Here is a 56337-nt window from a genome sequence, read left to right as displayed (position 1 = left end):
GGGCGGTCTGATTCTTCTGAGACGCGGAGGATCGGGGGAGCACGACCTCGGCACCGACCAAATCGGCTTCATGGAAACCATCGTGGCCGCTGCCGCCGTGGTACTGGAGACCCAGGCCCTGATCAAAAGCCAATACGATTTGCGGGATGCGCTCATCCGCATTCTGGCCGGGGCCATCGATACCAAGTCGCCCTACACCGGCGGCCACTGCGCTCGGGTGCCGGTTATTTTCCAGATGCTTCTGGAGGCGGCCCATGAAACCGACGCCGGCCCGCTCAAGGATTTCCGCCTGGACGACGCCGGCCTGGAAGAGGCCCGGCTGGCTGCCTGGCTCCACGACTGCGGCAAGGTTACCACGCCCGAATACGTCATGGACAAGGCCACCAAATTGGAGACTTTCTACGACCGTATCCACGAAATCCGCACCCGATTCGAAGTGCTCAAACGCGACGCTGAAATCGCCAGTCTCAAGGCCCGGCTGGAAGGTGCCGATTCCGGAGAGGAGCAGCGAAAACTGACCAAAACTCTGGCGGAATTGAACGATGAGTTCGCTTTTGTGGCTGCCTGTAACCTTGGCGGCGAATATATGGACGATACGGCCTTGGAACGTCTTGTGATCATCGGCCAACGCACTTGGTGGCGGACCCTGGACAAACGGCTGGGAGTCTCCCGCGACGAACTGGCGCGTATGGACCGTGCGGACGCGCCTGCTCCGCCGGTCTTGGAGGCGCTGCTCGCGGATCAACCCGAACATATCATTCCCCGGGGCGAGAAGGACCGGCTACCCGACGACAATCCCTGGGGTTTCCGGTTGGATGTCCCCGAGGCGCTCTACAATCGGGGGGAACTGTATAATCTCAGCATACGCCGGGGGACTCTGACCCCCGAGGAACGCTACAAAATAAACGACCACATCACCCGCACCATCATGATGCTGGAGGATCTGCCCCTGCCGAAGCATCTGCGCAAGGTCCCGGAGATCGCCGGCGCGCACCACGAAACCATGGACGGCCAAGGCTACCCCCGACGGCTGAAACGCGAGGAAATGAGTTGGGAGGCACGCATGATGGCCATCGCCGACATCTTCGAGGCCCTCACCGCCTGGGACCGGCCGTACAAGACCTCCAAGACGCTCCGCGAATCCCTGGAGATCATGGAGACGTTCAAGCGGAATAATCACATCGACCCGCACCTGTTCGAACTGTTCCTCGCCGCCGACATTCCCCGGCGCTACGCGGCGGAGTATTTGAAGGCGGAGCAAAACGATTTGGCGTGAAGGGTCTGCGGGGTGCCGGAAGCGGCAAACGGGGGCAAGCGGTGGAGGTGGTTTGGTTGTGACGATATGGCCGGCCGTGGTTTTGCGGGCGGAAGAGTTGGTGCCGGGTAGGTTTCAGCCGTTCGTCCCTCACAGGGCGACCGCCATTGCCAACAAGAATCCGTAGACTGCTACAATAGTCGTGGAGACATAATAGGTTGTGACGCCATAATCGAGATAGTGCCCCATGGTGCCGCGCCTCAGCCGGAACAGGAGGCGCAGGCCGCAATGGATGATCGCGCCGATGGTGAAAGGCAGGAGGGCCAGTTCCACGGTCGCCACCGGCACGGACAGGGACGGCATGCAGGTGAAACTGAGCAGGGTCAGTGGCGGGGCACTGCCCCCGACGAGAAAAAGCGGCAAGCCGAGCACGACGACCGCCAGACGCAGAAAGACATATGCGGCGCTGCCTTTTTTCGCGAACGGCGCTCTTTTCCGGCGAGCTATCGGGTGGCTCACCGCGTATACGAGGCTGACCGCCAATGGAAGCGGCATGATCGCCGCGATGGGAATTGCAATGAAAGCGCACCTCCGGTTGGGCCGTTCATTCGTGTTCCGGTCTTGAATCCTGCCGTCGTCGATCCTACCACCTGGGGCATGTGTAATCAAATAACAACGATACGATTGCACGGGCCGCCCCATGCCGCCATCGCTTGGGACGCACCGCATCCGTAATCGCGGCCTTGCGGGCAAGGCGGGCGATTGTCGCTTGCCTCCTTCGCCATTATGGATCAAGCTGCGGCACGTTGGAACGCGCCGTGGCTTTCTCGTACCGCGGCGTCCGGGGCAATGCCGGGCCAAGCCATCCCCGGCCCATGTCAGTCATCTTCGGAGAACCCCATGTCGACCATTGTCCGCTCCGCCTGTCCCTACGATTGTCCCGATACCTGCGGCCTGTTGATCGAACGGGAACATGGCCGCGCCATCCGCGTCAGCGGCGACCCGGAGCATCCCTATTCCGGCGCCAGGCTCTGCCCGAAAATGTTCCATTACGAAAAAACCGTCCATTCGTCCCGACGGCTGCTCAAACCGCTGTTGCGCAACGGCGCCAAGGGCACGGGCGCCTTCCGGGAAATAAGCTGGCAGGAGGCGCTTTGCATCGTTGCGGGCCGATGGCGGGCCATCGAATCCACGCACGGGGCCGAGGCGATTTTGCCGTACTCCTATGCCGGAACCATGGGACTGGTCCAGCGCAATGCCGGCCATCCCCTGTTCCATGCCCTGGGGGCCTCCCGGCTTGAACGCACCATTTGCTCGTCGGCAAAAACCGCCGGGCTGCAGTCCGTTCTGGGCAACACGCCCGCGCCGCATCCCGACGAGGTGTGCAAGAGCGATCTGGTCGTCCTGTGGGGCATCAACGCCGCCGCGACCAGCATCCACTTCCTCGAACGGGTCAAGAAGGCGCGCCGGGCGGGCGCCCGCGTCTGGCTGATCGACACCTACCGCCACCACACCGCACCGAGCGCCGACGAGGTCTTTCTGGTCAAGTCCGGCACCGACGGCGCCTTGGCGCTCGGCCTGATGCATGTGCTTGCGCGCGAAGGGTTGGTCGATCTCGAGTTCCTGCTGCGCAAGGCCACCGGCTATCCGGAATTGGCCCGGACCGTCCTCCCGGAGCATACCCCGGAGCGCACCGCCGAATTGACGGGCATACCGGCGCCAACCGTCGAGCGGATGGCGCGGGAATACGCCCGGGCGCGGGCCCCTTTCATTCGGCTGGGCAGCGGACTCTCCCGTTACGGCAACGGTGCCATGACGGTGCGGACCATCGCCACCCTGCCGGCGCTCGTCGGTGCCTACGGCAAACGGCACGCCGGCCTGTTGGGCGGTATTTCCACCGGCAGCGCCTTTGCCCTGGGCACGATTCTCAGAGAGGATTTCATGGCCGCCCCGACCCGGATCGTCAACATGAACCGGTTGGGGCAGGCCCTGAACGAGCTCGACCGGCCGCGAATCATGGCGCTGTATGTCTATCACTCCAATCCCGCCGCGGTGGCTCCGGACCAGAATGCCGTGTTGCGGGGGTTGGCGCGGGACGATCTGTTCACCGTGGTCCACGAACGCTTCCTGACCGACACCGCCCGCTACGCCGACCTCGTCCTGCCCGCGACCTCGTCTCTGGAGCATGCCGATATCTACCTGTCCTACGGAAGCTATTGCCTGCAGCGGGCTTGGCCGGCCATTCCCGCGGTGGGCGAAAGCCGCTCGAACTGGGACGTCTTTACCGCCCTGGCGCAAGAGTTGGGCCTGCACGACCCCTTTTTCCGCCAGAGCGCGGATGAGCTGATCGACCGGCTCCTGGCCGCCCCGGCCCCTCTGCGGGAGGGCATCGACATCGGCCGTCTTGCGGCCGGCATCGGGGTGGAACTGCAACGGCCTCCCTGGCCGCCCGAGCGTTTCGGCACCCCTTCCGGGACGATTGAAATTCTCAACCCGCGGGAGGCGGAACCGCTTCCCCGCTATCTGCCGCCCCACAGCGCCGGCGACCGGCTGCCGCTGCAGCTTGTAAGCGCGCCTTCCCCCTTTGCCCTGAACGCCTCTTTCTACGAACGGGACGACCTGCGCGCAAAACAGCGCGGCATGCGGCTGCACGTCCACCCGGCCGAGGCAGCGGCGCGCGGCCTGGCCGACGGCCAATCGGTGCTGGCCGTGAACAGCCTCGGCGAAGTGGCGTTTGTGCTGGAGGTGACCGATACGGTCCCGCCTGGTGTGGCGGTGGCCGAAGGCGTTTGGTGGCTGGAGTTCGCGCCGGGCGCCAGATCGGTCAACGCCCTGACCTCGCAGCGGCTCACGGACAAGGCCAATGGCAGCACCTTCTACGACAACAAGATCGATCTGCGCGCCATCTGAACACCCTGATTTGCAAACGGAACATCAGGAATGCCCAGCCGGGGCGATCCGTGGTTCCGGGTGACCCGGTGCCATGAATCGTCCTGGAACCATCTTTGCCTTGTCCGTTATGTCACCACGATAATCTTGCAAGCAAACCCAAGAACGGCCCGCTGTCCCGCAGCCTGCCGCGACGTTTTTCCCCTCTGACCCAACGCGCAGCGAACGGTTCGCATGCGCACCTGCGCCGTTCTTTCGGCCGTCGCATGCCGGCGAGTTGCCGATATCCCTTCCCGACCCTATCCGTCCCCCCTTGCCGTGGCCTGAAACAAGTTTGCCGAAAACGGCAAACGGTTCTTGTTTGTCGCCAGCTTGAGCGCGGTTTCCAGTAAATAAAATTTTATCATAATTACTTGATTTTATTTGAAATATTTTAGAGGCGGCGGCCGAGATAAAAAATATTGAACCGCAAACGAAAATCTCTTTGTTTTGTCCGACATCGTGGCACAATGTCTTTAAGGTAATTATCGTAATCGGTGTGATGGTTGCTTCGATTAATAATCTGAAAAAACGTTATTTGTTAATAATAAAACTTTTTTTCGTATCCCACGATGTGGTTTTAATTCCATGTATCCATGGGGTCGGAACGATTCATCTCCTCTTGCCGATCTCGTCGATCCTGGCAAGCGGTTCTCGAGATCAATGAAACTGGTTGCGCCATGTTCGGCCTCATGTGGGGAAAGGTGGCCGGCCAATTCCGTCAAGGAGAAGGAGGCTGTGGAGTATTTGCATTAAATCAAAAAGTTGTTGTTTTGTTGGCTGCGGTTTTCCGCATTGCATTACCAAGAATTCTCAGGAAGAAAGATACCATGAGTCAGTATACCAGAAGAAAAAATACAGGATTTCGCGCCAGATCGGCGGGCCAGGCTCGTACGGGAGCCGGCCTGCTCGATCTGGTTGTTTTGCTGTTTTTCGGCTCGTTGCCGCAAGCCCAGGCGGCGCCCCTGCCGCCCGTGGTGGCCGGAGCGGGGCAAGATATCGCCGTTGCCGACGACAGCACCATCCAGGGCAACAGTGCCGGCGGCACCAATGGAGCCGCCATTTATGCCCATGACGGCGGCAAGGTCGCCGGCAGCAACCTCAACACCTTTGCCACCGCCACCGACGCGCCTTCGGTCATTGCCAGCGGCACCGGTTCCTTGATCACTCTGACCGGTAGCGGCACCGTCCTGAATGCCGCGCATGTGGGCGCCTGGATGGATGGCGGCGGTTTGGTCAAGCTGGGCGACGGCACCACCATCAACGTTACCGGTGCCAGCAACGGTTCGGCCGGCATCAGGGTGAGAGGCGTCGACGCCCCGGCTGACACCTTTGGCTCGGGCATTGTGATCAACATCGACAGCGGCTCGACCAATACCAATACCAACAATGCCTGGATAGGGGTCAGTGTGGATAGCCCGGCCGATTTCCCTTCGACCAGCGCGACGTTCAACAACCTCACCGTGCAGGGCCAAAGCGCTACCTTGGGGGTTGTCTCCGCCGGCTTGAATACGGTAACCAACCTGAACAACAGCAATATCACCATCAATGGCGAGGTGAATCCCGCCAACATGAACATTTGGACCGCAGGCAGTGTTGTCATCGGCCTCCAGGAGCTCGGAGTAGCCGCCATATCTGGCGGGATCCTCAACATCAACAATAGTAATATTGCCGTAAACTCCACCGGCTCCAATATGGGGGTGTATGTTCGTGACACCACGCACGGTGCGACGGTGAATTTGCATAACACCACTGTCACCATGCGTGGCCCTGCCGGCAGCTTGGCCGGTGCGGGTATTTTTGTACAGGCGGGCACGGCGAACGCCGACAACGTGCGGGTCGATACCGTGGGCGACAACTACAGCGGGCTGCGGGTCGCGGATAGTGGAACGATAAACGCCAATGCGCTGCAGCTCAACAGCTACGGCGCCAATTCCAATCTGGTGCGATTTCAATCCACAGGATCGGTGATCAACCTGACCGACAGCAACCTTGTTGCCTACGGCGCGGGCACAATCGGGATTGCCACCAGCACCGCCAATGGCCGCGACGCCCTTTTCAACATGTCCGGCGGCTCGTTGACCAGCACCGCCCAGGCTATCGATTTCCTCAGCGCTGCCCCGGCAACAAGTTTTTACCAAATCAACCTGAGCAACGGGGTACAGGTGAAAGGTGGGCCCATGACGGCCGACGGGCCGGACATCCTGCTCAATGCCGCGTCCGGCAATGGTGTGCTGCGGGCGGATAGCGGCACGAGGTTGCACGGCGACATGCAGGCGGTCAATCCCACCAGCGTGCAGGTGGCCATGAACAATCGATCCGCATGGAGCGGCGCGGCGCGCAATATCGGCGCGGTCGGCCTGGATGGCGAGTCGGTGTGGAATCTGACCGGCAACTCGGATGTCCAATCGCTGAGCCTGGCGTCCAGCCTGGTGGATTTCAGCGGACCGGCATCGGGCGGCTACAAGACCCTGACCGTGCGCGGCAACTACAGCGCCACGGAAGGAGTGGTGGCGCTCAACACCTATCTGGGCGACAGCAACTCTCCCACCGACCAACTCATCGTGGCGGGCAACACCGCCGGCAGCAGTCTGCTGCGGATCAAAAACACCGATGGCGGCGGCGCGCTGACCGGCGGCGAGGGCATTCCGGTCGTGCTGGTCCAGGGCGCTTCGGACGGTTCCTTCCGCCTGCAGGATCGGGTCGCGGCCGGGTTGTACGAATACACCCTGCACCGTGGCGGCAACGACGGCGACTGGTATCTGTCGAGCGCCTACCAGCCTGTGCCCAACCCGCCGTCGCCCGAGCCGTTGCCCAACATCCGGCCGGAAGTGCCGTTGGCCACCGCCTTGGTGCCGTTGGGGCGGGAGTTCGGCTATTCGATGCTCGATACCCTGCACCAGCGCGTGGGTGAGAGCCGGAGGGTCACGGGCAACGAGGAGTCGGCGCAACCCGATGAAAAATGGTTTACCAACGCCTGGGGCCGGGCCTTGGGCAACCGTCTGTTCCATAACGCGGGCGGCAATTTCATGAACTACGGGGTGGATTACGACTATACCATGGGCGGCGTCCAGGCCGGGTTAGACATCTATTCCCGGCAAAGCGCCAGCGGCAGCCGCGACCACCTGGGTACCTATGTCGGCTACGGCCATCTGGATGCGGACGTGGCGCAGGCGTACGCGGGCAAGGCCGGCACCGCCGATCTGGACGGCTACACCGTGGGCGGCTACTGGACCCATTACAGTTCCGCCGACGCCAAGGGCTGGTACAGCGACGCGGTGGTCCAGGGGACGGTCTACGATGCGCGGAGCCGGTCGAACCTGGGCGAGAGGATGGATGTCGATGGCTACGGTCTGCTGGCCTCGCTGGAAGGCGGCTACGCCTTTGACCTGGGCCGGGGCTACACCCTGGAGCCGCAAGCCCAGATCGCCTTTCAGAACGTGGTGTTCGACGATGCCAAGGACAGCTACGGCAATTTTTCCTTTGACGACGGCAGCTCTCTGCGCGGTCGGGTGGGGCTGCGTCTGGCCAGGACCTGGAACCGCGGAGACGCGGACAAGCCCCGCGAGCAGTCGGTTTGGCTGCGGACCAATCTGTGGAAAGAGTTTTCCGGCGACAGCGATTTGACGGTCAGCGCGCTCAACCGGAGCAACCCGGCCAAGGTGAAATCCCGCTCCGATGACCAGTGGGGCGAGATCGGGCTGGGGATATCCGGTCAGGTCAGCGACAAGCTCAGCCTCTTTGCCACCGGCGGTTATACGCATTCGTTGGGCGGCGACGGCAGCCGCGAAGGATGGGACGCGCGGGTCGGCATCGTCTACAGATGGTAGCATGAAGGTAGCGTGAAGGCGATAACCGGGCGGCGGCGCCTGTGGGCCTGCCGTTGCCCTGCCCCTTGCCTCTTCGGGCAAGAGGCGCCGATTACTTGACAGGATCCTTTGGCAGGATCTTTTTTCGGTGGGCAACCAACACCGCCAGGCCCCCTTGGAATCCATGTTCCAAGGGGGTTTTGTTCTTATCCCGCCACATTGTCGAACCATTCCATGGCAAGCCCATGGCAAGGAAGAGGCTGCAATTTCCGGAGGGCGAGGCCCTACCGCCTGGCTCCCTCCTCCAGGTGGAGCAGCAGCCAGACGGGCAGGACTTGGGCCAGCTGTTTTTTGTAGCTGGCCAAGCCGGATGCATCTTGTTTATGGGGCTGGGCGTCTGGTTGATTCGGCTGCGCCTGGCCGCCTTTCCGGCCGGGAAGCGGCGTTGGCGGCTGCCGATGAGCAAGGGCGTTTTGGGTGATATCGAGACTCGGGTCGTAGACCGAAGTCTGGATTTCAAGCAGGCCCAGCACGGTGTGGAAGAGGTTGTCGTGGGAGAGCCGCTCGGCGGCCTTGGCCTGCAGGGCCTGCCGGTCGATCCCGAATCGGTCGCCCAGCCAGAAGATCGAGGCCACGTGCTTTTGGTTGTCCGGGGCCATGGCATAGGGCAAGCCGTGCAAATAGAGGCCGTATTCCCCGAGCGATTCCCCATGGTCGCTCATGTAGATCATCGCCGTCTCAAACCGCCGGTCGTTTTTTTTCAACAGGGCAATCGTCTTGGCCAGGAAGGCATCGGTATAGAGAATGGCGTTGTCGTAGGCATTGATGACTTCCTCCTTGGTGCATTGGTTGAGCTGGTTGGTGGCGCAGGCCGGGGTGAACCGTTCGAACTGGGGCGGATACCGCTTGTAATAGGCCGGGCCGTGGTTGCCCATCTGGTGCAGGACAATCACGATGTCCCCCTCCTTTTGCGCATCGATATATTCCTGCAATCCCACCAACATGCCTTCGTCCCGGCATTCGCCTTCGCACATGGGGTTGAGACTCGGCTGCCTGAAGTCCTGGTAGGGCACCCGCAGCGCCACGCCCTTGGAATCCGAATTGTTGTCCCGCCACAGGATGTGGACCCCGGCGCGCTGCAGCACATCGAGCAGGTTTTCGGTGGTAGCCGTTTTTTGCGCGCTGCACTGCTCGCGGGGGTAGATGGAAAACATGCACGGCACCGAATAGGCGGTGGCGGTGCCGCTCGAGTACATGTTGGCAAACGAAACGACATCCTCTTGCTGCAGCAGCGGGTTGGTCGGACGAGCATAGCCGTTGAGCGAGAAATGATCCGCCCGGGCGGCCTCGCCCACCACCAGGATCACCAATTCACGGTCGGTATCGGTGGCCGGGATGTGGGCGTCGGTTCCGATGGGGCGGATGGCGGTACGGCCGCCGGCAAAGTTTTTTCTGAGATATTTGCCGAGCGAATACAAGGAGTAGGTCGGATTGGTGTAGTCCCGCAGGGCTTCGTGCACCCGGAAAAAGGAGAAGAAAAAGTCGCTGGAGAGAAAAAGCAGGCCAAAGACGGTGACCACGCACACCACCGTGATTTTTGCCTTGGTGAGCAACTCCTTTTCCCAGGAGGTCGGCGCCAGGCGCAGCCACCAGACACAGCCCGCCGGCACAATGCCCAGCAGCAGCAGATAGACCAGCAGCTTGACGCTGAGCAGGTCGTACACTTCGCTGGCGTTGGTCTGGACAATATTGGCGACCATGGTGTGGTCGATCACCACATTGTAGTTGTTGCTGAAGTAGGCGACGGTCGCGGCGAGCACCAGCAGCACGCTCAGGACCGGCTTGGTGGTGCGTTGCCAGCAAGTGACGGTCAAAAGCAGCATGAGCACCGCCGTCAGGCCGATGGCCAGCGAAGCAAGGAACAAGGCGTTGCCGGCGATGGGCGGGTAGACCGCCAGCACATGGCGGAAAAAGGTGGTGTTGTACAGCGCGACCAGCAGGATGGAGGCGGCAAGGTGCAGGGTCGTTTGCGATATGTTCATGGCGTGGGTCCTCGGCGCGATAGGGCGGGAAGATCAGAGATATTGACGGCGGACAAACAGGTTGTAGGCGGTCTGGTAATAGGCGGTGGCCAGATCGACCATGGCCTCGTCCCGGGGAATCTCCCGCATGCTGTCGTCCCCCAGGCGATAGGTGTAGGTGTGGGCGGCGTCGCGCAGCCCCAGGACGGCCAACCTGCCGTTTTGATACAGGGCCACGTCGTGATTGTGGTTGAACAGCAGCACCTTGGCGGTGTCGTTGCCTTCGGCCAAAACATCCTGGCCGAAGAACGGCGCCGAATAGGGGAGCCCGAGCAGTCCCATGACGGTCGGCGCGATATCCATCTGGCTGGCCGGAGTGACAATCTGCCGTGGCGCCAACCGGCCCGGCGCCATGATCAACAGCGGAATCTCGTAGCTGGGCAGCGGTATTTTTTCGCTGCCGTATATCCGGGCGCCGTGGTCGGCAACCACCACGAACAGGGTCTGCCGATACCAGGGGGCGGATTCGATCTGCCGGAAAAATTCCCCCAGGGCGTAGTCCGCGTAGCGCACGCCGTCGTACCGGTTGCCACCTTTGGCGCGCACGCCCTCGATGCCGTCGGGAAAGGTGAAGGGGGAGTGGTTGGAGGTGGTCATGATGATGGAGAAGAAAGGCGCGTTAGCGGCCGAGGCGGCGTCGAAATAGCGCTTGGCAAAAGCGAAGAGATCCTGGTCCGAGACGCCCCATATATTGCCGAAACGGGGATTGTCGATATCGTTGCGGTCCTTGACCGCGAAATCGTTGCTGCCGTAAAACTCACCCATGTTGTCGAACAGGCTGTAGCCCCCATAGAGGAAGCTGGTTTGATACCCCTGTTCCCGCATGACTTTCCCCCAGGAGGCGATATGGTCGCTCCCCGGCCGCTTGATGATCGATTCGCTGGGGATGGGCGGAAAGGAGGTGGTGATGGCTTCCAGGCCCCGCACCGTCCTGGTGCCGGTGGCATAGGCCCGGTTGAAGAAGAGGCCCTGGCGGGCAAGCCGGTCGAGGTTGGGGGTCAAGGCGGCGGCGGAGGCAACGGCGGCGTCGATGTCCAGCCCGCGCTTACAGGTGTCGACGTGCTCGCATCCCAGGGATTCCTCGACGATCACCACCACGTTCAACTTGCCCAGACCCTGCGGATTGCCGGCGGCCACCCGGTTGAAGGTGGAGGGAGCCGGTTGCGAACGGCTGGTGTCCCTGGCCAGGGTGCCGGCCAGGAGGCGGGACAGGGAGCGCTCGTCGCCGGTGCGGTAATAGGCGGTGTAGTCGAGATTGTTGGTGTGCAGGGCTTCGAAAAAGCTGCTGATGCCATCGGCGGCGATTTCATTGACAAGACGGTTGGAGGAAAAATCAAGGCTGTGGGTGGAAAAAATACTGGAGAACGCCACGATCGCCAAGGAATAGAGCAGCGTTGATCGAAGTCTTTGCTTCATCGGCACGGGAACGCTGGCAACTGGGGTGAACAGTTTCCAGCAAAAAAACATCAATATCGTCGCATAGGCAAAGACAATGAAAAATGTTGAAACAACATGATGGGTTTGATAAATATTGACAAAAACCTCATGGGGATAAATCAAGTAGTCGACTGAAACAAGATTGAATCTCGACGAGAATTCCTTGAAAAAATAATATTGAATAACCGCAATGTACGGTATTACGAAAAAGGATATCCAGCCCATCGCCACGATCATGACCCGCCCTACCAGGGATTGATATATCCTGATGGGTATGAATGTCAAAAAGAGATAGATCGGTGCCAGGAGATAGCTTAAGGTGATGCTGTCGTTGATCAATCCCAGCAGGATCGTCGGCACCAGGAGTATGGGCCGCATGCCGTCGTTAAGGCCGAAGACCGCCACCAGAACCAGCCTCAGCATGAACGAGACCAGCAGGTAGCTGGCGCCGATGGCGACCAGGGGGGCGAGGCGGTGCGCTTGCAGGGTCAGCCACCACGAGCGGAACGAGGCGGTGCGGGCCGGGGCAACATGTTGCTGGGGGACGAAGAGGGTGGGCTGCATGGTTTTTCACCAGGGGTACATTGAGACGATGGCCGGCAAGACGTCGTTAAGAGGGCATCCCCAGGCGCGATTAATTGTTTGTGCCGACCGCGCGTTAGGGAGTATTCTGGCATCCGGCCGGGACAGCCCCTTGTGGGGTTAGCTCGCTGCGGCGGCCGGTGGCCTACGGTAGCCATTACCACAGGCTCGATGAAGAAATGATGAACGGGCGACGGCGGCGATGCTCTTGTCGATTTTTTTTTGCTGGCGGTGCGGCCTGCCGGGCGCGTGGCGGAAAACGGGCAGGCTATGGCGGCAGGGCGGCGCGGCTGGACGCAAAAACGAACGGAAGAGGGTGAGATGCGGGTATTGATCGTGGACGACGAACCGGAACTGGCCGCGCAGATCGCCCAAACCTTGCGGCAGCAGCGCTACACCGTCGAGATCGCCGGCGACGGCGCCGCGGCCGCGGAGCTGATTTGCACCGAGCCGTACGATTTGATCGTGCTCGATATCATGCTGCCGGAAAAGGACGGCTTTGCCGTGCTGGCCGAATTACGTGCCGAAGGGATCGCCACTCCGGTCCTGATGCTGACCGCCAAGGGCGAGGTGGCCAACCGGGTCAAGGGGCTCGACCTGGGGGCCGACGATTATCTGCATAAACCGTTTTCCATGGCCGAACTTCTGGCCCGTATCCGGGCGCTGCTCCGCCGCAGCCACGACAAGGCCAGCCCGTATCTGGCGGTCGGCTCCATCCGCCTCGATACCAACACCCGCGGCGTTACCCTCGACAACGAACCGGTGGTGCTCACCCCCAAGGAGTTCTCGGTGCTCGAATTCCTGCTCTACAACTGCAACCGGGCCGTTTCCCGGTTCAACCTCGCCGAGCACGTCTGGGGCGAGGCCTTCGATCCCTTCACCATGTCCAACAACATCGACGTGCACATCAAGAACCTGCGCAAAAAACTCGACGACCAGGCCGGGCGAATCATCGTCACCGTCCGCGGCGTCGGCTACATGATCCGCGACGGCCAGGCATGAAAATCCGCACCCGCATTACCCTGTGGGCCAGCCTGGCGGGGCTGGTTTCCACTGCGGTTCTGTCCGTGATCGTGTTTCTGTGGGGCCTGGAAACGCCCTATGAATTTCTCGACCAGGAGCTGGAAATCCGCGCCCAGACCATGGCCAACGAGATGGGGCGGGAACAGGCGGCCGGCGAGCTGCACCTGGAAATCCTGGAGTTGTTTTCCCGCCTTTACTGGACCAAGGTGTACGATGCGAACGGCCGGCTGCTGTTCGCTTCCGAGTTGGCGCGCAGGATCAACCTGCCCAAGAAAATGTGGGACCAGGGCTATCTCATCCCGACCGACATTCCTCTCAACCAGTTTTACGCCGAGGAGGACGACCAGCCCGCCGGTTTCTGGAACCGGGTGTTCATCGTCCCGGTCGACGGCGCCATCTATCAGGTGCACGTGGCCCGGCCGGTGGAAAACCTGGTCGGCGAATCGATCGAGTCGGTCTTGGTGATCGGCGCGGCTCTCTTGGTCTCGACCCTGATTCTCATCGGGGTCAGCTATCTGGTGGCTGGGAAAATCCTGCATCCGATTCGCGAGATCAACCGCCTGACCAGGGAAATCACGGCCAGGACCCTGGAAAAACGCATCCCCCTGACCAACAACCACGACGAAATCGATCAGCTGATCGCCTCGCTCAATGCCATGTTCAACCGGCTTCAGCATTCTTTCCGCCGCCAGAAGGAATTCATCGCCAACGCCGCCCACGAGTTGAAGACGCCGGTCACCCTGTTGCGCCTGTCGGTGGAGGAGACGCTGCAGCATGAGCATCTGCCCGCCCCGATTCAGGAAAAATTGCTGGCCCAGGAGCGGGCCCTGGCCCGGATCGGCCTGTTGATCAAGAACCTGCTCGATCTTTCCCGCCTGGAGCTGCGCGATGAGCTGGCGCGGGAATTGTTTTCCCTGACCGAACTCTTTTTCTCGGTGACCCAGGAGTTCGACGCGCTGCTGTATGAGCAGGATATCCGACTCGTCTGCTGTTTCGACGGCGTGCATCTGTTTGCGGGCGACCGGGAGAAAATGCGGCGGGTGGCGATCAATCTTCTGGACAATGCGGTGCGGTACAACCACCGGGGAGGCGAGATCCGCTGCCTGCTGGCAACCGGCGACTCGGGGGAAACCATAATGACGGTCGCCAACACCGGGCCGTTCATCGACCAGACCGACCTGGACCGGATTTTCGACCAGTTCTACCGGTGCGAAAAATCCCGTTCGGCGGCGCACGGCGGGGTCGGCCTCGGGCTGACCATTGTCAAGCGGATCGTGGCGCTGCATGGCGGCAGGATCGCCGTGGAAAGCGGGGAGGACGGGTGGAATGCCTTTCGCTTGCTCTTCTTTCCCCGCCGCTCCTGACGATCCGTCGGGATATTCGGTTGGCCGGCGGTCCGGCACCGGATCGCTTCATGAACGGACCGGAAAAATAAACGGCTTCAAGGCCAGGACGGTGCCAACCGCCCGGCCTTGCGAGCCACCACCACGATTCGATGCCAAAACGAGGAGGCATGGCTATGCTCAACAGGAACTATTTGGAACAAATCGACACTTTGATGGAGCGAATCAAGAAGGGGGCCTTCCTGACGGTCCGGGCTGATGGGGCGGTCAACACCATGACCATCGGCTGGGCCACCATCGGCTACATTTGGCAGCGGCCGGTGTTGATGGTGGCGGTCAGGGATTCGCGCCACACCTTCACCCTGATGGAGCGGACCGACAATTTCACCGTGACCATTCCGCTCGATGCCGCCCACAGCAAGGCTCTGGCCTTCTGCGGCACCAAATCGGGCCGGGACGTCGACAAGCTGCAGGCCTGCGACCTGTCCGTCAAGGAGGCCCAAGCGGTGGCCTCGCCCGTCATCGATATCCCAGGAATCCACTACGAATGCGCCGTGGTCTACAAATCCGCCATGGATCCCACCTTTCTCGCCGACGCCCTGGAAGGGCTGTATCCGAAAAAGGACTATCACACCCTGTATTTTGGCGAGATCCTGGCCTGCTACGAGACGAAATAGCGCCCGGCGCGCCAGGCGGGCGCCGGGCACCTCGGGCCTTGTGTGCAGCGAGTTGTCGGCCAAAAAAAAGGGGGCGAGGCCATGCGGCCCCGCCCCCCTTCCGGATTTGTGGAATCGGATGGTTATTTTTTCCGTCGAGCCGTACCGGCAAGTCCGGCGAGTCCGGTGGCGAACAGGAGTACCGTGGCCGGTTCCGGGACCGGATCGGTGCCCGGTCCGGCACTGTTGAGGCTGACGCTGTCGAGATAACCGCCAAAGCTGTCGCTGGTTCCCAGGGCGGCAAAGCTCAGGGTGTCCGCTCCCGTTCCGGTTACCTGGAAGTGCATCAGGGACCACAGGGTGTCGCTCGCCCCATTGGCGGTGATGCCGACATTGTTGGTCAGCGAAATGCCGTTCCAAAAGACATCGACAAGGTTGGAGCCGCTGCCGATGCCAGGACGCGGAGAGTAAGCGAATTCAAGGAGATAGAGCTGGCCCGAGTCGGTGGAGACGCTTTGAGCCATGGCGCTGTTGCCGTGGCTGTCGAGTTCGACGAATTGCATGCCGTCATAGGGCGATCCAGCGACATTGTTTTGAATTTCAATACCGGGGCCCGAGGTCGCGGTCCAGCCGTCGATACTGGAGAAAACACTCCAACTGCCCGGTGACACAACGTTTTCCTCAAAACTGCCATTGACGATCAAATTGGCTTGAGCCACATTGGCCAGGCCGCTTGACAAACCGATGACGATCAATCCTAGCAAGAGATTTTTCATGAATGCTGCTCCTGTGGCTGAGGTTAAAAGGGAAGTGTGCATACATCTGATAGTGGAATAAGCAAAGAACGGGCCTTTGTACGTATATTTTTGTATGTTGATATAACATGATGAAATGAAACGATTTGTCTCGGCATTGGCTCGCATCGGCGTTGTTGAATGAAGTGCTGTTTTCCGGAATGGCGAATAGAGTGCCGGTTGCGGGCTGAAATTTCGAATTATTTCGATTGGATATGTCGCTGTTCTCCTCGGCGGGGGAGGGTGGGCAAAAAGAGGCTGGCTTGAAAATGCGGAGCAGGGTAGGGTGATTCCGGCAAGGTCGACGGCACGAGCGGCGGCCGGCCCGGCCGAAGGCGCCAGCTGCCGGTCGGACAACAGCACCGGGACCTGGTGCGCAACACAGCGGGTGAGTCATGAAAGAACAACTTCAAGAAAATTTGCAGCGGCGCCTGGCAATCCTGCGCGATGAGATATCGGGTTTTCCCGAGGGAATGCGGATGGATCCCAGGCAACTGCTCCGGGAGGCGATCGAGCAGGATCTGGCGATTGCCGAGGTGGACGGCAACAGGGCGGAAATGGCCCGGTGCGAGATCGAGCTGTCGTTGCTCGCCGAATGGGACGAAGCGGCACCGGATCGGTGACACTGGCCATGGAAGTCGGAACGATCAACGAATATTTCAAGTTTTTCATCACCTTGCTGGCCGTGGTCAACCCGGTGGGCACCCTACCGCTGTTCATTAACATGACGGCGAACCAAACCGCCGCGGCCCGCACCAAAAACGGGACCATGGCCGCCGTTTCCATGGCGGTCATCCTGGTGGTGGTCCTGTTCAGCGGCGAGGCCATCCTGCGCTTCTTCGGGATCTCGATCGATTCGTTCCGGGTGGGAGGCGGCATCCTCATCCTGCTGATGGCCATTTCCATGCTCAACGCCAAAATGAGCAATGTCAAGCAGACCAAGGAAGAGGAGCTGGATTCGGCCGAGCGGGACAGCGTGGCCGTGGTGCCCCTGGGCACGCCGCTGCTGGCCGGTCCGGGGGCGATCAGCACGGTTGTCCTCTATGCCCAGCGCTACACTTCCATGCTGCACTATGTCTACATGATCCTGGCGATCGTGCTGCTGGCCGGCCTGACCGCCTGCCTCTTCCGGTTGGCACCCGCCATCACCAACCTGCTGGGCCGGACCGGCATCAATATCGTTACCCGGCTGATGGGGCTGATCATGGCGGCCATGGGGGTGGAATTCATTGCCCATGGCCTCAAACAACTTTTTCCCGGTCTGGGATAGGCCGCCCGCGACCCTCCCGTTTTATCGAAACCGATTGCCACTCAAATTCAGCCGATTTCATCCTGGCATCGCGAACGCAGTGGGAGATTTCGCTTGATCGACCGGCCTTCCGGAGCGTCAAAAATACCGCCGATTGCCGGCGAACGGACCTGGCCGAAGTTCGATGGCAATCAGATTATCGACAATGCCGGCAGGGCGTGCGCCTGGAGCCGGCTGGGACACGCCATGCCACGAACATTTCTGGAGGAGCTGGCCGTCGGCCAGAGGTTTGCTTCGGGACGGCTGCGGGTGGACGGGGAGAGCATCAAGCGCTTTGCCGCCGAATTCGATCCGCAGCCCTTTCACCTCGACGAACAGGCGGCTAAAAAGACCGTGTTTCGCGGCCTGGCCGCCAGCGGCTGGCATACGGCGGCGCTCAGCATGCGCCTGCTGCTCGAAAGCGATTTCAGGCCGGCCGACGGCATGATCGGGGTCCGCATGGAGGAGCTGCACTGGCCGCATCCGGTGCGGCCGGGAGACGAACTGCGCCTTGAGATCGAAATTCTCGCCATCCAGCCCTCGCCGACCAAACCCGGACAGGGCATGGTCAAAATGCGGGTCACCACCTTGAATCAGGCCGACAGGGCCGTGCAGACGTACATTGCCAACGTGTTGGTGCTGGCCCGCCGGAAAACGCCCTAGGCCGCCGTCGCATCCCCCAAGATCCTGCCCCCCGCCCCCGGCGGCACTTCCTTCCTCCGCGTTCCATCTCCCTCATTTTCCATACAAGGCCGCGGCCTTGCCGCACCATCCCGTGCTCTTTTCGGCTGTGCTCCCGGAGCCCCACCTGTTCGAAAAAAAACAATATTTCTGGATTTAGCTCGACAAACATATATATAATTACCTATATTCTCTCCTCCGCGGCCTCCCCTGGTCCGCGCCCCGGCTGGAACACGGGAAAAAACACCTTAACCAAACGATATGGCCCCCATGTACCTCATCACCTGGAATGCCCGGTATGCGACCGGAATAAAGGAAATCGACGAGCATCATCGCCATCTGGTCGATTTGCTCAACACCATTTACGATGATTTCGTCAATCAAGCAAAACGTCGGGACTGGGCAAGGATTTTCGCCGAATTGACCGCCTACACCGAGTATCATTTTGCGGCGGAAGAATCGTTAATGCGCGCGTGTGGCTACCCCGGCTATGCCCTGCACAAGATACGGCACAAGCAATTTGCCGCCCGCTTGGAGGAAATGCGGGACAATTTTTGCAACTGCAAGCGCGAAATGTCCTTTGAGCTGCTCACCTTCCTGAATACCTGGCTGCTGTCGCACATCCTGGATGCCGACGCCGACATGGGCCGTTTTGTGGTGACAAACGGCAATCGCAAGGCGGCCTGACCGTCGATTTCGCTCTCACCTTGCCGCCTGGCGCGGCGTCCGGCGGCATTGCCGATCTTGCCCGTCTCGGGGTTGACTTCGGATCGTTCGGACGCTTCGGGGCCGGACGGCGCTTTTTTCTTTCCATTCCCGCAAAAAAAAGCGCGCGGTCAAAAACCATGCGCCCCGGCTGCGCCATGTCGGCGCACGTGTGTCCCATCTTGCCTCAGGTACGCGTTTTTTGTGTGTACTTTTGACTCAGGTCGGTAACCTCCCGATCCATCGGTAAAACTGTATAAAGTCGGCCCGTTTTGCGGCCGCTCCGTCCGATTTTGCTTTGGATTTCGTTCAACCGGGGACCCGTTTTGCCCCCTGCCGGGGCCGGCGTCGGATCGGCCAATCCCGGCCCTGCTGCTCCTTTTGCCGGGCCGTTTCGACCGAGACCGCCGCCGATCACGGCCAAAAAGGGACGATGTTGGCCGGTTTCGGAGCGTGCCGCATCCTGCAGCGGCAATGCAGGGCGAACCGGCGACGGGTTGTCGTTCCATGGCACGTCCTTTGCTCTACCGAGGTAAGGCCTATTGGATGCATGCGCGCACAAGAGACAGCTCGACAAGGAACCCGACATCTATTAAAGGAAGGTGTGACTATGGCAGTTCGTGAAGAAGTATACGGTTATTTCATTCCCAGCGTTACCCTGATCGGCATTGGCGCCGCAAAACAGATTCCGGAAAAAATCAAGGCGCTTGGCGGTGCCAAACCGCTGATCGTCACCGACAAGGGCATCACCGGCGCCGGCATCACCAAACAGATTACCGATCTTCTGGAAGCAGCCGCCATGAAGTACGTGGTCTACGACGAGACCATCCCCAATCCCACCGATAACAACGTCCATGACGGGGTGGCCATCTACCAGAAGGGGCAGTGCGACTCGCTGATCACCCTGGGCGGCGGTTCCTCGCACGACTGCGGCAAGGGCATCGGCCTGGTGGTCGCCAACGGCGGCAAGATTCACGATTACGAGGGAATCGACAAATCCTCCAAGCCCATGCCGCCGTACCTCGCGGTCAACACCACCGCCGGCACCGCCTCGGAGATGACCCGTTTCTGCATCATCACCGACACCTCCCGCCACGTGAAGATGGCCATTGTCGATTGGCGGGTCACTCCGGGTATCGCCGTGGACGATCCGCTGCTGATGATGGGCATGCCGCCGTCCCTGACCGCCGCCACCGGCATGGATGCCCTCACCCACGCGGTCGAGGCCTACGTTTCCACCATCGCCACCCCGATGACCGATTCCGCCGCGGAAAAAGCCATCGAGCTGATCGCCAAACACCTCCGGCCGGCCGTGGCCAACGGCCAGGACATCGAGGCCCGCGAGGGCATGTGCTATGCCCAGTACCTGGGCGGCATGGCCTTCAACAACGCCAGCCTGGGCCATGTGCACGCCATGGCGCACCAACTGGGCGGTTTCTACGACCTGCCGCACGGCGAGTGCAACGCCATTCTCCTGCCCCACGTGCAGCAGTTCAACCTGATCGCCAAGATCGACCGTTTCGTCAAGATCGCCCAGCTCATGGGCGAGAACACCGAAGGCCTGGCCCCGCGCGACGCCGCCGAGCTGGCCCTGGTGGCGATCAGGAAACTGTCGGCCGACATCGGCATCCCGGCCGGCTTGGTCGAGTTGGGCAAGCGGTACGGCAAGGAGGTCAAGGTCTCGGATATCGACATCATGACCGCCAATGCCCAGAAGGACGCCTGCGGCCTGACCAACCCGCGCCGACCCAAGGACGCGGACGTCAAGGCGATTTACCTCGCGGCGCTGTAAGAGAGGCAAGCGGCGGGCGGCATGCGGCCGAACATTGCGCCGCGGCCGCCCGAGCCGGTAACAAAACGAAAACCCGGTGGAGCCCGGCCCCTTTCCCGCTTTTGGTCCGGGCGGGCTCCACCGGTTGGTCTTGTCCCGGAAATTCCGGCAAGACGCTGTGGTTGGCGTTGCGGGGCGCGGCGGCGCGTCCCGCGTTTGGCGTTGTCCGGAGAAGGGGCACGGGCGGCTTTGCCGCAGCGCTTGCGTGCCTTTGATCGGCAGTTCGGCTGGTGTCCTGGAAGGGAAAACCGCACAGCCCGTTTCATTCACCATCATTTCATAGGAGTCATGCATGCAGAGGAAAATATTGTACGTCAATGGGGTTGAGCGTTCGGTGGTGGCCGAAAACTCCGATCTGCTCTCCGACGTGATCCGCAAGAACCTGCGCCTCACCGGCACCAAGGTCGGCTGCGGCAAGGGGCAATGCGGCGCCTGTAACGTGATCATGGACGGCAAGCTGATCCGGTCCTGCATCACCAAGATGGACCGGGTTCCCGACCGCGCCGCGATCACCACCATCGAGGGCATCGGCACGCCCCGCGATCTCCACGCCCTCCAGATGGCCTGGATGGTGCACGGCGGCGCCCAGTGCGGTTTCTGCTCCCCGGGCTTCATCGTCTCGGCCAAGGCCCTGCTCGACGGCAACCCCGATCCGTCCCGCGAGGAGATCCGCGGCTGGTTTCAGAAATACAGGAACGCCTGCCGCTGCACCGGCTACAAACCGCTGGTCGATGCGGTTCGGGATGCGGCCAAGGTGCTTAAGGGCCAGCTCAGCATGCAGGATTTGGCCTACAAGATTCCCGCGGACGGCAAGGTGTTCGGCACCAGCATGCCGCGTCCCAGCGCCGCCGCCAAGGTGACCGGCACCTGGGATTTCGGCGCCGATTCCGGCCTGGCCTTGCCGGAGAACACCCTGCAGCTGGCCCTGGTGCAGGCGACAGTCTCCCACGCCAACATCCTCTCCATCGACACCAGCGAGGCGGAGAAGATGCCCGGCGTGCATAAGGTGGTCACCCACAAGGACATCAAGGGCAAGAACCGCATCACCGGCCTGATCACCTTTCCCTCCAACAAGGGCGACGGCTGGGACCGGCCGATTCTCTGCGACACCAAGGTCTTCCAGTTCGGCGACGCCATCGCCATCGTCTGCGCCGACACCGAGAAGCAGGCCAGAGAGGCGGCCAAGAAGGTCAAGGTCGAGCTGGAGGAACTGCCGGCCTACATGAGCGCGCCGGCGGCCATGGAGCCGGATGCCATCGAGATCCACCCCGGCACCCCCAACGTCTACTACATCCAGAAGATCGCCAAGGGCGAGGAGACCGGGCCGATCTTCGCTGCGGCCGACGTCACCATCGAGGGCGAGTATTATGTCAGCCGTCAGCCCCATCTGCCGATCGAGCCCGATGTCGGCTACGCCTACCTCGACGACGCCGGCAAGCTGATCGTCCACTCCAAGTCCATCGGCCTGCACCTCCACCTGTACATGATCGCCCCCGGCCTGGGCGTGGAGCCGGAAAACCTGGTGTTGATCCAGAACAACGCCGGCGGCACCTTCGGCTACAAGTTCAGCCCCACCATGGAGGCCCTGGTCGGCGCCGCCGCCCTGGCCACCGGCCGGCCGGTCTTCCTCTGCTACGATTATTTCCAGCAGCAGACCTACACCGGCAAACGCTCGCCGTTCTGGACCACCGTCCGCCTGGCCGCCAACAAGGACGGCAAGCTGCTGGGCATGGAGACCGACTGGTCGGTCGACCACGGGCCGTACTCCGAGTTCGGCGACCTGCTCACCCTGCGCGGCGCCCAGTTCATCGGCGCGGGCTACGACATCAGGAACATTCGCGGCGAGGGCCGCACCGTATGCACCAACCATGCCTGGGGTTCGGCCTTCCGCGGCTACGGCGCGCCGGAGAGCGAGTTCCCGTCCGAGGTGCTGATGGACGAGCTGGCCGAAAAACTGGGCATCGACCCCTTTGAGCTGCGCTACAAGAACGTCTACCGGCCGGGCGCCACCACGCCCACCGGCCAGGTGCCGGAGGTCTTCTCCCTGCCGGCCATGTTCGAAGCGCTCAGACCCAAATACGAAGACGCCAAGAAGCGCGCGGCCGTCAACACCGGCGGCGGGATCAAGCGCGGGGTCGGCCTGGCTGTGGGCGTTTACGGCGCCGGCCTGGACGGCCCCGACACCGCGGAAACCGATGTCGAGCTCAATGCCGACGGCACGGTCACCATTTTCAACACCTGGGAAGACCACGGCCAGGGCGCGGACATGGGCACTCTGGCCACGGCCCACGAGGCCCTGCGGCCCCTGGGGTTGGATGTCGGCCGGATCAAGCTGGTGATGAACGACACTTCCAAATGCCCCAACTCCGGGCCGGCCGGCGGCAGCCGCAGTCAGGTCATAGTCGGCCAGTCGATCCGGGTGGGATGCGAGGCGCTGGTCAAGGCGATGAAGAAGTCCGACGGCAGCTTCCGCACCTATGATGAGATGGTGGCTGAGAACATCCCTACCAAGGTCAACGGCAAGTGGAGCGCGCCGGCCACCGACTGCGACGCCAACGGCCAGGGCAGCCCGATGTGTTGCTACATGTACGGCCTGTTCATGGCCGAGGTGGCGGTGGAGGTGGCCACCGGCAAAACCACGGTGGAGCGGATGACCTGCGTGGCCGATGTCGGCAAGGTGGTCAACCAACTGGTGGTCGACGGTCAGATCTACGGCGGCCTGGCCCAGGGGATCGGCCTGGCCCTGACCGAGGATTTCGAGGACATCAAGAAGCACTCGACCCTGGCCGGGGCCGGTCTGCCGTACATCAAGCAGATTCCGGACGACATCGAGATCATCTATGTCGAAACCCCGCGTCCGGACGGCCCCTTCGGTGCCTCGGGCGTGGGCGAGATGCCCCTGACCAGCCCGCACGCGGCGGTGATCAACGCCATCTACCACGCCTGCGGCGCCCGGGTCCGCCACCTCCCGGCCCTGCCGGAAAAGGTGCTGGCCGCCCTCCCGAAGTAAGCGGCTGAAGGTGCGGAAGGCGGGCCGAACCTTTCCCGATCCGCCTTCCGGCAGCCGCCCTTCCGCCGGCCGGACGCACCGAGCAGCGCGCGTCCGGCCCGATACGGGCCCGGACCCAATTCCACCACCGCGTGCGCGAAGGCGCATGCAGCCAGCCATGGATCAAACGCAGCTCAGAGAACTGGAATCCCGTTGCATTCAGGAAGAGCAGCCGTTCTGCACCGCGGCCTGCCCCATCCATGTTGATGTCCGCGCCTTCATGGCCGCGCTGGCCAAGGACGATGTGCGCGAGGCCCGCAAGATCCTCGACCGGACCATGCCTTTTCCCGAGATCGTGGGCCGGCTGTGCGACGCCCCCTGTCGCCACGCCTGCAAGCGGGGCGAGATCGGCGATCCCCTGGCCGTCGGCCGCCTGGAACAATTCTGCGTCAGCCGGACCGGGCCGATGCTCAAGCTGCCCAAACTGCCGGCCAAGGGCGGCCGGGTGGCGGTGCTGGGCGCGGGGCTGTCCGGGATGACGGCGGCGCTCGACCTGGCGCGCAAGGGCCGGCCGACCGCCCTCATCACCCCGGACGGCGAGATCGGCGGGCGGCTGCGCCTCCTGCCGGACACGGACCTGCCCGGCGAGACCCTGGTCCAGGCCCGGAAACTGCTGGAAGGCTACGGGGTGACGATCATTGCCGGTGGGCCGCCGGACGGCGCGATCGGCGCAACCGCCGCCCGCCTAGCCGGTGAATACGATGCGGTCTACTGCGATCTGGATAGTGTCGAGCTGGCCGGCGTTCCCGATCCCCTGACCCTGGCCGTCGGCGCCGGCAACTGCTTTGCCGGGGGCGGGCCGGGCGCCGACGATAATTTTTCGGTGATCAAGCAGGTGGAGGACGGCCGCCGCGCCGCCCTGTCGATCGAACGTTTTCTGCAAAAGGTCTCCCTCTCCGCCCAGCGCGACCGGGAAGGCAGCTGCGCCACCCGGATGGTGACGGTCATCGACCGCATCCCGCCGGCGGCCGAGATCCGGCCCGCCGATCCGGCTGGCGGCTACACCCCGGCCGAAGCCCTGGCCGAGGCGGGCCGCTGCATCCAGTGCGAGTGCATGGAATGCGTCAAGCAGTGCGCCTACCTGCGGGAGTACAAGGAATATCCCAAAACCCTGGTGCGCAAGATCTACAACAACCTGGCTATTGTCCAGGGCACCCGCAGCGCCAACAAGACGATCAACGCCTGCAGCCTCTGCGGCCAGTGCACGGTGATCTGCCCCCACGACTTTCCCGTGGCCGAGGTCTGCCGCTCCACCCGGCGGGAAATGGTGGCCACCGGCCACATGCCGCCTTCGCCGCACGACTTCGCCCTGGAGGACATGCGCTTCAGCCTGGGCGAAGACTGTCGCCTCGGCCGGCACCAGCCGGGGCACGCAACCAGCCGTTTCCTCTTCTACCCCGGCTGCCAGTTGGCCGGCTCCTCGCCGGAGTTGGTCATCCGCGCCTACGAATTCCTGGTCGCGCGACTCGAAGGCGGCGTCGGCCTGATACTCGGCTGCTGCGGCATCCCCGCCCATTGGGCCGGACAGCACGCCCTGTTCACCGAAACCCTGGACGAACTGCGGGCCGAAGTGGACCGGATGGGCCGGCCGACCGTGATCGCCGCCTGTTCGAGCTGCCTGGCGATCTTCGGGGAACAGGCCCCGGAGTTGAACGTCACTTCGTTGTGGGAGTTGCTCGACGGCTTGGAGCTGCCGGAACACCAAGGCCCCCGGCCCCCGGCCGCCCTGGTGCTCCACGACCCGTGCACCGCCCGGCACCGGCCCGACCTGCGGGCCAGCGTGCGCAGCCTCTGCGCCAAGTTGGACCTGGCCGTGATCGAGCCCGAATTCGGCGGCGAACTGACCGACTGCTGCGGCTACGGCGGCCTGATGCAGTTTGCCAACCGGCCCTTGGGCGAAAAGGCGGCCCGGGTCAAGGCCGAACGCGGTTCCGGGGACGGCCTGGCCTACTGCGCCATGTGCCGCGACAACCTGGCGGCCGCCGGTCGGCCGGTGGCGCATCTGCTCGACTATCTGTTCGGCCGGGCCGGCGACCCGGACCCGTTGGCCCGCGCCAATCCCGGCTTTTCCGTCCGTCACGAGAACCGCGCCCGGTTGAAGCAACGCCTGCTCGCCCGCCTCTGGCAGGAAGAGTCCGTGCCCATGCCGGCCCATGCCGCGATGCGCCTGGCGATCGCCCCCGAGGTCGCAGCCCTGCTGGATTGCCGGCTCATCCTGGAGGAAGATGTCCGCCAGGTGATCGCGCATGCCGAAAGCTCGGGCCGCTACCTGGTCGACCCGGGCACCGGCCACTGGCTGGCCAGCTTCAGGCCGGTGCGGGTCACCTACTGGATCGAGTACGAGCCGACCGATGCAGCCTACCGGATTTACAACGGCTACAGCCACCGCATGCGGCTGCCGGAGGAGACGCCATGACCAGCTTTTCCTTTGTCGAAACCACAGCCTGGCAGTGCGCCGGGTGCAAGCTGCCGCTGCAACCGGCCGAAGTCAAGGTGAGTTACCTCAACTCGGTCTTCAATGTCGAGTTGATGGTCTGTCCGGGCTGCGGTTTCGTCCTGGTGCCGGAGAGCCTGGCCACGGGCAAGATGCTGGCCGTGGAACAACTGCTGGAAGACAAGTGAGATGAGCGCCCTTTGCCGCAATGCCGATACCGGTGCCGGTGCCGAAACCGCGCCGGTCGTCCTCTACGAACAGGAGGAGCTGGGCGCGTTTACCGGCGGCGCGCTTCGGCCCGGCGGAATCGGCCTGACCGGGGAGCTGCTGCGCCTGTGCGCGTTCGCCCCCGGCAGCGCCGTGCTCGACGTGGGCTGCGGGCCGGGGCACAGCCTGGCCTTGATGGCCACGGAATTCGGCCTGCGGCCCGAAGGGCTCGATCCGTCGGCCGCGATGCTGGCCCGGGCGGCCCGTCGGGCGCCGTCGGCCGTGCTCCACCGGGGCGTGGCCGCGGCCATCCCGTGCGCGGACGGCACCTTTGCCGGCGTGGTCTCGGAATGCGTGCTGTCGCTGACCGGCGATATCCGCGCCAGCTTGGTCGAGATGCACCGGGTGCTGCGTCCGGGCGGCCAACTGATCCTCACCGACATCTACTGCCGCAAGCCGTGGCAACGGCCCGATCCGGCCCGGTTGCACAGTTGCCTCAGTCACGCCCGGCCCCTGGAGACGATCGCCTCGGAGGTGACCGGGGCGGGATTTTCCCTGACCCTGCTCCGCGACCGCAGCGAGCTGTTGGCGCAACTGGCCGGGCAACTCATCTTTTCCTGCGGCAGCCTGGAACGGTTCTGGGGCCTGTTCCTGGATGCCGCCACCGCCCGCAGCACCAGTTGCGCCCTGGCCGCCGCTCCCCTGGGCTACTATGCCCTCATCGCCGCGAAAGAGCCGTAAGGTCGCGCAAACAGCCGCATAAGGTGTCGCATGCCGCGTCGCATAATGTCGCGACAAGAGCCGGTTGAAAACCGCAAGAACGCCGTAACAGGAGCCGCACCATGGATGAAACCGCATTGCGCATCATGCAGCTGGCCGGTCAGGGCCTGTGCTGCAGCCAAATCATGATCAAGTTGAGCCTGGACGACATGGGCGAGGAGAACGTGCCTCTGGTCCGCGCCATGGCCGGGCTCTGCGAAGGCTTGGGGAGCGGCGACATCTGCGGGGTCGCCAGCGGCGCGGCCTGCGTCCTGGCGCTCTATGCCGCCAAGGGCAGCGTCGAGGAGGAGGCCCTGGACTGCCTGCCCCTGCTGCTGGTCCAGTTCATGGATTGGTTCAAGGGGCGGGGCACCACCTGGGGCGGCATCCGCTGCGACGACATCGTCGCCTACCAGGGCGGCCGCAAGCCCGAGGCCTGCGGCAACATCATGATGCAGGCCCGCCAGACGGTGCTCGGGCTGCTGGCCGAACAGGGCATCGATCCCAGCCTTCCCCGGGAGCGGGCCGGTGGAAGCTGAACCTCGCATCCAACCGCTGTCCTCGACCGAGAGCCTGTGCCCGGTCTGCCTGCGGCGGCTGCAGGCAATCCGCGAACAGCAGGGCGACACCGTCTACCTGATGAAGCACTGCGGCGAGCACGGCCCGGCCCGGACCCCGATCTGGCGGGGGCCGATTTCCTTTTCCTCCTGGCTGCGGCCGAAAAAACCGTCCTCACCCCGGCAAGCCCAGACCGAGATCCGGGACGGCTGCCCCTTCGATTGCGGGCTCTGCCCCGGCCACGGCCAGCACACCTGCACGGCTCTGCTCGAGATCACCGGCCGCTGCAACCTGCGCTGTCCGGTCTGTTTCGCCGATGCCGGCGAATCGGATGCCGACCCCTCGCTGGCGCAAATCGGCGGGTGGTACGACCGGGTGATGGCCGCGTCCGGCCCCTGCAATATCCAGCTTTCCGGCGGCGAGCCGACCGTGCGCCCCGACCTGGCCCGGATCGTCCGCCTGGGACGGGACAAGGGGTTCGACTTCATCCAGCTCAACACCAACGGCCTGCTCCTGGCCGAACGACCGCAATTGGCCGACGAACTCAGGCAGGCCGGATTGGCCTCGGTCTTTTTGCAGTTCGACGGCCTGACGGCCGCAACCCACCTGGCCCTGCGCGGCCGCGACCTGCGCGCGGACAAGGAGTTGGCCATCCGCCGCTGCGTCGAGGCCGGGCTGGCGGTGGTTCTGGTGCCGACCCTGGTGCCGGGGATCAATACCGCCGAGATCGGGGCGATCATCGAATACGGGCTTGGTTTCGCCCCCACGGTGCGCGGTGTGCATTTCCAACCCATCAGCTATTTCGGCCGCTATCCGCAAGCGCCGGCGGATGCCGACCGGCTGACCCTGCCGGAGGTGCTGATGCTGATCGAGACCCAGACCGGCGGCGCGGTCCGGGCCGAACACTTTGCCCCGCCTGCCTGCGAACATGCCCTTTGCTCCTTTCACGGCAATTTCCTGATCGACGGGCAGGGCCGCCTGGCTCCGCTCGGCCAGCCCCCGGCCTGCTGCTCCACCGGCGAGGACCGGGCCTGCCTGCCCACAGCCCTGGAGGGCAGGGAAAAGAGCGTCCGCTACACCGCCCGCCAGTGGTCCCTGCCCCTGGCCGAACCCGCCTGCGGCTGCGGCGGCGAACCGGGCGCGCCCAAGGACGACTTCGACCGCTTTCTCGCCCGGGCCCGCACCCACACCTTTTCCCTGTCGGCCATGGCCTTCCAGGACGTGTGGAACATCGACCTGGAGCGGCTGCGCGGCTGCTGTATCCATGTGGTCTCGCCGGCCGGCCGGCTCGTTCCCTTCTGCGCCTACAACCTGACCTCGAACCTGGGGCGGCCGCTGCACCGGCGGGCGGGGCCGGCATGAAGCCCTCGGTCCTGGACACCCTGACCGGCCAAACCATCGGCATAAGCGCCCGGCCGGTGCCGCGCCCGGCCATCGACGCCTGGCAGGAGGACCGGTTGCGCCGCCTGGTGGCCTACTGCCGGGAGCATGCCCCGTTCTACCGGCGAAAATTCGCGGCCGCGAGCATTGCCGCCGTGGACGGCCTGGCCGATCTGGCCCGGCTGCCGTTGACCACCGAGGCCGAGTTGCGGCACCACGGCCAGGAGATGGTCTGTGTCGGCCAGGATGCGGTGGCCCGGATCGTCACCCTGCGCAGTTCGGGCACCACCGGCCCGCCCAAGCGGCTCTGGTTCACCGAGGCGGACCTGGAGCGGACGCTCGACTTTTTTCATCGCGGCATGGGCCAGATGGCCGAACCGGGGCAGACCGCCGCCATCCTCCTGCCCGGCGCCACCCCGGATTCCACCGGCCATCTTTTGGCCCGTGCCCTGGCGCGGTTGACGGTGAACGGCCGGATCGTCGGCCTGGTGAGCGACCCGGAGCGGGCCGCCCGGATCGTGGCCGAAATCCGGCCCGAGATCCTGGTGGGCTTTCCGGTGCAGATTCTGGCCCTGGCGCGGATGGCGGCCTTTCTGCGCCTTGACCTCGCCTCCATCGGCACGGTGCTGCTCTGCTCCGATTATGTCCCCGAAAGTTTGTGTCAAAGTCTGCGCCATCTGCTCGGTTGCGAGATTTTCACCCACTACGGTGCCACCGAAACCGGCCTGGGCGGCGGGGTCGACTGCGGGGCGCACCAGGGCTGCCATTTGCGCGAGGCCGACCTGTTGATCGAGATCGTCGATCCGGACGGCGGCCAGACCCTGCCGGCCGGGGAATGGGGTGAGATCGTGTGCACCACCCTGCTGCGCACCGGCATGCCGTTGATCCGCTACCGCACCGGCGATCGCGGACGCCTGTTGCCCGGTCCGTGTTGCTGCGGCAGCCAGGTCCGGCGGCTTGACCGGGTGCTCGGCCGGCTCGACCGGGTACGGACCCTGCGGAGCGGCCGGCAACTGGCCATGGCCGATCTGGACGAATGGCTGTTCGCCGTGCCGGGACTGCTCGATTTCACCGCCGTCCTGGCTATCCGGGGCGGCCGGGAGAGCCTGGAACTGGTCCTGACCGCCTTGCCCGGCCAGGGCGAGGCAGTCAAACGGCAGGCGGCCGGCCTGTTGGAGTCCCGGATGTCGGGGGGCGAGCCGGCAATCGCCCTGATACTGGCCCGGGATGGCGCCATCCATCCCACAAAACGTTTTCTTGAAGACCACCGCAAGGAGAAGGCAATATGAAAAAATTACTGCAGCAGATCTGCACCAGTCTCGGCGATGGCGAGGACCTCGTTCTGGTGACCATTGCCAGCCAGTCCGGCTCCACGCCCCGGTTGGCCGGGGCCAAGATGATCGTGCTCCGGGACGGCCGTACCTCGGGCACCGTCGGCGGCGGGCTGGTCGAGGCCACGGCCATCCGCGAGGCGGCCGCCTGTTTTGCCGGCGGGCGATCCCTGCGCCGGACCTTTGACCTCGACAACAGCGATGTCGCCATCAGCGACATGATCTGCGGCGGCAGGGTGGAACTCTTTCTCGAATACATCGAGGCCGGCGCGGCCAACCGCGAAATCTTCGGCACGCTGCTGGCGGCCATGCGGGCGGGCCGCCGCGCCACCCTGGTCTGTCCCCTGGGCGGGCGGGCCGGGGGAGGGCAGCGGTTCGCGGTCGACCATCGCGGCGCCCCCAGCCGCGCCGACATCCCCGAATCGCTGCTGACCGCGATCAAACAGGCCCTTGTCCCCGCCCCGGCCACCGCCCTGGTCGAACACCAAGGCCAGCGCTATTTGCTGTCCTCCTTCACGGTGAGCGGCACGGTGTACCTGCTCGGCGCGGGGCACGTGGCCGCCTGCACCGCCGAGGCGGCGGCCCGGGTGGGGTTCAGGGTGGTGGTGATGGACGACCGGGGCGAGTTCGCCAGCCGGGAACGTTTTCCCCTGGCCGACGAGATCCGGGTGCTGCCGTCCTTTGCCGGTTGCTTCGACGGGCTCGAGCTCGACCGCGACGCCTATCTGGTGATCGTCACCCGCGGCCACCTGCACGACCTGGAGGTGCTCGGCCAGGCCCTGCGCACCGGAGCGGGCTACATCGGCATGATCGGCAGCCGCAGGAAGCGCAACGCCATTTACGCCAAGCTGATGGACCAGGGCGTGAGCGAGGCGCAGCTGGAACAGGTCCGCTGCCCCATCGGCACGGCCATCGAGGCCGACACCCCGGAGGAGATCGCGGTGTCCATCGTCGGCGAACTCATCTACCAGCGGGCCACCGGCCGAAAGGCATGGCACCTCGCCTGAGCGCCCTCATCCTCGCCGCCGGGCTGTCCTCGCGCATGGGCGAGCTCAAGGCCCTGCTGCCCCTGAACGGCCGAACGATGCTCGGCCAGGGGGTGGCCCTGTTTTCCGCCTTCGGTGTCGACGACATCGTGGTGGTGACCGGCCATCGGGCCGGGGAGATCGGGGCCGCGGCCACCGAGGCCGGGGCGCGGCTGGCCCACAATCCGGACCATGCCGCCGGCATGTACGGTTCGATCCGCACCGGAGCGGCCGCATTGGCCGGCCGCTGCGACGGATTTTTCCTCCTGCCGGTGGATATGCCCCTGGTGCGGTGCGGCACCGTGCGGCTTTTGGCCGCCTCCTTCGCCGGGCAACCGGCCCTGGCCTGCTGCCCGGTTTTTGCCGGCCGGCGCGGGCATCCGCCGCTCATCCATGCCGATCTTATCGCCTCGATCCTGGCCCAGGAGCATCCCGAAGGCGGGATGCGCGGCCTGTTGGCGCAAATCGAGGCGGTGCGGCCGGACCAGGTGCGCGAGGTGCCGGTGGCCGATGCCCACATCCACCTCGATCTGGACACCCCCGAGGCCTACCGGGACGGATGCGCCCGTTTTGCCAGCCGGGGCATACCGACCATGGCCGAATGCATGACCATTCTGGAGCATCTGCACCCCATGCCGGGCAAGGGATTGGCCCATGGCCGCGCGGTGGCCGGGGTGGCGGCGGCCATTGCCGAGGCGATGAACCGGCACGGCGGCCGCACGCTGGATGTGGAATTGTGCCGGGTCGGCGGCTGGCTGCACGACATCGCCAAGGGACAGCCCCGCCACGAAGCCGAGGGCGAATGCTGGTTGCGGAAACTGGGGTTTGAGCGGGCGGCGGCCATTGTCGGCGTCCACAAGGACCTGCCCTGGAGGCCCGGCATGGAACCGGGCGAACGCGAAATCGTCTTTCTTGCCGACAAGCTGGTGCGCGGCAGCCGGCTGGTCGCCATCGAAGCGCGGTTTGCCGAGAAGCTGTCCCTGTTCCGGCATGAACCCGAGGCGGTCCGGGCCATCGAGCGCAGGTGGCAACAGGCCGAACAACTGGCCGCGGCGCTGGAAGCCGCGATGGGGCAGCCGCTGGCCGGGGTCGCCACGACGGCGGATGGAGTCGGGAGGGACGGAATCGGGGCGGACGGAATCGGGGCGGGCGGAACATGCGGCGGCTGATCTATTTGCTCCGGCATGGCGAGGTCGACACCTCTTCGCCGCGCCGTTTCCTGGGGCGGACCGACCTGCCGCTCAATCCCGACGGCGTCCGCCAGGTCAGCGCCCTGGGCGAGCAGCTGCACCATGTCCCCTTTGCCGAGGTGGTCGCGTCCCCCCTGCGGCGGGCCGTGCAAACGGCGGCCCTGGTCAGCGGCCGGCCGGAGGCGGCCATCCGGGTGAACGACGCCCTGGCCGAAATCGATCTCGGCCAGTGGGAAGGGCGCACGGTGGCGGAAGTCCGGCAGGGTTTTCCCGGCCTTTACGAGCGGCGCGGCCAGGATCTGGAGCACTTTCGGCCGCCGGGAGGGGAGAGCTTCGGCGATCTGGCGGTGCGCGTCTGTCCGGCCCTGTTCGCCCTGATCTGGCGGACAACCGGCCCCTTGCTCGTCGTCGCCCACGCCGGAGTCAACCGGGTCGCGCTCTCCCGCTTGCTCGGGCGGCCCTTGCGGCAGGCGTTGGCAATCCCCCAGGACTACGGCGCGGTCAATATTTTGCGGGCAGGGGAACAGGGCATCGAGGTGGTGGCGGTCAACCTGGTCGGCCCGCTGCCCACGCCGTACACGCTTATTGCAACCGGTTGAGGCGGCAGGCGGTGACGGTGATGGGCTTGGGCGGGAAGAGGGGTGGTTTTTATATGACGCCGGCTGGGGCGGCGGCGTTCTACTCGTGTTTGTCGGTATTTCAGTGAGATGTGCGAGGAATCGACGTCTGGCTTGAGCAGCTCCGGAGTTTTTGGTTCGCTGGCGGAGAGTTCGGCCTCGGCCTCCCTGCGGCAGGGGCATTCTTTTCTTTGCTTGCCCAAAGAAAAGAATCAAAAGAAAGGGCAGCCGGCCCTTGAGACGACAGGCTCAACGGCAAGGGCTCTCCCGCTGTCCTCGAATTTCCTCAAAAAAAACCGGGACGGGGGCGCGGACAACCGTCCGTCCCGGTGATTTGCGTTCGGCGACCGCCGAACCTTCAGACCCCTCAGGAGCCGCCGTCGAAGCCGATGGCGACGCGGCCGTCGGCGACGATCACCGGCACCTTGCGCTGGCCCAGGCTGTGGCGCAGCATCTCCTCCATCCGGGCGAGATCGAGCTTGACGTCGTAATAAACATGGTCGGGATTCGCCTCACGGGCGCGGGTGGTGTGCGGTCAGCCGTGCTTGCCGTAAATGGTGACTGCGGTCATGTGGTACCTCCTTGATCGTTTGGGGAAAAGTGCCCGCACTCGCGGAGCGGGCACGGTGCGATCCGGCGGAGTTTTTTCCGTCTCCGCCGGGGTCAGAACTCGATGTCCGGCAGCTGGTCGTAGGCCTGGACCACATCGGAGCAGCGTGCGAGCACGGCAATGACCATGGGCAAGGGTGCCGGCCAGATGCCGGCCAGGTCGCGCTCGCCGGGCTGGTGGGGGCGGAAGGCCAGCTGTTCCTCTGGCGGGCAAAAGGCGGCGGCGATGCCGGGTTTGTTCCCGCGGGCATCGATGCGGTACCAGCCGAATCCGGGCAGGAGCACCGCGTTCAGGCCGTGGAGGCAATGGGCCGTCCTGCCTTCCTCCCGTACCAATCGCGCTGGTAGCAGAGCCCCGCCGGAATCCGGTTGGCCCGCAGCAGCGCCGCCAGCAGGTGGGTTTTGGCATAGCAGTAGCCGGTGCGGTGGCGCAGCACCTCCGAGGCATGGCAGGTCACCGGGTTCTCCTTGAAATCCCAGCTGTGGCGGACCTCGTCCCGGACAAATTCGAAACACCGGTGGGCAATGGCCACCGGGTCGGACAAACCTTGGGCCAGGGAGGCGGCCTGCCCCTGACCTCCGGATGATCGCAATCGATGTGGAGACTTGGCGCTAGATATCGCTCCAGGGGGACGGTGGCGCCACCGGCAAACGAGGCGCTTCCTTCCGAATAGCCCGGAGGCAGGCGGTCAGCGGCCGAGGGCGGCATCGATTTCCTGGTAAGTGATGATCTGGATATCCGCCTCCATGTTATGCGAGCGGACCTTGATCGGCGGCGGGTAGCCCTGCTGGATCGGCAGCAGGCGGGGTTTGTCCCCGTCGACGAAAATGATGACCGCCGGAGCCCGGACCGGGTCTTCCAGCCGGTACCCCTCCAGTTTGGTGGTTTCCCGATCGACGATGACTACGGCGCCTTGGATGTGCATGTTGTTTTCCTGTTGGTTGCCGGGGGCTTGCGCAGCGTGCGCTGCCCCGCGATGGTGGATGTCCCGGCGCGGTGCCGGTGGCGTCGATGGGGCGATACGGCCATGCCGCACCGTGCGTTTAGACGATGCGCGAGAACTGTTCGATGGCCGCAGTCAGTTTTTTGAGCGTGGCCTCTTCGTTGCCTTCCCGCACGCCGTCCAGCACGCAGTGGTGCAAATGGCCCTCGAGAATGGTCTGCCCGGTCTTGTGCAGGGCGGCCTTGGCCGCGCCGATCTGGACCAGGATATCCTCGCAGGGCTTGTCGTCCTCGACCATCCTGGCAATGCCCCGAATCTGCCCCTCAATGCGCTTGAGCCGCTTGGTGACGGCTTCAACGTCGATACACTGTCTCATTCCCGGACCCGCTGAAAAAATGTCCTGCCGTGGACGGCCGCACGGCGGGTTTCCTTGTCCATTCTCCGCAATCGGGGAAAATTTCCCGGTTGCCGTCATGCCGCTGCCCATAGGTAAACGGTTATCCGCAAAAATGCACGGCCTCTTTTTGCGGTTGACTTGATACCCTATAGGGGTATATGGTATACGGGTCGTGAAGGTCTTGCGGCAAACACAAAACACGCACAAGGAGAAGGATATGGCAGCCAAGGTAACGGTGGTGGCGCACACAGCGGTCTTTTTCGACGCCCTGGCCGGATTACGGATGACCGTCGTCTCGGGCGCGCTGCTGGCGCTCAGTTTGGCGGTTTTGCTGGCCGAAAAATCCGTGCCGGTGGACCCGGCCTGGGGCACGATCCTCATTTCCGGCTCGCCCCTGGTGTACCTGGCGCTGACCCGGCTGTTTTTCCAGCGCAACATCTCCTCGGCCCTGCTGATCTCCATCGCCATGGTGGCCTCGATTGCCATCGGCGAGCTGTTCGCGGCCGGCGAGGTGGCCTTCATCATGGCCATCGGCGCCATCCTCGAGGACCGGACGGTGGAACGGGCCAAGCGGGGGCTGAAGCAGTTGATCGGCCTGGCGCCGCAGCAGGGCCGGCGCATCGCGGCCGGCCGGGAGGAGATCGTGCCCATTGCCCGGATTCGCCGGGGCGACGTGCTCCGGGTGCTGCCCGGCGAAACCATCCCGGTGGACGGCGAGATCGTGGCCGGCAGCACCTCGATCGACCAATCGGTCATGACCGGTGAGTCGCTGCCCGTGGACAAGACCGTGGGCGAAAGCGTGTTCAGCGGCACCATCAACCGGTTCGGGGCGGTGGACATCCGGGCCGCCAAGGTGGGCGAGGATTCCTCGCTGCACAAGCTCATCAGGATGGTGCGGGAGGCGGAGGACAACAAGGCGCCCATGCAGCGGATCGTGGATCGGTGGGCAAGCTGGCTGGTACCCGCCGCCCTGGTCATAGCCCTGATCGCCTACGCGGCCACCGGCGACGTCATCCGGGCGGTCACGGTGCTGGTGGTGTTCTGCCCCTGCGCCCTGGCCCTGGCCACGCCCACTTCCATCATGGCGGCCATCGGCCAGGCCACCCGCCACGGGGTGTTGATCAAGTCCGGCGAAGCCCTGGAAAACATGGGCAGGGTGGACAGCATCGCCTTCGACAAGACCGGCACCCTCACCCACGGCATCCTGGAAGTCAGCGACATCGCGGTCTTTGTCCCGGACCGGACGGAGGAACAGCTGCTCGGGCTGGCGGCCGCGGTCGAAAGCCGGTCGGAACACCCCCTGGGCAAGGCGGTGGTGGCGCGGGCCGCGGCCTTGAACCTGGCGTTGCTGCCGGTGGAGCAATTTGCCATGGTCCCCGGCAAGGGCATTGCCGCAACCGTTGACGATAGCGAGATAAGGTGCGGCAACAGCGCCTATCTGGAAGAAAACGGCATCGCGATCGGCGGGGAGATTCAGGCCGTCCTGGCCGGGTTGCGCCAGCAGGGCAAGGCCGGCATCCTGGTGGCCGAGGCCGGCCGCTGCATCGGCATGGTGGCCCTGTCCGATACCTTGCGCCAGGGCGCGGCGGAGATGGTGCGGCGCCTGCGCCGGATGGGGACGGAGGTGATCCTGCTGACCGGCGACCATGCCCACACCGCGGCCCATTTCGCGGCCCGGGCAAATATCGAACAGGTGCGGGCCGAGTTGCTTCCCGCCCAGAAAGTGGAGTGGATCAAGACCATGCAGGCCCAGGGGCGCACCGTGTGCATGATCGGCGACGGCGTCAACGACGCCCCGGCGCTGAAGACCGCCGACGTGGGCGTGGCCATGGGCACCATGGGCAGCGACATTGCCATCGAGGCGGCCGATATCGCCCTGATGGGCGACGACATCGGCAAGCTCCCCTACCTGAAGCGGCTGTCGAACGTCACCATCCGCACCATCAAGGGCAACATCGTCCTGGCCATGGTGATCAACTGCGCCGCCATCGCCATGTCGGTGATGGGCCTGCTCACCCCGATCACCGGTGCCCTGGTGCACAATGCCGGCTCGGTATTGATTGTGCTGAACGCGGCCCGGTTGTACGACCGCAAGCTGAACTGAGCGGGCCGGGCCGTCATTCCCGCCCGGCATCAGGGGCGCAGCGTGCGCAGGAGGCGCAGCAGGCGTTCAGGCTGTCCAGGCTCTGCATGATGCCGCAGTTGTCGCCGTTCCGACCGCCGGCGCACCGTTGTCGCAGCTCCTCCAGGTGCTTCTTCAGGTGCTGGAGCGCGGCAATCTGACCATCGACATTGCCGATGTGGGCGTCGATCAATTCGGTGATCCAGGTGCAGTCCCGCTGGGGCCGGTCGCGGAAGGCCAGCAGCTTCCTGATTTCGGCCAGCTGCATCCCGTGCTTGCGGCAGTGGAGGATGAATTCCAGGCGCTCCTGGTCGTCCTGGCCGTACAGCCGGTAGTTGCCTTCGGTCCGCCCCGGTTTTTCCAGGAGCCCTTCCTTTTCGTAGTACCGGATCGTGACCACCTTGCATCCGGTCTTCTTCGCCATCTCGCCGATCTTCATTTTTTCACCGCCACCGCAAAAAAACCGATTGACCCTCGATCCCCTCGAGGCCGTACCCTGGCCGCACTGTTCAGCCGGACCGCCCGGCCGGCGGCACGGTCGTTTTTCCGCCACCGCCGGCTTGATTCTCCAGCTACTATAGACATTACTCTCAAGGAAACAACGCAAAGCGGCCATCCATGGCCGCCATCGATGAATGGAGATCGATCATGAACCAGATACCCCTCGTCGCTCCCCCGTGTGTCTGCACGCACGGACATGGCCATCAAGAAGAGGTCCATCGCCACGACCACGATGGCTGCGGTGGTCATGACTCGTGTTGCGGCCACCAGCACGGGGCGGCGCCGGAACCGGTCGACCTGGCCCAGGTGGGCGAAGCCTCCGCGACCCGGGCCGTGTACCGCATCGTCAATATGGATTGCCCCACGGAGGAAGCCCTGATCCGCAAAAAACTGGGTAACATGCCGGGGATCGCCGGGCTCGAGTTCAACCTCCTGCAGCGGGTGCTGATCGTCAACCACGACCTGCCATCGACCAAGCCCATCGAGGCGGCGCTGCTTGCCATCGACATGAAACCCGAACCTCTCGGCCGGGAGCCGGGAGGCGGTGCGGCCCTGCCCGAGACCCGCATTCCCTGGGGCCGGCTGGCCCTGGCCGGCGCCTTTGCCGCCGGTGCGGAGCTGGCCGAACTGCTGGGCGAAAGCGGCCTGATCCATGCGGGCGCGGATACCCCCCTTTTCACCGACCTCCTCACCGCCTGGCTGCCCATGGGCCTGGCAATCGCCGCCATCCTGGTCGGCGGCCTGACCACCTACAAGAAAGGGTGGATCGCGCTCAAGAACCTCGACCTCAACATCAACGCTCTCATGGCCATCGCCGTGACCGGCGCGGTCCTCATCGGCCGTTTTCCGGAGGCCGCGATGGTCATGGTGCTGTTCAGCCTGGCCGAGGCGATCGAGGCCAAGTCCCTGGAACGGGCGCGAAGGGCCATCGGCGAGCTGCTCAACCTCACCCCCGAGACCGCCACCGTGCTCCAGGAGGACGGCACCTGGGTGGAAATGGAAAGCCGGCGGGTGGCGGTCGGCAGCCGGGTGCGGGTCAAGCCGGGCGAGCGGATCGCGCTCGACGGCGTCATTGTCCAGGGGCAATCGACGATCAACCAGGCGCCGATCACCGGTGAAAGCATGCCGGTCGAGAAAACCGTGGACGACCCGGTGTTCGCCGGCACGGTCAACGAGGCCGGTTCGTTCGAATTCAAGGTCACCGCCGGCGCCGATAATTCGACCCTGGCCCGGATCATCCACGCGGTGGAAGCGGCCCAGGCCAGCCGCGCGCCCATCCAGCGCTTTGTCGACCGCTTCGCCCGCATCTACACCCCGGCGGTGTTCCTCGTGGCCCTGCTGGTGGCGATCGGGCCGCCGCTGTTTTTGGCCGGCGCCTGGAGCGAATGGATCTACACCGGCCTGGTCATCCTGGTCATCGGCTGCCCCTGCGCCCTGGTCATCTCCACCCCGGTCAGCATTGTCAGCGGCATGGCCGCGGCGACCCGCCACGGCATCCTGATCAAGGGCGGCCTGTTCCTCGAGCAGGGCCGCCGGCTGCGCTGCCTGGCCCTGGATAAGACCGGCACCCTCACCCATGGCAAGCCCAAACAGACCGATTTCGTGGCCTGGAGCGACATGGACGGGATGGAAATGGTCGTCCTGGCGGCCAGCCTCGCCGCCCGGTCGGACCACCCGGTGTCCCGTGCCATTGCCGAGGCCGCGGCGGCGCGGGATACCGACCTGCGTCAGGTCGACGATCTCGTTGCCCTGGCCGGCCGGGGGGTACGCGGGGTCATTGCCGGCCAGCTCTGGCACCTGGGCAATCATCGGCTGGTGGAGGAGCTGGGGCAGTGCTCGCCCGAGCTGGAAACGCGGCTCTTCGCCTTGGAGGAACAGGGCAAGAGCGTGGTGGCCCTGGTGGGCGAGCAAGGGGTGGCTGGTCTGTTTGCGGTGGCCGACACGCTCAAGCCGAGCAGTGTCGCGGCCATCGGCGATTTGCGGCGGCTGGGGGTCAAGACCGTGATGCTGACCGGCGACAACGAGCACACAGCCCGAGTCATCGCCGACCAGGTGGGCGTGGAGAGCTTCAAGGCCAATCTCCTGCCGCAGGATAAATTGGCGGTGGTCGACGAACTGGCGAAAGGCGCCAAGGAGATGAAGGACGGCAAGGTCGGCATGGTGGGCGACGGCATCAACGACGCCCCGGCCCTGGCCAGGGCGGATGTCGGTTTCGCCATGGCCGCGGCCGGCACCGACACCGCCATCGAAACCGCGGACGTGGCGCTGATGGACGACGACCTCCGGAAGATCCCGCGCTTCATCCGGCTGTCGCGGGCCACCCACGCCATCCTGCTCCAGAACATCACCCTGGCCCTGGGGGTCAAGGCCCTCTTCTTCGGCCTGACCTTGGCCGGCCAGGCAACCATGTGGATGGCGGTGTTCGCCGATGTGGGCACCAGCCTGCTGGTGGTGGCCAACGGCCTCCGGGCCCTGCGGCAGTGAACGGCAACCGGCCCCGACAGGCCGGAGCCACCACCAGGTCCTCGACCAGAAGCGCGGGCCCGCCCTCGGCGGTGGAGAGCACCAGTTGGCCGGTGCCCATGCCGATCACGCGTCCCGCCTCCTCGGCCACCAGGACCAGGGCCCGGTCGCTCTCCAGCAGCAGGGCCAGGCCTTGCCGTTGCCTGGTGGCGTCGAAGCGGAAATCCCGCTCGATGGCGAACAGCAACCGCAGCAGGCCGACCATCGCATCCAAATCCCTGCCACGGGCAGGGCGCACCGCAACCATGGCGGGGCTTTCCGCTATCCGATCAGGTAGGCCGCAGCCGGGACGCCGTCCTCAATGCCGTCGAGGATGGCGTCGATGGCCCCGGTGCTGGCCACGCCCCGATACCACCAGTTCTCCGGCTGGACGACCAGCACCGGCCCGGCCTCGCACTGCTTGAGACAGCCGGTGGCGATCACCTGCACATCCAGGCCCCGGTCGAGAATCTCTTCCTCGATGTATTGCAGCAAGCCGTCGGTTTGCCGGTGACAGATCCCCTTGGGATCGCCCTTAGCGCGGAAACTCTGGCAGACAAGGATGTGTTGCGCGGGGATGGCCATGGTTCGTTCCTCCGATTGCGAAAAGGGTTGTGGGGTAAAAAACGGTCGATCGAGGCGCACGCCTCAATACACCAGTTCGAAGGACTGTTCGGGCGCGTCCCGGTCCCGGCGGTCCAGCAGGGCGTCGAGCACCTTTTCCAGGAACCGCAGGCCGCCTTTGTAGCCGACGGTCGGGAAATACTGGTGGCTCTGGCTATCGAGGATCGGGAATTGGGCCTGACCCTACGCCATGGGCTACCGGATCAAAAAATTCGCCTTGCAATGTCCATGAATTACTCTTTCCTCTACGGAAGTTCCGATTGCCATCGAACTTTGGCCAGGCTCGTTCACCGGCAATCGATGGTTTTTGTGATAATCAGCAAGGAAAGTGAACCGGGCGGAGAGAGGCTTCCGGACGCCCTGAATCCGGAGGCCAGCGGCCAGGGAGGCGATTCGTTGCTCCATGCATCCTTTTTGCTCGAGCCCCGGAAAGGCGCCTGAGTAGGAGGCGACAGCTTCCTTCTTTTTCGTCGTTCCCGCCGTGCCGCGAACATCGAGGGCCGCCGGCTGCGCAATGCACGCGCCTCGGCATGGCCGCAGATGCCTGCTTTTTGGTTTTGAGATCGATTCGAAATGTTCAATGCTCCTGCTTTGGAGTATAAAAAGGGCGTGAGTTCGCCAAAGAAGAGCTGGTGGCGGGTCGCCATGCGGGTTTGGTGGAAACTTCGGAGAGATTGGGGGAATAATGGCTGCATCGCAAGATATCCGCTGGAAACAACGTTTTCAGAATTTCGATCGTGCATTTGTCCTGTTGCGCTCCGCGCTGGAAGAAAAGCGGGTTGCGGAATTTAATCGCCTGGAGCAGGAAGGTTTGATCCAACGTTTTGAATTCACATACGAGTTGGCTTGGAAGACGGCAAAAGATTATTTGCAGGAAATGGGCGTTGTTTTTGATGAGGTGACGCCCAAAGCTGTCGTAGCCGCCGCTTACGCCGCCGGCTTGATCAAAGACGGCCAGCTTTGGATCGACATGCGCCTGCACCGCAACATGCTTTCGTACAGCTACGACGAGGCTGTGTTTAAGGAAGTGCTCGAAGCGGTGGAGCAGCGTTATTTGCCGGCTTTGGATGCGCTTCATTTGTGGTTGCTTGAACGTATGGCGGCACGCCCATGAATGATAGACTTTTGTCGGCTTCCGGCCTGAATGTGGTCGCGCTGGACCTGTTGCGCGAAACCCTGGCCGCTACGCCCATGCTCAGGCGCGCATGGCTGTTTGGTTCGCGGGCTAAAGGCACGGCAAGGTCGAATTCCGACATCGACATCGCGGTCGAGGGATTGACGCAGAGCTTGGCCGTGGAATCGTTACGCGATCGCCTCAATGAATTGCCCCTGCCCTATGTAGTGGATGTGCAATCCTTGGAGAATATAAAAAATGCGAAATTGAGCGAACATATATCCCGTTGCGGCCTGTTGTTGTTTGAAGGCAAGAGAGACCTGCGGGATACTGCCGTATGAACGGTGTTGCCGCGGACGCTGCGGCCCCAACAATATCTGGATGCCAGGTGTGGTTGCTGTTGTGATCATTGCATGTGTAAAGAGAAAAGAATGGTCGGAAAGGTACATACCGAGACTGGTGAAGTATGAAATATTTTTTTGAAAAGAAGACAAAGACGTTTCGTTGTGGTCATGATATTTGTCGTAGATGTAACGTCGCGATAAAAGTTGATGGAGAGTATTTTAATCCAGATATTGTGTCTGATTCGTCAAGGATGATACAAGATCATATCTGTGAATATTACTTCAATTTTTTTAAAAAAATTTCATATGATGGATTATCTTTGCTGGTAAAGATTGGCGGTTTGCATTTTAATTTGTTTGACATGAAAAAATATTTATTTACTGATAGTAATAAAATTTATTCTATTCTTCATTATCATAGTTGGCCTGTTGGTGAAAAAGGTGTGTATGTTGAAGATGTGTTTGCTTTGATTAAATGCGAAAATAATATTTTTGAAAATATTTTTAAGCAATTTTGGTTTGCTCTTGGATTTGAGCTTCGCTTCGAAGGAATATTGATCGATTCCGGCAAGGTTGATCAGATTGAAGCATGGACAAGAAGAAAGAACACGATAAATAAATATTCTGATTTATTGAAAATGTCAGAAGTTGTATTTGATAATTTGGAAAATGGTTTTCATTTCTGCGTTACAGCGAAAGAAAAATATTTTTATTTACTTCCATTTTATGAACTTGATCGCTTGAGTGGTCAATCTGTAAACGTAATGAATCGAGATTCTTGACTTCGTTTTCATGAAATTGGCTCGCTGCTCTCTGTATCTGTCCGCTCAGTCTGGCAGTTTCAGGACTGGGCAATTGTCTGATCCAGAAAGAGCGCGATTAATAATGAGACCGGTTGACGAGGATTCTGATTTTATCGTCATGGACCTCATGCGCCAACCGGTGTTCGCCATCGATCCGTCTCGACCAAGTTGTGCCCTGGCTGATCCTTCAAAATAGTCAAAGCCTCTTGTGGCGGGTGTGTCCCAGCAGGGCGGTCAGACGCTGGGCCGCCCGGGCCAGGATGTCCGGGGCGATGCCGGTGTCGGCCCCCATTCGTGCAAGAACCCGAACCGCGTTTTCGGTGGCCAGGTTGCCGGCCGCATCCTTGACGAACGGGCAACCGCCCAGGGCGCCGGCCGCAGTGTCGAACCGGCGCACTCCGGACTCGTAGCCGGCAACCAGGTTGGCCAGCCCCATACCCCCAGCGTCGTGGAGATGGAGAGAGAGCCGCTTTGTCGGGACAACGGCGCTCGCCCGCGTCACCAATTGCCGCACCTGGAACGGTTGGGCTCGTCCGGCGGTGTCGGCCAGGTTGATCTCCGCGGCACCGGCGGCGGTCAGCCGCTCCACAACGGCCAGCACCGCCGCCTCGTCCACGTCGTGCTCCGAGGCGCAGCCAAAGGCGCACTGCACTCCGGCCCTGACCGCGACCCCCTCGGCAACGGCGCATCGCACCAATCCCTCCTGTCAGCCAGGGCCTTGTCCACGGCGCGGCCCACGTTGCGCAGACTGTGGGCCTCGTTCATCGAAACCGACAGGCTGAGATGGCGCATGCCGCAAGGCCAGGGCGTGCGCCAGCCCCCTGGCGTTGAGCACCAGGGCGGAGCAGGTCAGGTGCGGCCAGTACGTCCGCACCCGCACGGCCAATTCCTCGGTCCCCGCCATCTGCGGCACCCGGCGCGGATCGACAAAGCTGCCGACCTGGAGGCGACGGATACCGGCCGCTGCCAGCAGACCGGCCAACTCCAGTTTTTCGGTCAGGGTAAGAGGTCGGGCCTGGTTCTGCAGGCCGTCGCGCCGCGACTGCTCTTCCAGCAGAACCTGGTCCGGAGGCACCGGGCCGCTTGCCGCCTGGATCGCGCGGCCCGGTGTGGAGGACATGGAACCCGCCGGGATCAGCGGGCGGTAAAGTCGATCAGGGCGTCGCAATAGGCTTCCAGGGCCTGTTGCATGGCCGCCTTGTCCGCCTCGGTGGGCGCGCCTTGCCACTCGTAGTGGCCCAGGCGGTCCCAGCCGGCCTTTTCGGTTCTGGTCTCGAAATCCTTCTGGGCGCCGCCCGACCAGCCGAAGGAGCCGAAGCGGAACACCTTTTTGTTGGTCACCTTCTTGACCATCAACTCCTCGATCACGTGGGCCATGGGCGGGAACATCTTGTATTCGTAGGTGGGCATACCGAAGATCAGACCGGCGGACTTCCAGGCGCTGGCCAGGATGTAGCCGATCTCGTCGCCGGGCACCTGGAAAACGTGCACCGCGATCTCGCGCCGGCGCAGGGTCTCGATCACCTGGTTCAACACCTGCTTGGTGTTGCCGTACATGGAGCTCCAGACCACGGTCACCTCGCGTTCGGCCGGCCCCTTGCTGTATTCGGCGTAGCGCTTGTAATGCTCGATGATCACCGCGGGATTGTCGCGCCAGATGATGCCGTGCGAGGGGCAGATCACCTTGACCTCCAGCCCGCTCAGTTTTTCCAGGCCCTTGAGGACAAAGGCCGAGAAGGTGGCCACGATGTTGGCGTAGTAGCGCAGGGCCTCGGCCTCGAAAAAGGCGTGCCGCTCGTGGGAGAGCTGATCGTCGAAGATCGCGTCCTCGTCGATGCTGCCGTAGGAGCCGAAGGCGTCGCAGGCGAACAGGATCTTACGCTTGCGCTCGTAGGTCATCATGGTCTCGGGCCAGTGGATGTTGGGGGTGTCGAAGAACTGGAGCTCATAGTCCCCCACCTCCAGAATCATGCCGTCGGTGATGGCCACCGCTCGCTCGGCCGGCACGCCGGCAAAGGCGTTCAGCAGCGGCACGGCCTTCTTGGAGCAGTAGATGACCGCCTTGCTGTTGCGCTTGCAGAATTCGCGCAGCCAGCCGGAGTGGTCGGGCTCCATGTGGTTGACCACCAGGATGTCGATATCCTCGACCCGCAGGGTCACGCCGTCCATCTGCCGGGTGAATTCTTGGGGAAAGTCGAAAATGTCCTGGGTCAGGTCGATCAGGACGTTCTTTTCCGCCTTGATCAGGTAGCCGTTGATGGAAATGCCGTGGGGGATCGGCCAGATGCCCTCGAAAAGATAGTGTTTGTCCTCGATGTTGACGGAAAGGCGATAAATGTCGTCGACCACTTTTTTGATGTGCATAGCGTTCACCGCTCCAAAGGAAAATCTTGCTGGAATTGTTGGCTCAAGATCCCGTACCGGACGAGAATGGCGCGTAAGATAAGCGGGTTGGCTGAAAATTTCCAGCCGCAAATGAGTTGCGCCCCGACGAGAACCCGCTCGACCGGGAGCGGACCGGGGCCGGGGACGCGATTTTTTCCTTGGGCAAGCGGTGCCTTCCGGGACGGTCAGCCGCAACCGCCGCCGTCGCCGGAGGACAGGGGCAGGGCAGGGGGCAGCCGGTCCCGATGTGACGATGGCCGATGGAGCCGGGCATCGGGTGCGGGGCATCGACGATTGGGTGAAACATCACCTGTGCACCGCGGAACACGCGGGCTCACCGGCCTTCGGGGTTTTTGTCGGGGGCAACCAACATGAAGGGAGCGAGACAAAATTGTCAATCCCGGTTCATGCGATTGCCGGGGCCGGCATCGGACAGAGTCGCTTGAGAGATTGCAAGGGTGAGGGGAGAAAGATGGGCTGTTGGCAGAGGGGAAAAACAAAGCGGGCCGTGGAGGCCGGGCAAGGAAACCCCGGCCGCCACGGCGCGGAAAAGCTGCGTTACGAGCCCTGCAGCTCCCACTCGCCGTAGGAATTGCGGCAGGCCGTGCTGTAGGTGCGTTGCGGCTTGCCGTCGATCACCGCGTTGATTTCGGCGCGCCGGCAGACCTGGCGGGAGGAATTCTGGTAGGCCGGCTGCGGGGTCACCGCATACTGGTTGCCCGAATCGGGATTCACCCAGGCCGACCTCCGGTTCGATTGACCGCTCTCGTAGACGTTGCTCAAGCGGTCGCGGTCGTATTTGTCCATCTCGTTGCCGATGATGTACCCCAGGCCGGCGCCCACCGCCGCGCCGATCAAGGTGGCACCGGTGTTGTGTCCGATGGCCTGGCCGATGAGGGCGCCGCCGGCCGCGCCGCCCAGGGCGCCGGTCTGGCCCTTGGTGGCGCAGGAAGACAGGGTGAGGAGAGCAAGCAGGGCAAAAACGACACTCAGCTGTTTCATGTTGGGTTTCCTTCCTTGGTTCATTGGGTCTTTTCCGGCCGAGCCCGGGATCACCAGGAGGGCGGATAGTTGCAGGGGCCGGTCGTGTATTCCTTGATGGGCCGGCCGTACCGATCAAACACTGTTCTGCCGTATCCGTCCAGCACATACCGCTCCCAGCGGCAGGTTCCCGAGGAAACCGGGGGCCGGTAGGAATAGTAGTTCACCGGCGGCGGGGGCGGTTCGGCATACACCACTTGCCGGGGCGGTGCGGGTTGCGTGGCCGCGGCCACCAGGACCGAGCCCAGCACCAGGCCGCCCAGTCCCCACAGCCACGCATCCGAGTTGTGGTGCGAATGGCCGTAGTATCCGCCATAGTACCCGCCGTAGTAGGGCCGGGGCGGGGGAGGCGGCCCTCCGCGCCAACACAATCCCGTTGCCGGTGCCAGGGGCACGGCCAGAAGCGAGACGAGCAAACCGATAACCGTTTTTTTTACCATGCGTTGTTCCTCCTGTCACGACAGGACTCTTTCGTTGATCAATCCGGCTCCCCCTGCCCATCACGGCCGGGCGGGGAAATCCGGCAGCAAAAAGCTGCCACTCTCCAGCATCTGCCGTGCCAGTTGCCCGGTTGGAATCTGTCCGGGAATTAAAAAAATATCGTGGGGTTGGCAACGACGTTCTTCCGCCTTGCCGGCGATATCGCGGGCAGCCGGGCGATTGCCGCAAGGTGCGAGCCGGGCAGCCGGCCAGCAAGCAAACGGTTGCCCCTCACGGCAGCCGTTTCGCCCCTTCCGATTGGATACTTTTTACCCGGTTTGGCGGGATGATGTCAATGCGTCTGTGCGTTTATCGCAGTGAAGTTACATGGAAATAAAAAAGATGGCCGGGCGAGCCCCGACCGCCAGGGTGAACGGGTCCGCAGGTGGATACTTTTTACCCGGTTGCGGCGGCAAAAGTCATTCGCGGCCTGCCGGCGCCAGGTGGTCGGCGGTGCGCAACGACGGGAACAACCTGGCCCACAGGACGGTGACCATCAGCGAGCCGACGCCGCCGAACACGGCAGAGCCGACGATGCCGAGCAGGCGGGCCGCCACGCCGCTCTCGAATTCCCCCAGTTCGTTCGAGGCGCTGATGAACAGTCCCGAGACCGCCGATACCCGGCCGCGCATGGTATCCGGGGTCAGAAGCTGCACCAGGTTCTGCCGCATGAAGACCGACACCGAATCGGCGCAGCCGGCGACGGCCAGGGCCAGCATCGACCAGCCGGTCTGGCGGGAAAGGGCGAAAAACAGGGTGGCTGTGCCGTAGAGCGCCACGCTGCCGAGCATCCATTTGCCGGCGTGTCGATTGAGTGGCCACAGGGCCAGGGCCAGGGTGGTTGCGCCGGCGCCTATTGCAAAGGCGGAGCGCAAACTACCGAAACCCTCCGGGCCGATATGGAGCACGTCCTTGGCATAGGCCGGGAGCAGGGCGGTGACCCCGCCCAGGAGAACCGCGAACAGGTCGAGCGAGATGGCGCCGAGCACGACCTTGCTGCCCCATAGATGCCGCAGCCCCTCGTGGATCATGGTCAGGCGCGATGCCCCGGCGGGTTGCGCGGCCCGGGCCGTGATCGGCATCCGCAGCAGCAGGCCCCAGGCCAGGGTGGCGACCAGGTAGAGGAGGCAGGAACTGCCGGTCGCCAGCACCGGCGACAGGGCGCAGAGCAGTCCGCCCGCCCAAGGGCCGGCGATCGTGCCCACCTGGACGCTGAGGGTGTTGAAGGCAATGGCCCGGGTCAACTCTTCCCTGGGCACCAGGGCGGGCAGCACCGAAAAGAGGGCGGGCGAGCCGAAGGCCCTGGCAATGCCGAAAAATCCGGCCACCAGAAAGATCGACCCCAGGGGCACCGAAGGCTGCATGGCCAGCAACGAAAATGCGGCGGCGCAGGCGGATTGGAGCAGGCCGCAGCAGAGCAGGATCAGGCGGCGGTCGTAGCGGTCGGCGGTCTCGCCGGCCAGCAGCGCCAACAAAAACATCGGCGTGAATTGGGCCAGCCCGACCATGCCGACCAAAAACATGCTGTACTGCTCGTCATGGGTCTGGCGGGCCAGGGTGTACACCAGCCAGCCGATGGCCACGCTCTGGATGAGGGTGGCGATGTTGGTCAGAATCCGACCGAGCCACAGCGTGGTGAAGGCGCTGTGGCGGAAAACCGAGGGAAGCATGGGGTCGTGCGCGGATGCGGTCTGCCGAAGGGGTGGAAGGAGCGGGCGATGGGGTGCCGGGGCGGCGGACGGGAGATGCCGGCCGCCGTTATCCGGGAGTTGAGAATAGCTCTCGATGTAAGAAAGCGCAAGGGCGGGCCGGGCCCGGTAAACGACCCGGCTCAGGAATCCCGATTGCCCGAGGCCGAGGTCCGGAGCCGAAACTCGCCGAGCAGGCGGTCCACCGGCGCGTATTCGTCGGTGAACGGCGGCCAGACGCCGCCGGGTTCGGGCAGCCGGTGGGCCAGCATGGCGCGGAGCGTCGGGTCGTCGGGGAGGTGATCCGGCAAAACGCGGCCCCCGGCCAGAAGAATGTTCTGCCACAGTTGGGGATCGGCGGGATCGGTGACGGCGTAGGCGCGGATAGCGGGGAATTCGGTGGCAAAGGTGGCGCGCAGGGTTTTGTAAAAACCGCTCGAGGTCCCTTCGGGCGAGGCCAGCAGGTTGACCAGGACCACCCCGTCGGGCCGGAGTGCTGCGCGCAGCAGGCGCACCGCCTCGACCGTGACCAGGTGGAAGGGGATGGAGTAATGGGAGTTGAACACGTCGCAAAGGATCACGTCGTAGGGTTGTTCCACCTTACGGAGAAAGGTGCGGGCATCCTCTTCCACCAGGCGTAGGCGGGGGTGATCGGCCAGGTCGAAATGGCTGCGGGCCAGCCCGGTGATGCCGGGATCGAGTTCGACCACGTCGATCTGCAGGTTCGGGTAGTGGGCCAGGGCGTACTTGGGAAAGGAATAGCCGCCGCCGCCCAGCACCAGCATGCGCCGGGCCTCGGGCCGGTAGTATTCGAACAGGCGGTAGAAGCGGGTGTAGGGCAGGGCCAGTTCGACCGGATCGTCGAGATACATGGCCGACTGCCGTCCCTGCGGGCCGGTGACCATCTCGCGGGTGAGCCGGCCGCTGCCCTCTTCCCGGCCGGTGTAGACCAGGACCCGGTTGTAGGGGGTGTCGCGGTCGAAAAATCCCTGCCGGGCCAGCCATAGATCCTGCTGATGCAGGAAATACAACGCCAGAAGAAAGAGGGCGATCGAGGCGGCCTTGAGCGGTTTGGCGCCGGAATCGGCCATCCAGGCGGCAAGGGCCAGCACGGCGGCGGTGATGAACAGGATGGCGGTGCTGCCCACCCAGGCGATGAGGACGAAGCCGGCGAGAAAGGTGCCGACGATGGAGCCGACGGTGGAAACCGCATACAGGCTGCCGGCGATGCGGCCGCCGTGTTCGCTGTCGCGCAGGCAGAGCCGGACGGCGAACGGCGGCACCATGCCGAGCAGGACCGCGGCCGGGGCGAACAGGACCACGGTGGCGGCAAGGGTCACGGTGTGCAGGCCGCCGGTGCTCTGGAGCGCTTCGAGAATCCAGGTCTTGGAGAGGCCGATGGCGGCGGTGGCCCAGGCCGACAGCAGCACGATCCGCCCGAGCAGGCGCGGCTGCGGTTGCCGGTCCGCCAGCATGCCGCCCCACCAGGCCCCGAGGCTCAAGCTGGCCAGGATGACGCCGATCAGGCTGGTCCAGACCACCAGGGAGGTGCCGAGAAAGGGGGCCAGGATGCGCGAGCCGGTCAGTTCGATGATCATCAGGGCCGCGCCGCAAAGAAAGATGCAGCAATGGAGCATGGCGGTTCCTCGCAGGGAAAAGGCAATCGGGCACGAAAACGACAAAGCGGCGCCGGCCAAAAAGCCGGTGGGCCAGTGGCCAGAGGTACCGGAGAACCGGCCTTTTCGCCAGCAAAAAATAACCGGTGTCCCGGGCCGTGGTCGAATGTGCCGGCCGGGATGCGATCCGGGCGGAGAACTGGCGGAAATTCTTGTGCGCGGCCGAAAACTTTGGCAGGATGAGGGCCGGACCCACGCCCGTTTCGCCCAGGCCGCGCACCGCCGAAGCCTGCCGGGACGCGCGTGGCCGATGCAACTGGAACGGCCCGCCAGAGGATGTCGCCTTTGGCGTTTTGCACGGCCGTGCCTCTTTTTTTATTCTGGTGATTTTCATGAAAGTACTTGGTCTGCACGCCAGCCCCCGCCCAAAGGGCAACTCGACCCAACTGCTCAACGCCTTGCTCGACGAGGCCGAACGTCTCGGCGCCACCGTCAGCAGCTATACCCTCAATACCCTGCGGCTGAAGGGGTGCCAGGCCTGCTACAGCTGCCGTCAGCCCGGCAAGGAAAAGCAATGCGCGGTCAAGGACGACATGCAGCCCATCCTGGCGGAGGTGTTCGCGGCCGATGCCGTGGTCCTGGCCTCACCGGTGTACATGTGGCAGCTGACCGCCCAGGCGCGGCTGTTCACCGACCGGTTGATGCCGGTGCTCAAGCCCGACTATTCCTCCTGGCTCACCGGCCAGCGGATGCTCACCCTCTACACCCAGGGGCAGCCGGATCCTGACCGCTACGCCTCCTATTTCACCTATGTCAACGACATGTTCGCCTTCCTCGGTTTCCGTACCCTGGAGCCGCTGGTCTTCGGCAATTTGCGCGGGGTGAGCGACGTGCAGCAACAGCCGCAGCATTTCGACCGCGTCCGCCAGGCCGCGGCCGAGCTGGTCCGCAACGGCTGAGGCCCCGGGGCGGCAACGGACCTGCCGTTTTCGCCCCGGATCGGCATTTTTTTTATTTGTTTCGCCCGGATTTTCCGGGCGTTTTATTTAATTGACGCCGGCCGCGTTCTCTGGTGTAGTCAAGGGATGAAAACGGGCCGAAACGAAAGGGAAGACGGCGGAAAGCGGTCGGAACCGGCGGGATGTCGCGTCCGGAAACGGGTGCGGCACCGTGTCGTTTTTCCCGGCGGAGTCGGTCCGGGGCTTCGTGCCGGTGTCTTGCGGGGCAGGGCGCCATCGAGGGCATGCGGCTGGAATTTTTCTTTCTTCCATTGCGAGGGACGCCATGAAGCAAGTCGTTATCGATGAGTACGAGTGTATTGGCTGCAGTGCCTGTGTTGAACTCTGTCCCGACATTTTCGCCTTCAACGAGGACGAGAACAAGGCTTACGTGATCAAGCCCGAGGGCGGGGACCAGGCCTGCATCGACGAGGCCATCGCCTCGTGCCCGGCAAGCTGTATCAGCCAGGAATAAGGCCCGGACGCACGCTTGGCCGCGCACGACGCCGGTCGGCGCGGCCCGCACTTTTCCGGATGAATTTCAGCGCCGCAGGAGGAAGAGATGGATCGTTTTTTTTCGCAGATTCTGCATGACGGTCCCGATGCCATGCTCATCGCCGACCGCGAGGGCCGCATCCGGTTCTGGAACGCCGGCGCGGAGAGGATGTTCGGCTATGCCGCCGCCGAGGTTCTGGGCGGTTCGCTCGATCTCATCATCCCGGCCAATCTGCGTCCGCGGCATTGGCAGGGGTATTTTCGGGTGATGGAGACCGGAGAGACGAGCTACCGCACGGATCTGCTGACCTCGCCCGGGCTGCGCAAGGACGGCAGCCGCCTTTCCCTGGAGTTCAGCATCGTGTTGCTGCGCGACGAACAGGGGGCCATGGCTGGTTGTGCCGCCATCCTCCGCGACGTGACCGGCCGCTGGAACAAGGAAAAGGAACTCAAGCAGCGGCTGGCCGCCTGCGAAGGCAGGCTGGCGAACGGTTCTGCCTGAAATTCGGAGGGCGGAAAAAGCAATGCCCGTGAGCCGACGGATGCCGGGTCACGGGCACAACCACGGCCCGCCGAAGCAGGCCGCTTGATTCGGCGGGATTGGCAGCCGGAAACCTTTGCCAATCCCGCCTTCTTCCTCCTTGGTCCGGATGGCGCGCCGGCGCCTCCCGGTCATGCCACGACTACCAGCTCCACACCTTGCCGAGCTTGAGCTCGATGCGGATATCGTCCGATGCGGTCGGGATGTCGTAGTCGCGCATCACCGGCACAAAGACGCCGGCTCCCAGCCACATGTTCCACTTCGGCAGGCAGAAGTTCATGGTCGGGCCGACATAGACCTCGGTGTACTCGTTGCGCATGCTCACCCCGTTGCGCTCCCAGTCCTTGCTGTTCTCCACGGTGAATTCCAGGCCGACATCGAAATTCGGGTTGAAGACATAGTGGTAGCTGCCGGTCATGGTGACCACCGTGTCCTTGCGAACTCCCTGGTTGCCGGTTTCGGTCGGCTGCGAGAATCCCAGATCCCAGTCGACCCGGTGCTTCGGATGCCAGACCTTGGTGATGCCGATCTTGGCACAGTAGGACCAGACATCGCCGCCCGGAAGGTATTTCGAGCCATCCTGGCCGGTGGGCATGCCGACGGACAGGTTCAGGCCCAGGCTGATGGGGTCGCCCAGCCGCTGCGACAGCGGGGTGTAGGTGCCGCCGAAGATGAAGTCGGTCGGCCCGTCCACCCGGTCCGATTGCTGGTTGAAGTAGGCGTCGCGGTGATTGTTGATGTAGCCGGGGACGAAGAGTAGCTCGAATCGGTCCGTCATGCCGTACCGCAATTTGAGCAGATACAGCTCCTGCTGGGAGGTGCGGGCACCCCGGCCGGCGTCGTCGACGATGTCGTCCTTGTCCCGGTAGGAAAAGTTCAGGGCGGTCAACAGCATGCCCTTGGGTACGATGCCGCCGCCGCTGATGGCCGAGTTGACCGGCGTCCCGCTCAGCGGGCTCATCTTTTCGCTTTTTTCCGGTTGGGTGGCGGTCACGTCTTGCTGATCGGCGGCAGTAGCCTGGCCCGCCATGAACCCGGAGACGATCATGGCGCAGAGCGACCAGGTTTTCATTCTCTCGTTCATCAATTTTCCCTCCTTCTGTTTCTCTTCTCGAAAATAGTTTGCCAGCAACAGCGGATAGCACGCTGTCAGGGCGCTATTTTAACCAGAAGGGAGAACGGGACGGACCTCGGAGAATTACGAGGTTTCCCACTTAATTGTTCCGGGTTGGGCTGGATTTGTCCCTAAAGGCCGCAAAAAGCGGCGGCATCGGCGGGCGGAGGACGCACAAAAGCCCCGAAGCCGCATGGTATCGACGTCTCGGGGCTGGCGGAAAGAGGGGAAAACGGGTGGCTGGAAGAGGGAGTTCACTTGATGCCGTGTTCGACGGCAAAGCGCATCAGCTCCGCCGAACTCTTCAATCCCAGGGCTTCCATCATGCTGTATTTGTGAAATTCGACGGTTCGGGTCGAGATGCCGAGCACGGCGGCGGCCTCCTTGACCGACCGTCCCTCGGCGATCAACTGCAGCACCTCGCGCTGGCGTGCCGTCAGCCGGGCAAGGCCGCCTTCGGTTTCGCCCTGCGGCCGGTTGCGTTGATAGCTCAACAGTTCGCCGACCAGCATCGGGGTGATGTAGGTCTGGCCCTTGAGGGCGCAGGCGATGGCGGTCAGCAGTTCGGATGGGGCCGAATGCTTGAGGACGTAGCCGGCGGCCCCAGCCTCGAGGGCACTGGCCGCATAGGCGACGTCGAGGTGCATGGTCAGGAAAACCACGGCGATCGAGGGATTGTTCTTCTTGAGCTGGCGCACCGCCTCGATGCCGTTCAAGAGCGGCATCGACACGTCCGCCACCACCACGTCGGGCATCAGCCGGTTGGCCGCCTCGAGCAGCGCCCGGCCGTCCTCGACGATCTCCACCAGCTGGTAGCCCGGTTCCAGCAGGCCGCGCAGTCCCTCGGCGACCATGCGATGGTCGTCAGCCAGTAGAATTCGCGGTTTTCTCATGTTCCCTCCTGGTCAAAGGCACCGAGAGATCGAGCACCGTTCCCCGTCCCGGGGCGGATTGGATGGTGAATTCACCTTGCACATACTGTACCCGTTCGCGCATGCTCGCCAGCCCGATGCCGGGGGTGCGGCGGGCGCATTTCGGTTCGAACCCGGCGCCGTCGTCCTCGATGGTCGCCAGCAGGTGGTAGGCGGTGGCCTTGAGAAACACGTCGACATGGTGGGCGTGGGCGTGCTTGGCGATGTTGCGCAGGGCCTCCTGGACCACCCGATAGATGCACAGGGCGGTATCCGAGGGGATATCGTCGGGCAAGGGGTCGAGGTGGCAGTTCACCGGGATGCCCTCCCGGTCGGAAAACCTGAGGCACAGGGAGCGGACCGCCTGGATCAGGCCCAGATCCCTGAGGATCGCGGGATGTAGTTCCCGGGACAGGGCGTGGATATCGTCGGACAGGTGGACCAGTTGTTCCTTGAGGTGGCCGATCTGGCCCTGGAACGGCGGGTCGTTTTTGACGGCCTGGAGTTCCAGGGTGCCGGCCTCGATGGCCATGGCCGCCAACCGCTGGGCGTAATCGTCGTGAAATTCGCGGGACAGCCGGCTCAGTTCCTCTTCCTGGGAGGAGATCAGGCGGCCGGCCAGGGTCTGGAGCTCGCGCTGGCTTTCGCGCAGGGCCGCTTCCGCCTTCTTGCGCTGCCGTAGGTTGACCACCAGGCCGACGATCAGCAGCGACTGCACGATCAAGAGAACGCCGACGCCGATGATGTAGGACTTGTACAGATCCCAGATCGTGGTCTCGCGGAACAGGATGGTGCTGCCCGGAGGCACCAGGGACTCGTCGATGCCGTGCCGCTGGAGCTGCCGCCAGTCGTACAGGGAAACGGTGGTGTCGGCGCCGGTGAAGGGCACGTTGCGGGGCGGCTGGCCATGGAGAATGCGCAGGGCCGCCTCCGCGGCCCGGTTGCCCTGCAGCCGCATGGAAGTCAGGGGGCCGCCCACGATGCCGTTGCCCATGAAGGCTTCGTAGGGGCTGAAAATGGGGGCATCGGTGTGGGCGGCAATGGAGGGCAGCAAACTGCGGGGAACAAAGCTGCGGCCATTGGCATCGACCAAAAAGGTCGAGTAGAGCACGACCGTGTCGGGCGGCAGAGTCTCGCATCGGTTGAGCAGCGCCCCCAGGGTCAGGTCGGAGAAATCGATGAGTTCCGCCCGGTTGCGGAAGTCGGCCAGCACCTGCCGCAGGGCGTCCGCCCGAACCTTGTCGTTTTCAAAGGAACCCGACACCAGCGCGATATGCTTGGTGGCGGGTTTGAAATGGAAGATCAGCTCCACCAGGTTACGCAGGGCGGAGGTGGGTTGCAGGACGCAGGTGACTCGATCCTTGAGCGACGAGGCGAGGATGCGCTCCTTCATGCTCTCGGGAATGGCGCAGAGCACGGTCGGGGTGTCGGCGAAGAGGGTGTTGTTCTCCATCAGGAAGCTGGCGGTCGGCACATCGACTCCGATGACCAGGTCGATCCGCCCGGTGCCGTATCGCTGCTGCAGCAGATCCGCCAGGGCCTTGCGTTGCTTGTGGTCGCGGAAGCGGGAAAGATCCAGGTATTCGGAGAAGGTCTGCACGTTCAGTTGGCTGTTGCCGGCAAAGCCTTCGATCAGCCCTTTTTCCACAGCCTCGGTGGCCGGGAAATTGCGGGTTCCGGCATGGAGGATCACCACCTGCTTTTCGCCGGTGGCCGGTGCGGGTTCGGCCGCCCGCAGCAAGGCGGCTTCGGCAAGGAAGATGGCCGCAAGGCACAGGCTGGAGAGGATCTGTCCAATAACGCGGACGCGCATGGTCCGCCGGTTTGTTGCCCACATGAGATATCCCGGTTCCGGCGCGGCTGGCTGCCGCGCTCATCCTAGTGTATCCGACGGCGCGGGGGCGGAAAACGGAAAAACGTTTTGCTCCGCGGAATTGCCGACGGCCGGGGAGACCGGATTGCCCGTTCTTCCCGGCCGTCGGGTGGTACTTGACGGTACTTTATTCAATCTCCTCCAGACTCTTGCCGCCGGTCCGCTTGCCCCAGATCATCAGCGGAATCATCGGCAGGAAGAACAGGATAGCCACCGAGGTGAAAACACCCATGAAGCCGTAGGCCTGGTGGATAATGGGGATCAGCGGCTGC

51 protein-coding genes and 2 pseudogenes (1 of these 53 only partly in view) are annotated in these 56337 nt (G+C 63.5%); 30 read left to right on the top strand and 23 right to left on the bottom strand.

The annotated features are described in order from the left end of the window. Window positions 1–1276, top strand: the 3' end of a protein-coding gene (locus RMR13_RS01150; protein ID WP_310598808.1) for an HD domain-containing phosphohydrolase. 1706 nt of this gene lie to the left of the window's left edge; 1276 of the gene's 2982 nt are visible here — the last part of the coding sequence; its start codon lies beyond the left edge, outside the window; its stop codon occupies window positions 1274–1276. A gap of 129 nt (window positions 1277–1405) precedes the next feature. Here RMR13_RS01150 and RMR13_RS01145 read toward each other — a convergent pair whose 3' ends face one another. Further along, window positions 1406–1810 carry a hypothetical protein gene (locus RMR13_RS01145; protein ID WP_310598807.1) on the bottom strand — a complete coding sequence of 135 codons (405 nt, stop codon included), beginning with the start codon at window positions 1808–1810 and terminating at the stop codon, window positions 1406–1408. 345 nt (window positions 1811–2155) lie between these two features. Between RMR13_RS01145 and RMR13_RS01140 the strand changes: the two genes are divergently transcribed. Both RMR13_RS01140 and RMR13_RS01135 read left to right on the top strand, forming a co-directional pair. Continuing rightward, on the top strand, window positions 2156–4165 hold the full coding sequence (locus RMR13_RS01140) for a molybdopterin oxidoreductase family protein (RefSeq protein ID WP_310598806.1): 2010 nt from the start codon (window positions 2156–2158) through the stop codon (window positions 4163–4165). A gap of 848 nt (window positions 4166–5013) precedes the next feature. Beyond that, window positions 5014–8013 (top strand): autotransporter outer membrane beta-barrel domain-containing protein, encoded by a 3000-nt coding sequence (locus RMR13_RS01135; RefSeq protein WP_310598805.1) that lies wholly within the window; start codon window positions 5014–5016, stop codon window positions 8011–8013. A 263-nt stretch (window positions 8014–8276) separates the two neighbouring features. Here the strand turns inward: RMR13_RS01135 and RMR13_RS01130 are convergent, their stop codons facing one another. Next, a complete protein-coding gene (locus RMR13_RS01130; protein WP_310598804.1) occupies window positions 8277–10034 on the bottom strand; it encodes a phosphoethanolamine--lipid A transferase in 1758 nt (585 codons plus the stop codon). 33 nt (window positions 10035–10067) lie between these two features. After that, complete coding sequence (locus RMR13_RS01125; RefSeq protein ID WP_310598803.1) at window positions 10068–12074, bottom strand: LTA synthase family protein; 2007 nt, start codon at window positions 12072–12074, stop codon at window positions 10068–10070. Window positions 12075–12413: 339 nt separating this feature from the next. On the opposite strand from RMR13_RS01125, the gene RMR13_RS01120 reads away from it, so the two are divergent. From RMR13_RS01120 to RMR13_RS01110, 3 genes are all read left to right on the top strand, one after another. Next, window positions 12414–13094, top strand: coding sequence for a response regulator transcription factor (locus RMR13_RS01120; protein ID WP_310598802.1), 681 nt, complete (start codon window positions 12414–12416; stop codon window positions 13092–13094). Next, entirely contained in the window at window positions 13091–14479 is a 1389-nt protein-coding gene (locus tag RMR13_RS01115; protein ID WP_310598801.1) for an ATP-binding protein, read from the top strand. Before RMR13_RS01120 ends, RMR13_RS01115 begins: the two co-directional genes overlap by 4 nt. A 149-nt stretch (window positions 14480–14628) precedes the next feature. After that, a complete protein-coding gene (locus RMR13_RS01110; RefSeq protein ID WP_310598800.1) occupies window positions 14629–15135 on the top strand; it encodes a flavin reductase family protein in 507 nt (168 codons plus the stop codon). A gap of 122 nt (window positions 15136–15257) precedes the next feature. Here RMR13_RS01110 and RMR13_RS01105 read toward each other — a convergent pair whose 3' ends face one another. Then, a complete protein-coding gene (locus tag RMR13_RS01105) occupies window positions 15258–15890 on the bottom strand; it encodes a PEP-CTERM sorting domain-containing protein (protein WP_310598799.1) in 633 nt (210 codons plus the stop codon). 413 nt (window positions 15891–16303) lie between these two features. On the opposite strand from RMR13_RS01105, the gene RMR13_RS01100 reads away from it, so the two are divergent. The 15 genes from RMR13_RS01100 (at window position 16304) to RMR13_RS01030 (ending at window position 32945) form a co-directional block, all read left to right on the top strand. Then, a complete protein-coding gene (locus RMR13_RS01100; RefSeq protein WP_310598798.1) occupies window positions 16304–16531 on the top strand; it encodes a hypothetical protein in 228 nt (75 codons plus the stop codon). 8 nt (window positions 16532–16539) lie between these two features. Beyond that, the gene (locus RMR13_RS01095; protein ID WP_310598797.1) at window positions 16540–17178 is read left to right on the top strand and encodes a YchE family NAAT transporter; all 639 of its coding nucleotides are present in this window, start codon (window positions 16540–16542) and stop codon (window positions 17176–17178) included. 225 nt (window positions 17179–17403) lie between these two features. Further along, a complete protein-coding gene (locus tag RMR13_RS01090) occupies window positions 17404–17859 on the top strand; it encodes a MaoC family dehydratase (protein WP_310598796.1) in 456 nt (151 codons plus the stop codon). Window positions 17860–18138: 279 nt separating this feature from the next. Beyond that, complete coding sequence (locus RMR13_RS01085) at window positions 18139–18564, top strand: bacteriohemerythrin (protein WP_310598795.1); 426 nt, start codon at window positions 18139–18141, stop codon at window positions 18562–18564. A gap of 628 nt (window positions 18565–19192) precedes the next feature. Then, a complete protein-coding gene (locus RMR13_RS01080) occupies window positions 19193–20374 on the top strand; it encodes an iron-containing alcohol dehydrogenase (RefSeq protein ID WP_310598794.1) in 1182 nt (393 codons plus the stop codon). A 331-nt stretch (window positions 20375–20705) separates the two neighbouring features. Further along, window positions 20706–23423: a molybdopterin-dependent aldehyde oxidoreductase gene (locus tag RMR13_RS01075; protein ID WP_310598793.1), complete on the top strand. Its 2718-nt coding sequence runs from the start codon at window positions 20706–20708 to the stop codon at window positions 23421–23423. Between the two features lie 157 nt (window positions 23424–23580). Continuing rightward, window positions 23581–25878 carry a pyridine nucleotide-disulfide oxidoreductase/dicluster-binding protein gene (locus RMR13_RS01070; RefSeq protein WP_310598792.1) on the top strand — a complete coding sequence of 766 codons (2298 nt, stop codon included), beginning with the start codon at window positions 23581–23583 and terminating at the stop codon, window positions 25876–25878. After that, entirely contained in the window at window positions 25875–26084 is a 210-nt protein-coding gene (locus RMR13_RS01065) for a DVU_1557 family redox protein (RefSeq protein WP_310598791.1), read from the top strand. The genes RMR13_RS01070 and RMR13_RS01065 overlap by 4 nt, the downstream gene beginning before the upstream one ends. A gap of 1 nt (window position 26085) precedes the next feature. Next, window positions 26086–26844 carry a DVU_1556 family methyltransferase gene (gene trsM / locus RMR13_RS01060; RefSeq protein ID WP_310598790.1) on the top strand — a complete coding sequence of 253 codons (759 nt, stop codon included), beginning with the start codon at window positions 26086–26088 and terminating at the stop codon, window positions 26842–26844. A gap of 101 nt (window positions 26845–26945) precedes the next feature. Beyond that, window positions 26946–27401: a DVU_1555 family C-GCAxxG-C-C protein gene (locus tag RMR13_RS01055; RefSeq protein WP_310598789.1), complete on the top strand. Its 456-nt coding sequence runs from the start codon at window positions 26946–26948 to the stop codon at window positions 27399–27401. Next, the gene (gene trsS / locus RMR13_RS01050; protein WP_310598788.1) at window positions 27391–28782 is read left to right on the top strand and encodes a radical SAM (seleno)protein TrsS; all 1392 of its coding nucleotides are present in this window, start codon (window positions 27391–27393) and stop codon (window positions 28780–28782) included. Before RMR13_RS01055 ends, trsS begins: the two co-directional genes overlap by 11 nt. Continuing rightward, the gene (locus RMR13_RS01045) at window positions 28779–30089 is read left to right on the top strand and encodes a DVU_1553 family AMP-dependent CoA ligase (protein WP_310598787.1); all 1311 of its coding nucleotides are present in this window, start codon (window positions 28779–28781) and stop codon (window positions 30087–30089) included. Before trsS ends, RMR13_RS01045 begins: the two co-directional genes overlap by 4 nt. Further along, window positions 30086–31138, top strand: a complete 1053-nt coding sequence (locus tag RMR13_RS01040) for an XdhC family aldehyde oxidoreductase maturation factor (protein WP_310598786.1) — start codon at window positions 30086–30088, stop codon at window positions 31136–31138. Before RMR13_RS01045 ends, RMR13_RS01040 begins: the two co-directional genes overlap by 4 nt. Then, window positions 31123–32325 (top strand): DVU_1551 family NTP transferase, encoded by a 1203-nt coding sequence (locus RMR13_RS01035; protein ID WP_310598785.1) that lies wholly within the window; start codon window positions 31123–31125, stop codon window positions 32323–32325. Before RMR13_RS01040 ends, RMR13_RS01035 begins: the two co-directional genes overlap by 16 nt. After that, window positions 32313–32945, top strand: a complete 633-nt coding sequence (locus RMR13_RS01030) for a histidine phosphatase family protein (RefSeq protein ID WP_310598784.1) — start codon at window positions 32313–32315, stop codon at window positions 32943–32945. Before RMR13_RS01035 ends, RMR13_RS01030 begins: the two co-directional genes overlap by 13 nt. Before the next feature lie 385 nt (window positions 32946–33330). On the opposite strand, the gene uxx1 is transcribed toward RMR13_RS01030, so the two are convergent. From uxx1 to RMR13_RS01005, 4 genes and pseudogenes are all read right to left on the bottom strand, one after another. Then, window positions 33331–33534, bottom strand: coding sequence for a UXX-star selenoprotein family 1 (gene uxx1, locus RMR13_RS01025; protein ID WP_310598783.1), 204 nt, complete (start codon window positions 33532–33534; stop codon window positions 33331–33333). A 92-nt stretch (window positions 33535–33626) separates the two neighbouring features. Then, a pseudogene (locus tag RMR13_RS15330) lies at window positions 33627–34200 on the bottom strand (transglutaminase-like domain-containing protein). A 61-nt stretch (window positions 34201–34261) separates the two neighbouring features. After that, complete coding sequence (locus tag RMR13_RS01010) at window positions 34262–34498, bottom strand: hypothetical protein (RefSeq protein WP_310598780.1); 237 nt, start codon at window positions 34496–34498, stop codon at window positions 34262–34264. A 118-nt stretch (window positions 34499–34616) separates the two neighbouring features. After that, window positions 34617–34892, bottom strand: coding sequence for a metal-sensing transcriptional repressor (locus RMR13_RS01005; protein ID WP_310598779.1), 276 nt, complete (start codon window positions 34890–34892; stop codon window positions 34617–34619). 238 nt (window positions 34893–35130) lie between these two features. On the opposite strand from RMR13_RS01005, the gene RMR13_RS01000 reads away from it, so the two are divergent. Continuing rightward, window positions 35131–37017 (top strand): cation-translocating P-type ATPase, encoded by a 1887-nt coding sequence (locus RMR13_RS01000; RefSeq protein ID WP_310598778.1) that lies wholly within the window; start codon window positions 35131–35133, stop codon window positions 37015–37017. Window positions 37018–37030: 13 nt separating this feature from the next. On the opposite strand, the gene cadR is transcribed toward RMR13_RS01000, so the two are convergent. Beyond that, window positions 37031–37474, bottom strand: coding sequence for a Cd(II)/Pb(II)-responsive transcriptional regulator (gene cadR / locus RMR13_RS00995; RefSeq protein WP_310598777.1), 444 nt, complete (start codon window positions 37472–37474; stop codon window positions 37031–37033). A gap of 209 nt (window positions 37475–37683) precedes the next feature. Between cadR and RMR13_RS00990 the strand changes: the two genes are divergently transcribed. Together RMR13_RS00990 and RMR13_RS00985 are read left to right on the top strand one after the other, a co-directional pair. Next, window positions 37684–40020: a heavy metal translocating P-type ATPase gene (locus RMR13_RS00990; RefSeq protein ID WP_310598776.1), complete on the top strand. Its 2337-nt coding sequence runs from the start codon at window positions 37684–37686 to the stop codon at window positions 40018–40020. Next, window positions 39965–40336, top strand: coding sequence for a hypothetical protein (locus tag RMR13_RS00985; protein WP_310598775.1), 372 nt, complete (start codon window positions 39965–39967; stop codon window positions 40334–40336). The genes RMR13_RS00990 and RMR13_RS00985 overlap by 56 nt, the downstream gene beginning before the upstream one ends. Here the strand turns inward: RMR13_RS00985 and RMR13_RS00980 are convergent. The 3 genes and pseudogenes from RMR13_RS00980 to RMR13_RS00975 all read right to left on the bottom strand — a co-directional run bounded on the left by RMR13_RS00980 (window position 40321) and on the right by RMR13_RS00975 (window position 41309). Further along, window positions 40321–40623, bottom strand: a complete 303-nt coding sequence (locus RMR13_RS00980; RefSeq protein ID WP_310598774.1) for a (2Fe-2S) ferredoxin domain-containing protein — start codon at window positions 40621–40623, stop codon at window positions 40321–40323. The genes RMR13_RS00985 and RMR13_RS00980 overlap by 16 nt on opposite strands. 63 nt (window positions 40624–40686) lie before the next feature. Beyond that, window positions 40687–40833: pseudogene (locus tag RMR13_RS15325) on the bottom strand (nitrogenase molybdenum-iron protein subunit beta); the annotation flags it as partial. 116 nt (window positions 40834–40949) lie between these two features. Further along, window positions 40950–41309 (bottom strand): hypothetical protein, encoded by a 360-nt coding sequence (locus RMR13_RS00975; RefSeq protein WP_310598773.1) that lies wholly within the window; start codon window positions 41307–41309, stop codon window positions 40950–40952. A gap of 38 nt (window positions 41310–41347) precedes the next feature. Here RMR13_RS00975 and RMR13_RS00970 point away from each other — a divergent pair, with 38 nt between their 5' ends. The 3 genes from RMR13_RS00970 (at window position 41348) to RMR13_RS00960 (ending at window position 42902) form a co-directional block, all read left to right on the top strand. Further along, window positions 41348–41776 carry a nucleotidyltransferase substrate binding protein gene (locus tag RMR13_RS00970; RefSeq protein ID WP_310598772.1) on the top strand — a complete coding sequence of 143 codons (429 nt, stop codon included), beginning with the start codon at window positions 41348–41350 and terminating at the stop codon, window positions 41774–41776. After that, complete coding sequence (locus RMR13_RS00965; protein WP_310598771.1) at window positions 41773–42117, top strand: nucleotidyltransferase domain-containing protein; 345 nt, start codon at window positions 41773–41775, stop codon at window positions 42115–42117. Before RMR13_RS00970 ends, RMR13_RS00965 begins: the two co-directional genes overlap by 4 nt. Before the next feature lie 125 nt (window positions 42118–42242). After that, window positions 42243–42902, top strand: a complete 660-nt coding sequence (locus RMR13_RS00960) for a hypothetical protein (RefSeq protein ID WP_310598770.1) — start codon at window positions 42243–42245, stop codon at window positions 42900–42902. A gap of 97 nt (window positions 42903–42999) precedes the next feature. On the opposite strand, the gene RMR13_RS15320 is transcribed toward RMR13_RS00960, so the two are convergent. The 8 genes from RMR13_RS15320 to RMR13_RS00925 form a co-directional block, all read right to left on the bottom strand. Next, a complete protein-coding gene (locus RMR13_RS15320) occupies window positions 43000–43107 on the bottom strand; it encodes a type II toxin-antitoxin system YoeB family toxin (RefSeq protein WP_409070238.1) in 108 nt (35 codons plus the stop codon). Between the two features lie 12 nt (window positions 43108–43119). Beyond that, complete coding sequence (locus tag RMR13_RS00955; protein ID WP_310598769.1) at window positions 43120–43617, bottom strand: hypothetical protein; 498 nt, start codon at window positions 43615–43617, stop codon at window positions 43120–43122. A 12-nt stretch (window positions 43618–43629) separates the two neighbouring features. Then, window positions 43630–44043, bottom strand: a complete 414-nt coding sequence (locus tag RMR13_RS00950) for a hypothetical protein (RefSeq protein WP_310598768.1) — start codon at window positions 44041–44043, stop codon at window positions 43630–43632. Window positions 44044–44057: 14 nt separating this feature from the next. After that, entirely contained in the window at window positions 44058–45287 is a 1230-nt protein-coding gene (locus tag RMR13_RS00945; RefSeq protein WP_310598767.1) for an FprA family A-type flavoprotein, read from the bottom strand. Between the two features lie 579 nt (window positions 45288–45866). Beyond that, window positions 45867–46310, bottom strand: coding sequence for a glycine zipper domain-containing protein (locus RMR13_RS00940; RefSeq protein ID WP_310598766.1), 444 nt, complete (start codon window positions 46308–46310; stop codon window positions 45867–45869). Window positions 46311–46360: 50 nt separating this feature from the next. Then, entirely contained in the window at window positions 46361–46789 is a 429-nt protein-coding gene (locus RMR13_RS00935; RefSeq protein WP_310598765.1) for a hypothetical protein, read from the bottom strand. A 459-nt stretch (window positions 46790–47248) separates the two neighbouring features. Beyond that, window positions 47249–48499: an MFS transporter gene (locus tag RMR13_RS00930; protein ID WP_310598764.1), complete on the bottom strand. Its 1251-nt coding sequence runs from the start codon at window positions 48497–48499 to the stop codon at window positions 47249–47251. Window positions 48500–48660: 161 nt separating this feature from the next. Continuing rightward, entirely contained in the window at window positions 48661–50154 is a 1494-nt protein-coding gene (locus RMR13_RS00925; protein ID WP_310598763.1) for a fused MFS/spermidine synthase, read from the bottom strand. A 371-nt stretch (window positions 50155–50525) separates the two neighbouring features. Here RMR13_RS00925 and RMR13_RS00920 point away from each other — a divergent pair, with 371 nt between their 5' ends. The 3 genes from RMR13_RS00920 (at window position 50526) to RMR13_RS00910 (ending at window position 52128) form a co-directional block, all read left to right on the top strand. Then, on the top strand, window positions 50526–51092 hold the full coding sequence (locus RMR13_RS00920; protein ID WP_310598762.1) for a flavodoxin family protein: 567 nt from the start codon (window positions 50526–50528) through the stop codon (window positions 51090–51092). Window positions 51093–51417: 325 nt separating this feature from the next. Continuing rightward, entirely contained in the window at window positions 51418–51606 is a 189-nt protein-coding gene (locus RMR13_RS00915) for a ferredoxin (protein ID WP_310598761.1), read from the top strand. Between the two features lie 87 nt (window positions 51607–51693). Further along, window positions 51694–52128 (top strand): PAS domain S-box protein, encoded by a 435-nt coding sequence (locus tag RMR13_RS00910; RefSeq protein ID WP_310598760.1) that lies wholly within the window; start codon window positions 51694–51696, stop codon window positions 52126–52128. Window positions 52129–52309: 181 nt separating this feature from the next. Here RMR13_RS00910 and RMR13_RS00905 read toward each other — a convergent pair whose 3' ends face one another. The 3 genes from RMR13_RS00905 to RMR13_RS00895 all read right to left on the bottom strand — a co-directional run bounded on the left by RMR13_RS00905 (window position 52310) and on the right by RMR13_RS00895 (window position 56029). After that, window positions 52310–53251 carry a transporter gene (locus tag RMR13_RS00905; protein ID WP_310598759.1) on the bottom strand — a complete coding sequence of 314 codons (942 nt, stop codon included), beginning with the start codon at window positions 53249–53251 and terminating at the stop codon, window positions 52310–52312. Window positions 53252–53535: 284 nt separating this feature from the next. Further along, window positions 53536–54174 (bottom strand): response regulator transcription factor, encoded by a 639-nt coding sequence (locus RMR13_RS00900; RefSeq protein ID WP_310598758.1) that lies wholly within the window; start codon window positions 54172–54174, stop codon window positions 53536–53538. Then, the gene (locus tag RMR13_RS00895; RefSeq protein ID WP_310598757.1) at window positions 54146–56029 is read right to left on the bottom strand and encodes an ABC transporter substrate binding protein; all 1884 of its coding nucleotides are present in this window, start codon (window positions 56027–56029) and stop codon (window positions 54146–54148) included. Before RMR13_RS00895 ends, RMR13_RS00900 begins: the two co-directional genes overlap by 29 nt. Between the last annotated feature and the right edge of the window lie 308 nt (window positions 56030–56337).

It is taken from the genome of Desulfobulbus sp. (genome assembly GCF_031547805.1).
In the GTDB taxonomy this organism is placed as follows: Bacteria; Desulfobacterota; Desulfobulbia; order Desulfobulbales; family Desulfobulbaceae; genus Desulfobulbus.
This window is presented reverse-complemented; position numbering and strand designations above follow the sequence as displayed.

What these genes read in the sequence shown, in the direction of transcription:
- RMR13_RS00930 (WP_310598764.1), bottom strand. Translation starts at nt 48,499, where the DNA reads ATGCTTCCCTCGGTTTTCCGCCACAGCGCCTTCACCACGCTGTGGCTC.
- RMR13_RS00975 (WP_310598773.1), bottom strand. Translation starts at nt 41,309, where the DNA reads ATGGCGACCCGCCACCAGCTCTTCTTTGGCGAACTCACGCCCTTTTTA.
- RMR13_RS01035 (WP_310598785.1), top strand. Translation starts at nt 31,123, where the DNA reads ATGGCACCTCGCCTGAGCGCCCTCATCCTCGCCGCCGGGCTGTCCTCG.
- RMR13_RS00920 (WP_310598762.1), top strand. Translation starts at nt 50,526, where the DNA reads ATGAAAGTACTTGGTCTGCACGCCAGCCCCCGCCCAAAGGGCAACTCG.
- RMR13_RS01105 (WP_310598799.1), bottom strand. Translation starts at nt 15,890, where the DNA reads ATGAAAAATCTCTTGCTAGGATTGATCGTCATCGGTTTGTCAAGCGGC.
- RMR13_RS00990 (WP_310598776.1), top strand. Translation starts at nt 37,684, where the DNA reads ATGAACCAGATACCCCTCGTCGCTCCCCCGTGTGTCTGCACGCACGGA.
- RMR13_RS00905 (WP_310598759.1), bottom strand. Translation starts at nt 53,251, where the DNA reads ATGAACGAGAGAATGAAAACCTGGTCGCTCTGCGCCATGATCGTCTCC.
- RMR13_RS00965 (WP_310598771.1), top strand. Translation starts at nt 41,773, where the DNA reads ATGAATGATAGACTTTTGTCGGCTTCCGGCCTGAATGTGGTCGCGCTG.
- RMR13_RS00985 (WP_310598775.1), top strand. Translation starts at nt 39,965, where the DNA reads ATGTGGGCACCAGCCTGCTGGTGGTGGCCAACGGCCTCCGGGCCCTGC.
- RMR13_RS00915 (WP_310598761.1), top strand. Translation starts at nt 51,418, where the DNA reads ATGAAGCAAGTCGTTATCGATGAGTACGAGTGTATTGGCTGCAGTGCC.
- RMR13_RS01040 (WP_310598786.1), top strand. Translation starts at nt 30,086, where the DNA reads ATGAAAAAATTACTGCAGCAGATCTGCACCAGTCTCGGCGATGGCGAG.
- RMR13_RS01000 (WP_310598778.1), top strand. Translation starts at nt 35,131, where the DNA reads ATGGCAGCCAAGGTAACGGTGGTGGCGCACACAGCGGTCTTTTTCGAC.
- RMR13_RS01100 (WP_310598798.1), top strand. Translation starts at nt 16,304, where the DNA reads ATGAAAGAACAACTTCAAGAAAATTTGCAGCGGCGCCTGGCAATCCTG.
- RMR13_RS01125 (WP_310598803.1), bottom strand. Translation starts at nt 12,074, where the DNA reads ATGCAGCCCACCCTCTTCGTCCCCCAGCAACATGTTGCCCCGGCCCGC.
- RMR13_RS00900 (WP_310598758.1), bottom strand. Translation starts at nt 54,174, where the DNA reads ATGAGAAAACCGCGAATTCTACTGGCTGACGACCATCGCATGGTCGCC.
- RMR13_RS01080 (WP_310598794.1), top strand. Translation starts at nt 19,193, where the DNA reads ATGGCAGTTCGTGAAGAAGTATACGGTTATTTCATTCCCAGCGTTACC.
- RMR13_RS00960 (WP_310598770.1), top strand. Translation starts at nt 42,243, where the DNA reads ATGAAATATTTTTTTGAAAAGAAGACAAAGACGTTTCGTTGTGGTCAT.
- RMR13_RS01115 (WP_310598801.1), top strand. Translation starts at nt 13,091, where the DNA reads ATGAAAATCCGCACCCGCATTACCCTGTGGGCCAGCCTGGCGGGGCTG.
- RMR13_RS00895 (WP_310598757.1), bottom strand. Translation starts at nt 56,029, where the DNA reads ATGTGGGCAACAAACCGGCGGACCATGCGCGTCCGCGTTATTGGACAG.
- RMR13_RS01110 (WP_310598800.1), top strand. Translation starts at nt 14,629, where the DNA reads ATGGCTATGCTCAACAGGAACTATTTGGAACAAATCGACACTTTGATG.
- RMR13_RS01135 (WP_310598805.1), top strand. Translation starts at nt 5,014, where the DNA reads ATGAGTCAGTATACCAGAAGAAAAAATACAGGATTTCGCGCCAGATCG.
- RMR13_RS01140 (WP_310598806.1), top strand. Translation starts at nt 2,156, where the DNA reads ATGTCGACCATTGTCCGCTCCGCCTGTCCCTACGATTGTCCCGATACC.
- RMR13_RS00945 (WP_310598767.1), bottom strand. Translation starts at nt 45,287, where the DNA reads ATGCACATCAAAAAAGTGGTCGACGACATTTATCGCCTTTCCGTCAAC.
- RMR13_RS01095 (WP_310598797.1), top strand. Translation starts at nt 16,540, where the DNA reads ATGGAAGTCGGAACGATCAACGAATATTTCAAGTTTTTCATCACCTTG.
- trsM (WP_310598790.1), top strand. Translation starts at nt 26,086, where the DNA reads ATGAGCGCCCTTTGCCGCAATGCCGATACCGGTGCCGGTGCCGAAACC.
- cadR (WP_310598777.1), bottom strand. Translation starts at nt 37,474, where the DNA reads ATGAAGATCGGCGAGATGGCGAAGAAGACCGGATGCAAGGTGGTCACG.
- RMR13_RS01120 (WP_310598802.1), top strand. Translation starts at nt 12,414, where the DNA reads ATGCGGGTATTGATCGTGGACGACGAACCGGAACTGGCCGCGCAGATC.
- RMR13_RS01090 (WP_310598796.1), top strand. Translation starts at nt 17,404, where the DNA reads ATGCCACGAACATTTCTGGAGGAGCTGGCCGTCGGCCAGAGGTTTGCT.
- RMR13_RS01065 (WP_310598791.1), top strand. Translation starts at nt 25,875, where the DNA reads ATGACCAGCTTTTCCTTTGTCGAAACCACAGCCTGGCAGTGCGCCGGG.
- RMR13_RS01030 (WP_310598784.1), top strand. Translation starts at nt 32,313, where the DNA reads ATGCGGCGGCTGATCTATTTGCTCCGGCATGGCGAGGTCGACACCTCT.
- RMR13_RS01145 (WP_310598807.1), bottom strand. Translation starts at nt 1,810, where the DNA reads ATGCCGCTTCCATTGGCGGTCAGCCTCGTATACGCGGTGAGCCACCCG.
- RMR13_RS00980 (WP_310598774.1), bottom strand. Translation starts at nt 40,623, where the DNA reads ATGGCCATCCCCGCGCAACACATCCTTGTCTGCCAGAGTTTCCGCGCT.
- RMR13_RS01005 (WP_310598779.1), bottom strand. Translation starts at nt 34,892, where the DNA reads ATGAGACAGTGTATCGACGTTGAAGCCGTCACCAAGCGGCTCAAGCGC.
- RMR13_RS01085 (WP_310598795.1), top strand. Translation starts at nt 18,139, where the DNA reads ATGGCCCCCATGTACCTCATCACCTGGAATGCCCGGTATGCGACCGGA.
- RMR13_RS01070 (WP_310598792.1), top strand. Translation starts at nt 23,581, where the DNA reads ATGGATCAAACGCAGCTCAGAGAACTGGAATCCCGTTGCATTCAGGAA.
- RMR13_RS00935 (WP_310598765.1), bottom strand. Translation starts at nt 46,789, where the DNA reads ATGGTAAAAAAAACGGTTATCGGTTTGCTCGTCTCGCTTCTGGCCGTG.
- RMR13_RS00970 (WP_310598772.1), top strand. Translation starts at nt 41,348, where the DNA reads ATGGCTGCATCGCAAGATATCCGCTGGAAACAACGTTTTCAGAATTTC.
- RMR13_RS01075 (WP_310598793.1), top strand. Translation starts at nt 20,706, where the DNA reads ATGCAGAGGAAAATATTGTACGTCAATGGGGTTGAGCGTTCGGTGGTG.
- RMR13_RS01010 (WP_310598780.1), bottom strand. Translation starts at nt 34,498, where the DNA reads ATGCACATCCAAGGCGCCGTAGTCATCGTCGATCGGGAAACCACCAAA.
- RMR13_RS00925 (WP_310598763.1), bottom strand. Translation starts at nt 50,154, where the DNA reads ATGCTCCATTGCTGCATCTTTCTTTGCGGCGCGGCCCTGATGATCATC.
- RMR13_RS01055 (WP_310598789.1), top strand. Translation starts at nt 26,946, where the DNA reads ATGGATGAAACCGCATTGCGCATCATGCAGCTGGCCGGTCAGGGCCTG.
- RMR13_RS01045 (WP_310598787.1), top strand. Translation starts at nt 28,779, where the DNA reads ATGAAGCCCTCGGTCCTGGACACCCTGACCGGCCAAACCATCGGCATA.
- RMR13_RS00940 (WP_310598766.1), bottom strand. Translation starts at nt 46,310, where the DNA reads ATGAAACAGCTGAGTGTCGTTTTTGCCCTGCTTGCTCTCCTCACCCTG.
- RMR13_RS01130 (WP_310598804.1), bottom strand. Translation starts at nt 10,034, where the DNA reads ATGAACATATCGCAAACGACCCTGCACCTTGCCGCCTCCATCCTGCTG.
- RMR13_RS00950 (WP_310598768.1), bottom strand. Translation starts at nt 44,043, where the DNA reads ATGTCCTCCACACCGGGCCGCGCGATCCAGGCGGCAAGCGGCCCGGTG.
- RMR13_RS00910 (WP_310598760.1), top strand. Translation starts at nt 51,694, where the DNA reads ATGGATCGTTTTTTTTCGCAGATTCTGCATGACGGTCCCGATGCCATG.